54 protein-coding genes and 2 riboswitches (1 of these 56 only partly in view) are annotated in these 55,980 nt (G+C 68.8%); of the genes, 16 read left to right on the top strand and 38 right to left on the bottom strand.

What is annotated here, in order from left to right; translation table 11 throughout:
• The 16 genes from AHIS1636_RS18480 to AHIS1636_RS18405 form a co-directional block, all read right to left on the bottom strand.
• Positions 1–937, bottom strand: the start of a protein-coding gene (locus AHIS1636_RS18480) for an NHL domain-containing thioredoxin family protein (RefSeq protein ID WP_264797325.1). 1,094 nt of this gene lie to the left of the window's left edge; only the first 937 of its 2,031 coding nucleotides appear in the window; it begins with the start codon at positions 935–937; its stop codon lies beyond the left edge, outside the window.
• A gap of 3 nt (positions 938–940) precedes the next feature.
• Positions 941–3,109, bottom strand: coding sequence for a bifunctional copper resistance protein CopD/cytochrome c oxidase assembly protein (locus tag AHIS1636_RS18475; RefSeq protein WP_373875879.1), 2,169 nt, complete (start codon positions 3,107–3,109; stop codon positions 941–943).
• A gap of 119 nt (positions 3,110–3,228) precedes the next feature.
• Complete coding sequence (locus tag AHIS1636_RS18470; protein WP_264797324.1) at positions 3,229–3,513, bottom strand: HU family DNA-binding protein; 285 nt, start codon at positions 3,511–3,513, stop codon at positions 3,229–3,231.
• Between the two features lie 248 nt (positions 3,514–3,761).
• Complete coding sequence (gene rpsN / locus AHIS1636_RS18465) at positions 3,762–4,067, bottom strand: 30S ribosomal protein S14 (RefSeq protein ID WP_264797322.1); 306 nt, start codon at positions 4,065–4,067, stop codon at positions 3,762–3,764.
• A 3-nt stretch (positions 4,068–4,070) separates the two neighbouring features.
• Positions 4,071–4,238, bottom strand: coding sequence for a 50S ribosomal protein L33 (gene rpmG / locus AHIS1636_RS18460; protein ID WP_005266311.1), 168 nt, complete (start codon positions 4,236–4,238; stop codon positions 4,071–4,073).
• A complete protein-coding gene (rpmB, locus tag AHIS1636_RS18455; protein WP_262108008.1) occupies positions 4,238–4,474 on the bottom strand; it encodes a 50S ribosomal protein L28 in 237 nt (78 codons plus the stop codon). The genes rpmG and rpmB overlap by 1 nt, the downstream gene beginning before the upstream one ends.
• A 483-nt stretch (positions 4,475–4,957) precedes the next feature.
• A complete protein-coding gene (locus tag AHIS1636_RS18450; RefSeq protein ID WP_264797321.1) occupies positions 4,958–5,449 on the bottom strand; it encodes a MarR family winged helix-turn-helix transcriptional regulator in 492 nt (163 codons plus the stop codon).
• 151 nt (positions 5,450–5,600) lie between these two features.
• A complete protein-coding gene (locus AHIS1636_RS18445) occupies positions 5,601–7,250 on the bottom strand; it encodes an MFS transporter (protein ID WP_264797320.1) in 1,650 nt (549 codons plus the stop codon).
• A gap of 397 nt (positions 7,251–7,647) precedes the next feature.
• Complete coding sequence (locus AHIS1636_RS18440) at positions 7,648–8,391, bottom strand: VIT1/CCC1 transporter family protein (RefSeq protein ID WP_264797319.1); 744 nt, start codon at positions 8,389–8,391, stop codon at positions 7,648–7,650.
• Between the two features lie 87 nt (positions 8,392–8,478).
• Positions 8,479–9,252, bottom strand: a complete 774-nt coding sequence (locus tag AHIS1636_RS18435) for an SGNH/GDSL hydrolase family protein (protein ID WP_264797318.1) — start codon at positions 9,250–9,252, stop codon at positions 8,479–8,481.
• Between the two features lie 42 nt (positions 9,253–9,294).
• Positions 9,295–9,633 (bottom strand): YnfA family protein, encoded by a 339-nt coding sequence (locus tag AHIS1636_RS18430; RefSeq protein WP_264797317.1) that lies wholly within the window; start codon positions 9,631–9,633, stop codon positions 9,295–9,297.
• A 55-nt stretch (positions 9,634–9,688) separates the two neighbouring features.
• Positions 9,689–10,681 (bottom strand): siderophore-interacting protein, encoded by a 993-nt coding sequence (locus AHIS1636_RS18425; protein WP_264797316.1) that lies wholly within the window; start codon positions 10,679–10,681, stop codon positions 9,689–9,691.
• The gene (locus tag AHIS1636_RS18420; RefSeq protein ID WP_264797315.1) at positions 10,678–11,487 is read right to left on the bottom strand and encodes an ABC transporter ATP-binding protein; all 810 of its coding nucleotides are present in this window, start codon (positions 11,485–11,487) and stop codon (positions 10,678–10,680) included. The genes AHIS1636_RS18425 and AHIS1636_RS18420 overlap by 4 nt, the downstream gene beginning before the upstream one ends.
• Positions 11,488–12,525 carry a FecCD family ABC transporter permease gene (locus AHIS1636_RS18415; RefSeq protein ID WP_264797356.1) on the bottom strand — a complete coding sequence of 346 codons (1,038 nt, stop codon included), beginning with the start codon at positions 12,523–12,525 and terminating at the stop codon, positions 11,488–11,490.
• A 59-nt stretch (positions 12,526–12,584) separates the two neighbouring features.
• Entirely contained in the window at positions 12,585–13,568 is a 984-nt protein-coding gene (locus AHIS1636_RS18410; protein WP_264797355.1) for a FecCD family ABC transporter permease, read from the bottom strand.
• A gap of 236 nt (positions 13,569–13,804) precedes the next feature.
• The gene (locus AHIS1636_RS18405) at positions 13,805–16,480 is read right to left on the bottom strand and encodes a Pls/PosA family non-ribosomal peptide synthetase (RefSeq protein WP_264797314.1); all 2,676 of its coding nucleotides are present in this window, start codon (positions 16,478–16,480) and stop codon (positions 13,805–13,807) included.
• An 87-nt stretch (positions 16,481–16,567) separates the two neighbouring features.
• Here AHIS1636_RS18405 and AHIS1636_RS18400 point away from each other — a divergent pair, with 87 nt between their 5' ends.
• Positions 16,568–17,332, top strand: coding sequence for an alpha/beta fold hydrolase (locus AHIS1636_RS18400; RefSeq protein ID WP_264797313.1), 765 nt, complete (start codon positions 16,568–16,570; stop codon positions 17,330–17,332).
• A 74-nt stretch (positions 17,333–17,406) separates the two neighbouring features.
• Here AHIS1636_RS18400 and AHIS1636_RS18395 read toward each other — a convergent pair whose 3' ends face one another.
• The gene (locus AHIS1636_RS18395; RefSeq protein ID WP_264797312.1) at positions 17,407–18,447 is read right to left on the bottom strand and encodes an LLM class flavin-dependent oxidoreductase; all 1,041 of its coding nucleotides are present in this window, start codon (positions 18,445–18,447) and stop codon (positions 17,407–17,409) included.
• Between the two features lie 178 nt (positions 18,448–18,625).
• Here AHIS1636_RS18395 and AHIS1636_RS18390 point away from each other — a divergent pair, with 178 nt between their 5' ends.
• Positions 18,626–20,578 (top strand): acyl-CoA dehydrogenase family protein, encoded by a 1,953-nt coding sequence (locus AHIS1636_RS18390; RefSeq protein WP_264797311.1) that lies wholly within the window; start codon positions 18,626–18,628, stop codon positions 20,576–20,578.
• Between the two features lie 62 nt (positions 20,579–20,640).
• Entirely contained in the window at positions 20,641–21,744 is a 1,104-nt protein-coding gene (locus AHIS1636_RS18385) for a GTP pyrophosphokinase (protein WP_264797310.1), read from the top strand.
• A 35-nt stretch (positions 21,745–21,779) separates the two neighbouring features.
• On the opposite strand, the gene AHIS1636_RS18380 is transcribed toward AHIS1636_RS18385, so the two are convergent.
• A complete protein-coding gene (locus AHIS1636_RS18380; protein WP_264797309.1) occupies positions 21,780–22,802 on the bottom strand; it encodes a DMT family transporter in 1,023 nt (340 codons plus the stop codon).
• A 269-nt stretch (positions 22,803–23,071) separates the two neighbouring features.
• Here AHIS1636_RS18380 and AHIS1636_RS18375 point away from each other — a divergent pair, with 269 nt between their 5' ends.
• On the top strand, positions 23,072–23,479 hold the full coding sequence (locus AHIS1636_RS18375; protein WP_309298635.1) for a TipAS antibiotic-recognition domain-containing protein: 408 nt from the start codon (positions 23,072–23,074) through the stop codon (positions 23,477–23,479).
• Positions 23,480–23,549: 70 nt separating this feature from the next.
• On the opposite strand, the gene AHIS1636_RS18370 is transcribed toward AHIS1636_RS18375, so the two are convergent.
• Positions 23,550–24,299, bottom strand: a complete 750-nt coding sequence (locus AHIS1636_RS18370) for a gamma-glutamyl-gamma-aminobutyrate hydrolase family protein (RefSeq protein WP_264797308.1) — start codon at positions 24,297–24,299, stop codon at positions 23,550–23,552.
• Positions 24,296–25,360 (bottom strand): glutathione S-transferase family protein, encoded by a 1,065-nt coding sequence (locus AHIS1636_RS18365; protein ID WP_264797307.1) that lies wholly within the window; start codon positions 25,358–25,360, stop codon positions 24,296–24,298. The genes AHIS1636_RS18370 and AHIS1636_RS18365 overlap by 4 nt, the downstream gene beginning before the upstream one ends.
• Positions 25,361–25,547: 187 nt before the next feature.
• On the opposite strand from AHIS1636_RS18365, the gene AHIS1636_RS18360 reads away from it, so the two are divergent.
• Positions 25,548–26,918 carry a short-chain fatty acid transporter gene (locus tag AHIS1636_RS18360; protein ID WP_264797306.1) on the top strand — a complete coding sequence of 457 codons (1,371 nt, stop codon included), beginning with the start codon at positions 25,548–25,550 and terminating at the stop codon, positions 26,916–26,918.
• 143 nt (positions 26,919–27,061) lie between these two features.
• Here the strand turns inward: AHIS1636_RS18360 and AHIS1636_RS18355 are convergent, their stop codons facing one another.
• Positions 27,062–28,114 carry an iron-siderophore ABC transporter substrate-binding protein gene (locus AHIS1636_RS18355; protein WP_264797305.1) on the bottom strand — a complete coding sequence of 351 codons (1,053 nt, stop codon included), beginning with the start codon at positions 28,112–28,114 and terminating at the stop codon, positions 27,062–27,064.
• 118 nt (positions 28,115–28,232) lie between these two features.
• Positions 28,233–28,889 carry an MFS transporter gene (locus tag AHIS1636_RS18350; RefSeq protein ID WP_264797304.1) on the bottom strand — a complete coding sequence of 219 codons (657 nt, stop codon included), beginning with the start codon at positions 28,887–28,889 and terminating at the stop codon, positions 28,233–28,235.
• Between the two features lie 90 nt (positions 28,890–28,979).
• On the opposite strand from AHIS1636_RS18350, the gene AHIS1636_RS18345 reads away from it, so the two are divergent.
• The 7 genes from AHIS1636_RS18345 to AHIS1636_RS18315 all read left to right on the top strand — a co-directional run bounded on the left by AHIS1636_RS18345 (position 28,980) and on the right by AHIS1636_RS18315 (position 33,368).
• A complete protein-coding gene (locus AHIS1636_RS18345; protein WP_264797303.1) occupies positions 28,980–29,480 on the top strand; it encodes a methylated-DNA--[protein]-cysteine S-methyltransferase in 501 nt (166 codons plus the stop codon).
• Between the two features lie 48 nt (positions 29,481–29,528).
• Complete coding sequence (locus tag AHIS1636_RS18340; RefSeq protein ID WP_264797302.1) at positions 29,529–30,026, top strand: RNA polymerase sigma factor; 498 nt, start codon at positions 29,529–29,531, stop codon at positions 30,024–30,026.
• Complete coding sequence (locus AHIS1636_RS18335) at positions 30,023–30,679, top strand: methylated-DNA--[protein]-cysteine S-methyltransferase (protein ID WP_264797301.1); 657 nt, start codon at positions 30,023–30,025, stop codon at positions 30,677–30,679. Before AHIS1636_RS18340 ends, AHIS1636_RS18335 begins: the two co-directional genes overlap by 4 nt.
• Positions 30,676–31,338: an alpha-ketoglutarate-dependent dioxygenase AlkB family protein gene (locus AHIS1636_RS18330; protein ID WP_264797300.1), complete on the top strand. Its 663-nt coding sequence runs from the start codon at positions 30,676–30,678 to the stop codon at positions 31,336–31,338. The genes AHIS1636_RS18335 and AHIS1636_RS18330 overlap by 4 nt, the downstream gene beginning before the upstream one ends.
• Positions 31,339–31,369: 31 nt before the next feature.
• The gene (locus tag AHIS1636_RS18325; protein WP_264797299.1) at positions 31,370–31,972 is read left to right on the top strand and encodes a DNA-3-methyladenine glycosylase I; all 603 of its coding nucleotides are present in this window, start codon (positions 31,370–31,372) and stop codon (positions 31,970–31,972) included.
• 148 nt (positions 31,973–32,120) lie between these two features.
• The gene (locus AHIS1636_RS18320; protein ID WP_264797298.1) at positions 32,121–32,513 is read left to right on the top strand and encodes a universal stress protein; all 393 of its coding nucleotides are present in this window, start codon (positions 32,121–32,123) and stop codon (positions 32,511–32,513) included.
• Positions 32,514–33,368, top strand: a complete 855-nt coding sequence (locus AHIS1636_RS18315; protein ID WP_264797297.1) for a DNA-3-methyladenine glycosylase family protein — start codon at positions 32,514–32,516, stop codon at positions 33,366–33,368. It abuts the gene before it with no gap.
• A gap of 40 nt (positions 33,369–33,408) precedes the next feature.
• Here the strand turns inward: AHIS1636_RS18315 and AHIS1636_RS18310 are convergent, their stop codons facing one another.
• On the bottom strand, positions 33,409–33,717 hold the full coding sequence (locus tag AHIS1636_RS18310; RefSeq protein WP_264797296.1) for a PRC-barrel domain-containing protein: 309 nt from the start codon (positions 33,715–33,717) through the stop codon (positions 33,409–33,411).
• Between the two features lie 133 nt (positions 33,718–33,850).
• Positions 33,851–35,059 carry an MFS transporter gene (locus tag AHIS1636_RS18305; protein WP_264797295.1) on the bottom strand — a complete coding sequence of 403 codons (1,209 nt, stop codon included), beginning with the start codon at positions 35,057–35,059 and terminating at the stop codon, positions 33,851–33,853.
• Between the two features lie 173 nt (positions 35,060–35,232).
• On the opposite strand from AHIS1636_RS18305, the gene AHIS1636_RS18300 reads away from it, so the two are divergent.
• Both AHIS1636_RS18300 and AHIS1636_RS18295 read left to right on the top strand, forming a co-directional pair.
• Positions 35,233–36,048, top strand: a complete 816-nt coding sequence (locus tag AHIS1636_RS18300; RefSeq protein WP_264797294.1) for a hypothetical protein — start codon at positions 35,233–35,235, stop codon at positions 36,046–36,048.
• A gap of 180 nt (positions 36,049–36,228) precedes the next feature.
• Positions 36,229–36,570, top strand: coding sequence for a hypothetical protein (locus AHIS1636_RS18295; protein WP_264797293.1), 342 nt, complete (start codon positions 36,229–36,231; stop codon positions 36,568–36,570).
• 12 nt (positions 36,571–36,582) lie between these two features.
• Here the strand turns inward: AHIS1636_RS18295 and AHIS1636_RS18290 are convergent, their stop codons facing one another.
• The 4 genes from AHIS1636_RS18290 to AHIS1636_RS18275 form a co-directional block, all read right to left on the bottom strand.
• Positions 36,583–37,479: an SDR family oxidoreductase gene (locus AHIS1636_RS18290; RefSeq protein ID WP_264797292.1), complete on the bottom strand. Its 897-nt coding sequence runs from the start codon at positions 37,477–37,479 to the stop codon at positions 36,583–36,585.
• An 85-nt stretch (positions 37,480–37,564) separates the two neighbouring features.
• Entirely contained in the window at positions 37,565–38,791 is a 1,227-nt protein-coding gene (locus tag AHIS1636_RS18285) for an amidohydrolase (protein ID WP_264797291.1), read from the bottom strand.
• 35 nt (positions 38,792–38,826) lie between these two features.
• The gene (locus AHIS1636_RS18280) at positions 38,827–39,549 is read right to left on the bottom strand and encodes a hypothetical protein (RefSeq protein ID WP_264797290.1); all 723 of its coding nucleotides are present in this window, start codon (positions 39,547–39,549) and stop codon (positions 38,827–38,829) included.
• 26 nt (positions 39,550–39,575) lie between these two features.
• Complete coding sequence (locus tag AHIS1636_RS18275; RefSeq protein WP_264797289.1) at positions 39,576–40,334, bottom strand: DUF5058 family protein; 759 nt, start codon at positions 40,332–40,334, stop codon at positions 39,576–39,578.
• 143 nt (positions 40,335–40,477) lie between these two features.
• Between AHIS1636_RS18275 and AHIS1636_RS18270 the strand changes: the two genes are divergently transcribed.
• Complete coding sequence (locus AHIS1636_RS18270; RefSeq protein ID WP_264797288.1) at positions 40,478–41,479, top strand: Lrp/AsnC family transcriptional regulator; 1,002 nt, start codon at positions 40,478–40,480, stop codon at positions 41,477–41,479.
• A gap of 69 nt (positions 41,480–41,548) precedes the next feature.
• On the opposite strand, the gene AHIS1636_RS18265 is transcribed toward AHIS1636_RS18270, so the two are convergent.
• The 9 genes from AHIS1636_RS18265 to AHIS1636_RS18225 all read right to left on the bottom strand — a co-directional run bounded on the left by AHIS1636_RS18265 (position 41,549) and on the right by AHIS1636_RS18225 (position 53,352).
• Positions 41,549–42,964 (bottom strand): L-serine ammonia-lyase, encoded by a 1,416-nt coding sequence (locus AHIS1636_RS18265; protein WP_264797287.1) that lies wholly within the window; start codon positions 42,962–42,964, stop codon positions 41,549–41,551.
• 9 nt (positions 42,965–42,973) lie between these two features.
• On the bottom strand, positions 42,974–44,299 hold the full coding sequence (gene glyA / locus AHIS1636_RS18260; protein ID WP_264797286.1) for a serine hydroxymethyltransferase: 1,326 nt from the start codon (positions 44,297–44,299) through the stop codon (positions 42,974–42,976).
• The gene (gene gcvH / locus AHIS1636_RS18255; RefSeq protein WP_264797284.1) at positions 44,296–44,676 is read right to left on the bottom strand and encodes a glycine cleavage system protein GcvH; all 381 of its coding nucleotides are present in this window, start codon (positions 44,674–44,676) and stop codon (positions 44,296–44,298) included. Before gcvH ends, glyA begins: the two co-directional genes overlap by 4 nt.
• 120 nt (positions 44,677–44,796) lie before the next feature.
• Positions 44,797–45,933, bottom strand: a complete 1,137-nt coding sequence (gene gcvT / locus AHIS1636_RS18250; RefSeq protein WP_264797282.1) for a glycine cleavage system aminomethyltransferase GcvT — start codon at positions 45,931–45,933, stop codon at positions 44,797–44,799.
• 21 nt (positions 45,934–45,954) lie between these two features.
• Complete coding sequence (gene gcvP, locus AHIS1636_RS18245; RefSeq protein WP_264797281.1) at positions 45,955–48,828, bottom strand: aminomethyl-transferring glycine dehydrogenase; 2,874 nt, start codon at positions 48,826–48,828, stop codon at positions 45,955–45,957.
• A 153-nt stretch (positions 48,829–48,981) separates the two neighbouring features.
• A riboswitch (glycine riboswitch) is annotated at positions 48,982–49,080 on the bottom strand.
• A 145-nt stretch (positions 49,081–49,225) separates the two neighbouring features.
• Positions 49,226–50,683, bottom strand: a complete 1,458-nt coding sequence (cycA, locus tag AHIS1636_RS18240; protein ID WP_264797279.1) for a D-serine/D-alanine/glycine transporter — start codon at positions 50,681–50,683, stop codon at positions 49,226–49,228.
• A gap of 359 nt (positions 50,684–51,042) precedes the next feature.
• A riboswitch (glycine riboswitch) is annotated at positions 51,043–51,134 on the bottom strand.
• Positions 51,135–51,267: 133 nt separating this feature from the next.
• Positions 51,268–51,783 carry a mycothiol transferase gene (locus AHIS1636_RS18235; protein ID WP_264797278.1) on the bottom strand — a complete coding sequence of 172 codons (516 nt, stop codon included), beginning with the start codon at positions 51,781–51,783 and terminating at the stop codon, positions 51,268–51,270.
• Between the two features lie 37 nt (positions 51,784–51,820).
• Positions 51,821–52,300, bottom strand: coding sequence for a protealysin inhibitor emfourin (locus tag AHIS1636_RS18230; protein WP_264797277.1), 480 nt, complete (start codon positions 52,298–52,300; stop codon positions 51,821–51,823).
• Positions 52,297–53,352, bottom strand: a complete 1,056-nt coding sequence (locus AHIS1636_RS18225) for a M4 family metallopeptidase (protein WP_264797276.1) — start codon at positions 53,350–53,352, stop codon at positions 52,297–52,299. The genes AHIS1636_RS18230 and AHIS1636_RS18225 overlap by 4 nt, the downstream gene beginning before the upstream one ends.
• A 112-nt stretch (positions 53,353–53,464) precedes the next feature.
• On the opposite strand from AHIS1636_RS18225, the gene AHIS1636_RS18220 reads away from it, so the two are divergent.
• Entirely contained in the window at positions 53,465–55,450 is a 1,986-nt protein-coding gene (locus AHIS1636_RS18220) for an MFS transporter (RefSeq protein ID WP_264797275.1), read from the top strand.
• Positions 55,451–55,469: 19 nt separating this feature from the next.
• Here AHIS1636_RS18220 and AHIS1636_RS18215 read toward each other — a convergent pair.
• On the bottom strand, positions 55,470–55,980 hold a 511-nt coding region (locus AHIS1636_RS18215; RefSeq protein ID WP_264797273.1), incomplete at its 5' end, for an FCD domain-containing protein.

Below are 55,980 nucleotides of genomic sequence, written 5' to 3'. Positions count from 1 at the left end.
AACCCGGACCGGCTTCCGCCGTCGCGGCCGCGGCACGCTGGTTCTCCGCGTCGAGCAGCCGCTGCACGCCGTTGCCGGCCACGGTCACCACGGCGCCGGTCGCCAGGGTGAGTCCCCGCAACCGGTGGTTCACGGAATCGGCGATAACGACGTCGTACCCCGCCTTGGCGCGGATGTCTTCCGGCAGCAGGGCAAGACCCTGGGGCTCGTTGAAGCCGGACTCGTCCGCCGCGCCGTCCTGCCAGCCCTTCCGGCCGGAGCCGAACGTGTTCAGGACGGTGGACAGGTCAGGTGCCAGCTCAACGATGCGGTGGTGGCCGGTGTCGGCGACGAGGAAGGTTTCGCCGGCGCTGCCAACGCCGTCGGGCAGGGTGATGACCTTGCCCGGGAAGCGGAGGTCACCCGCCGTGGATTCGGCCGGCACGTAGGGGCCGTCACCGCGGTGCAGCGTGCCCTTGGCTTCGTGCTCCGCGATCAGCTCTTCGACCAGGGATCCGATGCCGCCGGCATGGCCCTCGCCGGACAGGTGCGCCACGATGTAGCCCTCGGGATCGATGACCACCAGCGTCGGCCAGGCCCGCGCGGTGTAGGCCTGCCAGGTGTCCAGCTCCGGATCGTCCAGCACGGGGTGGTGGATCTCGTAGCGCTCCACGGCGGCGGCCAGGGCCACCGGATCCGCCTCGTGTTCGAACTTCGGCGAGTGGACGCCGACGGTGACCAGGACGTCCTTGTACTTCTCCTCCAGCGGACGCAGCTCGTCCAGCACGTGGAGGCAGTTGATGCAGCAGAAGGTCCAGAAGTCGAGCAGCACGATCTTGCCGCGCAGGTCCTCGAGGCCGAGCTGCTTGCCTCCGGTGTTAAGCCAGTTGCGGCCGATCAGTTCGGAAGCCCGCACCCGGTAGTTGCTGCGGATAGCGGCCTCGGCTGCCTCGGTCATGGGTCAATCTCCTTGGTTCCGGCTGGAATCTGCTGGCGCCTGGTCCGCGGACCGGGCTGTGGCCTGCTGGCGCGGGGACCGCTCAAGGCGCGCGTCCCGTTCCGCCAATCTGGCAAACATATCGTTATAAGCCGCGAGGTCCGCATCGTTATTCCTGTCGGCCGCCCGATCTTTACGCTTTGTTTCCCGGGCGTCGGAGCGGGACCACATCAGGGCGACGCCGACGGCGACCGCAAGGGTGGGTATTTCGCCGATCCCCCACATGATGGCGCCGCCCAGCTGCTGGTCCTCCATCGCGGAGGCGCCCCAGTCACGGCCCATGCTGCCGAACCAGGAGGCCTGGATCAGCGAGGTGGAACTGGTCAGGGCGACGCCGAAGAACGCGTGGAAGGCCATGGTGGCGAACAGCAGCACCAGCCGCAGCGGATACGGTGCGCGGCGCGGCAGCGGATCCTCTCCGATCATGGTGAGGATGAACAGGTAGCCGGTGAGCAGGAAGTGCAGGTTCATCAGCTCGTGGCCCACATGCTCGTGCAGCGCGAAGCCGAACAGCGGCGTGTAGTAGAAGATGATGATCGATCCGGCGAAGTTGGCCGCGGCGAACAGCGGGTTCGTGATCACCGCCGAATACTTCGAGTGCACCGCCCAGAGGATCCACTCGCGCAGGCCGCGGCTGCCGTCGCCGCGCGGCGCCAGCGCCTTCAGGGCGAGGGTGACCGGGGAACCGAGCACCAGGAACAGGGGCACCACCATGGTGAGGGCCATGTGGTCCAGCATGTGTGCGCTGAAGAGCACCATGCCGTAGACGGCCGGAGCGCCGGACGTCACGTAGGTCAGGGCCAGCAGCCCCACCACCCAGCAGGCGCCGCGGGCCAGCGGCCACTTGTCGCCGCGGCGGCGCACCCGCACCATGCCGACCAGGTAGGCGATGCCGGCGATCAGCGCGAAAGCGACCCACAGCCAGTCCCAGCGCCACTGCGTGACCCAGGCGGAGCCGGCCAGTTCCGGGGGCAGCTCGTAGCCGGTGAGGATGCGCGCCGGCGAGGCGTCGGTGGGCAGTTCTTCCGGGGTCGGCGGTGCCGTACGTGCCAGCGCGACGGCGACGCCGGATACCGCGGCCATGATCAGCAGCTCGACGGCCACCAGCTGCCATAGCACGCGGGCGGCGGACCTGGAGGACAGCTGCGGGATGACCCACTGGCGGTGCATGAAGCCGATGGCGCCGAGCAGCAGCGTCGCCAGCGCCTTGGCTACCACCAGCGCGCCGTAGTCGGAGGCGACCTGGTCCAGGGAGGTGATCCGGATGCCGGCGTTGATCAGGCCGGAGAAGAACACCAGGCCGAAGCTCACCAGCGCCAGCGCGGAATAGCGTTGCAGCACCTTGGCGACGGTCTCCTTGGTGCCGAGGGTCCGGGAGACGAAGCCGAGCGCGATGAGTCCGCCCACCCAGAGGCAGACGCCCAGCAGGTGCAGGCCGATGGAGTTGACCGCCCCGTAGTGGTCGTCGCCGCCGGCGGAGTGGCCGATGAGTGCCATCGGCAGCAGCCCGCCCACGGTGGCCAGGGCGAGGGTGAAGCCCAAGGCGCTGAGCGAGCGGACCCCGAAGGTCAAGGTGGCGGTGATGGCGGCGACGATCGTGATCGAAAGCCAGGCCTGGCCGGTCCCGATCCCGGTCATGAAACCGACCAGCGCGGAGGTGAAGGCCTGGCTGCCGTTCAGGGGCATGCCGGCGACGTCGGAGAAGGTCAGGACCAGCACCGCCACCGCGGACAGCGTCCAGACGATCGCCGCGACGGAGGCCAGCGCCATGGTCCGCGCGAACGCCGGATGTTCCGGTCCGTCGTCCTCCCGGTCGGCCTTGCGCGAGGGCCGCAGCCGTTTGGGCAGGATACCGACGGCGAACACCAGCGCGCCGATCACGGCGGCGATGGAGAGGTTGTGGACGGCCTTCGCGACCGGCAGCCCCCAGCGCGTCAGCGCGCCCGGGTCGGAGAGCTGGCGGGTGGCGGCGGCACCGGAGAAGATCAGCGCGCCCACCAATCCGAGTACGACGGCGCCGGCGCCAGCCAGGAGCCACGCCTTGCCTATTCCTTCGGCAGAGATTGCGGCCCCCGGTCCCGCACTGGGCCGCGGTGAAGACTGCTGTACTGATGGTGCTGGCACGCTATCCATTCTCTACCCCCAGTAGAAATTCGGCGAATCAGAAGCACCACGCTAGGCGGCAAGGCTTGGGTTAAGCTGCAAAGCCGCCGCCGGTAATCCGGCGGCGGCTTTGCAGAAGTCAGCGGTGGTTACTTCTTGGAGACAGCGGCCTTCAGCTTCGAACCGGCGGTCAGCTTGACGCTGTGGCCGGCAGCGATCTGGATGGTCTCGCCGGTCTGCGGGTTGCGGCCGGTGCGGGCAGCGCGGTCGGTGCGCTCGACGGCGAGCCAGCCGGGGATGGTGATCTTCTCGCCCTTGGCAACGGAAGTCGCGAAGATGTCGAAAACGGCATCCAGGACGCCGTTGACAGCAGTCTGGCTCGTGCCGGCCTTTTCGGCGACAGCTGCGACCAGTTCACTTCGGTTGATAGCCAATTTATGTCCTCCTGGACTTCGTCGGTTTGTCCGAGCTTCGCACGGGCGTGCAAAGCTTCTTCGCGAAAACTTACCAGCTTGCCCGCGCGAAACCGGCAAATTCCGCGTGATCTGGGCGATTTTTCCGGTAATTCGGGCGTTTTTGCCGCTTTGGCAGGACGGTCCGCTCTCCGGACACGCAAAAGGCGGCAGCCCCGAGGGGCTGCCGCCTTGAGCCAGCTGTCAGGCCGGCAGAGCGCGGAAGGCTCTTACCAGCTGGACTTCTTGATGCCGGGCAGTTCGCCTGCGTGCGCCATGTTGCGGAAGCGAACGCGGGAGATGCCGAACTTCTGGAACGTACCGCGCGGGCGGCCGTCGATCTGGTCGCGGTTGCGGAGGCGGACCGGAGAAGCGTTGCGGGGCAGCTTCTGCAGGCCCACGCGGGCGGCCTCGCGGGCCTCGTCGGACGCGTTCTCGTCAACCAGGATCTTCTTCAGTTCGAGGCGCTTTTCGGCGTAGCGCTCGACGATGACCTTGCGCTGCTCGTTGCGAGCAATCTTTGACTTCTTAGCCATGTCTTAGCGCTCCTCTCGGAATTCGACGTGCTTGCGGATCTTCGGGTCGTACTTCTTCAGGACCAGGCGGTCCGGATCGTTACGACGGTTCTTACGGGTCACGTAAGTGAAGCCGGTGCCAGCAGTGGACTTGAGCTTGATGATCGGACGTACGTCCTTGTCCTTTGCCACTAGAGCTTCACACCCTTCGCAAGGAGCTCGGTGACGACAGCGTCGATGCCGCGGACGTCAATGGTCTTGATGCCACGCGCTGAAACCTGCAGCGTGACGTTGCGGCGCAGGGACGGAACCCAGTAGCGCTTCTTCTGAATGTTCGGATCGAACCGGCGCTTGTTGCGGCGGTGCGAGTGCGAAATGCTGTGGCCAAAGCCGGGCTTGGCTCCGGTCACCTGGCAGTGTGCTGCCATTGATCTCTCCTCCAGTTTTAGTAAATATTGACGGACCTGCACAGATGCAGCTGTATTGCCTAATCTGCGTGTAAGAGCGCCCGTCACCAGTTTTGACACCGTTATTACTGCGACTTTCCGGAGGTTGACCAGGCGGGGTGAGATCCAGCCGAAGTTCCTCGCCGCGGGGAAGACGGTGAAGTCCAGGCGCTGCTTGATGCTGATTCCCGAAGGAACCGACCCAGCAACAGCCTTAAATTCTAGGTAAACACGGCAATTCACGCAACTTGGTCCGCTCCCGCCGAAGATCGGCGGGACGGCTGCGGCTGCGTGACTCAACGCCTTCCCAGTTTAAGGTCCGACGGCGGTGCCGCCAAACCGGGCCAGGGCATTGTTTCGGAGTGGAAGGGCTGCGCAGCGGGCCGGCGGAGGCTCGCGCATCGGGTCGGCCGTTGCTCGCGCATCGGTCGGCCGTTGCTCGCGCAGCGGGTCGGGGATGGCCGCTCAGCTGTTCAGCCGGGGCTCGCGCAGCACCCAGCTGGCGGGCTCCAGCAACTGCACGATCTTCTTTCCGATCCGCTCCAGATCCGCGACGTCGCGGCGATCCAACCCGTCGAAGACAACCTTCCGCACGGACTCCACATGTGCCGGCGCCGACTCTTCGATGGTCTTGAAACCCTGCTCCGTCAGGGTTGCCATAGTCACGCGGGCATCCTGCTTGCACTGACTGCGGGTGACCCAGTCGCGCTGCTCCAGCTTCTTGACCACGTGGGACAACCGGGACAGGGACGAGTAGGTCCGCGACGCCAGCTCGCTCATCGGCAGGGTCCGATCCTCGGCCTCCGAGAGCATCGCCAGGACGGTGTAGTCGAAGAGCGTAACCTTGGCCTCCTGCTGCAGGACACCATCGAGGTTCCCCGGCAGGAGGGTGGTCACGGCCAGCAGCGCGAGCCAGGCCTGGCGTTCTTCGGGATCTAGCCAACGTGCGGAAGTCATGCACCTATTTTGCCACAGAACTTGAGGCTTCAACTTTCAAACGCCGCGGGTATTTCGTGTCGCTTTTCGCCACGACGAGAGACACAAGCGGCAACGGCCGGCACCTGCACTGAAGCAGGTACCGGCCGCCGTCGTACGTCACATCCGACAGCTAGCTGCGGGCTCCGGCCGCCTCGGGCTCGCGGACCTCGGGGATTTCCACGCCGGCGGGCAGCGCCACCGGGTCGGCGGACGGCGATGCGGTGGCGTGGCCGGCGGGCACAAGGTCCAGCGGCATGTCGCCGATGTTCAGGAGCGGGTTGCCGTCCTGCCCCGCGACCAGTTCGCGGGCCTCTGCCTGGGTATCGACCGACGGCAAGGCTCCGGGCAGCGGGCGCTTGGCGCTCTCCGGCATGCGCCGGATGGCGAGCAGGCCCAGCACGGACATCAGCGTCAGGTAGTAGGCCGGCATCAGGTCATCGCCGGTGGCCTCGATCAGCGCCTGGGTGATCAGCGGCGTCGTGCCGCCGAAGATCGCCACGGCGAAGTTGTACGCGATGCCCATGGATCCGTAGCGTCCGGCCGTCGGGAACAGGGCCGGGAGTGCCGAGGCCAGGTTGCCGACATAGAAGGAGGTGGCGGCGCCCAGGATGGCAAGGCCGACGAAGGTCGCGATGATGTTGCCCATGCCGATCAGGAGGAACGCGGGAATACCCAGCACAATGGTGATCAGCGAGCCGACCATGAGTACGGGCCGGCGCCCGATCCGGTCCGACAGCCGGCCGGTCAGCGGGATCGCCGCCGCGAGCAGGATCAGCACGGGGATGGTGAGCAGCGTGCCCTGGAAAGCGTCGTAGCCCATGGTTTCCTGGAGGTACGTGGGCATGTAGGAAGTCAGGGCGTAGCCAACCGTGTTGGCCGCGGCGACGAGCAGCATCGCCATGACGATGGTTCGCCAGAAGCGAGCGATGATCTGGCGGTAGGTCATCGGCCCCTCGACGGCTGCCGCCTTGGCCTTGTCCTCCTGCGCGTCCTGGGCCGCCTGGAAGGCCGGCGACTCTTCGATCCGCATCCGGAAGTACAGGCCGACCAGGCCCAGCGGTCCGGCCAGCAGGAACGGCACGCGCCAGCCCCACTCGAGCATGGTTTCGTCGCCGAGGGTTACCTGCAGCACGGACACCACGGCGGCGCCGAGGGCAAAGCCGAGGTAGCTGCCGGTATCCAGGATGCTGGCCAGGAAGCCGCGGCGCTTGTCCGGAGCGTATTCGCTGACAAAGGTGGTGGCGCCGGCATATTCACCGCCGGTGGAGAAGCCCTGGACCAGGCGGCAGAGGACCAGCAGCACGGTGGCCCAGCCGCCGATGGCCGCGTAGGTCGGGAGCAGGCCGATGGCGAAGGTGGAGGCGGCCATCATGATCATGGTCAGGGCCAAGGTGCGCTGGCGGCCGACGCGGTCGCCGAGGCGGCCGAACACCAGGCCGCCGATGGGGCGGGCCAGGAAGCTGACCGCGAAGACCGCGAGGCTGCCGATCAGGCCTTCGCCCTCCGCACCGCCGGCGAAGAAGAGCTGGCCCATCGTGACGGCCAGATAGCCGTAGATGCCGAAGTCGAACCACTCCATGCCGTTCCCGACGACGGTGCCGCCGACGGCCTTGCGCAGCATCGGCTTCTCGACGACGTTGACGTCGTCGACGCGCAGGCGCCGCTTCCGGAACCGCAGGGAGGACTTGCCGGCGGGCCTCGCGGCACGTCCGGTGCCGTGCGCCCCGGACGGCGAGCCCGGCTGCGCGGCGGCAGAATCGTGGTGGACGTCTTTCGGCATTTGGGCCTTCTCTCAGAGGTCATTTGCACGGGACTTTCCCTGTCCAGGACCGCTGACGGCGCCGGACAAGCCCAGTACTTTACCGACCTTGACGTGTCCGTCACAGTTGGAGGGCCAAAATCGGCCGCTTGGACAGGGCCGAAAGTCCTGTCTCCGGCGGCTCGCAAAGCAGCGGCTGCACTGCCGCAGCGATTGCCCGTTTATCCCTGTTATTCCGCGGCAGATCCACAAACCGCCGACGCATGGAAATGCCCCGGAACCGTCCGCCGTCCGGAATGAATTTTGTTGCATGCGTCACACCGCGCCGGCGAGCGGCATTTTCGAGACCGAAACCGGACCGCCGGAACGCCTCGGCCGGTCCCCGCTTGAAGGTTTGGAACGCGCCGGACGCCGGGGATCAGACGACTCCCGCGGCCCCCAGCCAACTGCCGATCAGGTAGGTGGCCACCAGCGCCAGCAGTCCGCCGAGCACCACCCGGACCACCGCGGGCATGATGCGCGCCCCGCCGAGGTAGGCGCCCAGTCCGCCCGTGCCGGCGAGCGCCATCAGCGTCGCCGCGAAGGCGATCGGTACACGCAGCCCCTCGGGCGGCAGGAGGATGGCCAGGGCCGGCAGCGCCGCGCCCGCGATGAACGCCACGAAGGAGGCGAAGGCGGCGTGCCAGGGGCTGACCACCTCGTGCCGGTCGATGCCCAGCTCCGCTTCCAGGTGCGCCCCGAGCGCGTCGTGTTCGGTCAGCTCCTTGGCCACCTGCTGCGCGGTGGCGGAGCTGACGCCCTTGGCCTCGTAGATCGCGGCCAGCTCGGCGAGCTCCTCCTCCGGCATGGTCTCCAGTTCCCATGTCTCCTTGGCGATCAGCGCCTTCTGGCTGTCGCTGGAGCTGGAAACCGAGACATACTCGCCCAGGGCCATGGAAATGGCGCCGCCGATGACCGCGGCGAGCGTGGCCGTGAGCAGGGTGCCGATGTCCGTGGTCGCACCGGCCACGCCCACCACGATGGCGGCCACGGACACAATGCCGTCATTGGCGCCGAGCACGCCGGCCCGGAGCCAATTGAGCCTGGTCGCGATGCCGCCGCCGTGCGGCTCGTCGTCGTGCTGGCCGCTGGCCGTCGCGGAAAAATCAGGTTGGCTGCCCATGGTTCCTAGCGAACCATCATTCCGCGGCCGGTTCCAGCGAGGAAAGCCAAGCCTCAGCGCGGGCCTGGCACCGGGGCGGGACGCACCTCAGCTGCGCGGCGCGAGCGACGTCAGCTCGGGGTACTTCGGCCGGAGGCTGTCGCCGGAGGAAACCCCGCGCAGCCGGCGGCCCAGCCAAGGGCCGAGGTGTTCGCGGGCCCAGCGCGCGTTGGCCGCCAGCGACTCCCGCCGTGACAGCGTGGCCAGGGCCGGCAGTTCCGGCAGCTCGATCAGGTCGTCATGCTGCAGCACCTCGAGCACGCGCTTGGCCATCAGCGTGTGGCCGGCCGCGGACATGTGCAGCCGGTCCTCGTCCCAGTACCGCCAGTCCTGGAATTCACGCAGCCGCCAGTAGTCCACGATCTTTGCGCCGCGCCGGTCGGCGATCTCGCGGACCCACTCGTTGTAGATTGCGGTGCGGCCGCGGGTCTTCCCGAAGACGGCGGACCCGGCGGAATCGAAGCCGGTGAAGAGCACCACGTCCGCGCCGGAATCCACCAGCCGGGCCACGCCGCCGTCGTACATTCCCATCAGCGCGTCAATGTCCACGCTGGGCCTCAGGATGTCGTTGCCGCCGGCGTAGAGCGTCACGAGGGTCGGCCGCAGCGCCAGCGCGGGCTCGAGCTGCTCCTCGATAACCTGGCGCAGCTTCCGGCCGCGGATCGCCAGGTTGGCGTAGCCCCAGTCCGCGTCGGCGAGCATCAGCTGCTCGGCCACCCGGTCCGCCCAGCCGCGGACGCCGTTGGGCAGCTTCGGATCCCGGTCGCCGACGCCTTCGGTGAAGGAATCCCCCAGGGCAACATAACGGTGCGTAAAAGTCACCATCACAGGCTAATGGACGACGGCGGTCCCCGCCTCCGCCGGTCAGCTGGCGTTGCGCGGGGCGTACATCAGCACGGCCACGCCGACGAGGGCGATACCGGCGCCAAGGTAGTCCCAGCGGTCCGGCCGGAAGCCGTCCACGACCATGCCCCAGGCCAGCGAGCCGGCGATGAAGACCCCGCCGTAGCCGGCCAGCACGCGGCCGAAGTTGGCATCCGGCTGCAGCGCGGCGATGAAGCCGTAGGCTCCCAGCGCCATGACGCCGAGGCCGGCGAACCACCAGCCGCGGTCTTCCCGCACCGCCTGCCAGATCAGCCAGGCGCCGCCGATCTCGGCCAGCGCGGCAAGGGCAAACAGGAGGGCGGATTTGGCCAGGGTCATGGCTCCATTCTCGCCCGCGGCACGCGCAGTGCGGGCCCGGCGGCGGACCGGCGGCTCAGAGCTCGGCCTTGCCCCGGCGCCAGTAGCCCATGAAGGCCACCTGCTTACGGTCGATTCCGACGTCGCGGACCAGGTAACGGCGCAGTTCGCGGATCACGGCCGCCTCACCGGCGATCCAGGCGTAGAACGGGCGGGTGGAGCCGGTGGTGGTTTCCCAGAGGATGACCTGGTCGATGTCGACGTCCTCCGGTTCCGTCCCGCGTTCGGGGGTCAGGCCCGCGGCGGGAACGGCGACGGCGGTGCGGACCGCGGCGTCCAGCAGCTCGCCGTGCGGCCGGGTGCCCCGGGCCAGCCAGCTGACCTGCACACCAGCCGGGTGGACCAGGGGCTGGAAATCGGTGGCGGCCGGGACCTCAAGGATGGCATGGCCGCTCATGTCCGCCGGCATCGCCTCCAGGATGGCCGCGATGGCAGGCACCGCCGTTTCGTCCCCCGCCAGCAATACGTGCGAGGCCAGGCCGGGCCGCCACTCGATCCCGCCGTAGGCCTTGGCGGTGGGGCAGGTCGCGGCCTCGAGGTTCGGGCCGATGATCGTCACCCGGTCCCCCGGAACCGCGGCGCTGGCCCAGACGGACGCCGGCCCGCCGTTGCCGTCCGCGTCGAAGTGCATCACGAAATCAACGTCCAGCTCGGGCCGGTCGCCGCCACGCAGCTCGCGGACCGTGTAGGTGCGCATGGAGCCGCGGGTGCGCTCGTCCAACGAGAGCCAGTGCTGGTACCACCCGCCTGTGAGTTCCCGCGCACCGCTGACGCCCCCGGGCACCCCGAACTCCGGCAGCGGAACCGTTGCCCCGCCGTCGTCCGTGGCCGGGATGACCACCTTGATCCGCAGGTCAAGGGTGGGACCGCCCACGCCGAATTGGCGCAGCCCCTCCCCCGCGAACGTCACGCGGCGGAAGCTCGGCGACAGCGCGCGCACCGCGGCGACCTCGACGTCGAAGGCCAGCACCGGGGTAACGGCGGCGGTCTCGGTGGCAACAGCGGTCATGATGTGCTCCGTTCGATTTGGCTGTGGTGGCGGCCGACGGGGATGACCATCGGCGTGCCGGACACGGGGTCCGGCATGACGTGCGATTCGAGGCCGAAGACCTCGGCGACCAGGGCCCCGGTCACGACTTCGGCGGGCGTGCCCTGGGCGACGACGGATCCGGCCTTCATGGCGATCAGGTGGTCGGCGTAGCGGGCGGCCAGGTTCAGGTCATGCAGCACGATCGCGACCGTGGTCCCGCGGCGCCGGTTGAGGTCGGTGACCAGGTCCAGCACCTCGATCTGGTGGGTCACGTCGAGGAAGGTGGTCGGCTCATCGAGGAGCAGGATGTCGGTCTCCTGCGCGAGCGCCATGGCGATCCACGCGCGCTGCCGCTGTCCGCCGGAAAGCTCGTCGACGTCCCGGCCCGCGAGCTCCAGGGTGTCGGTGGCCGCCATCGCGGTGTTGACGGCGTCCTCGTCGCGGGCGGTCCACTGGCGGAACCAGCCCTGGTGCGGGTAGCGGCCGCGGCCCACCAGTTCGGCCACGGTCAGGCCGTCCGGCGCCACCGGGGTCTGCGGCAGCAGCCCGAGCACCTTGGCCACGTCCCGGGTGGACTGGGCGTGTATGTCCTTCCCGTCCAGGAGCACCGAGCCGCCGGCCGGCTTGAGCAACCTGGCCAGCCCGCGCAGCAGCGTCGACTTGCCGCAGGCGTTGGCGCCGACGATGATCGTGACTTTGCCCGCCGGCAGGGCCACGCTCAGGTCCCGCACCACCGTACGGCGGTCGTAGGCGAGGGTGACGTCGCGGGCTTGAAGGGTGCGCATTTAGCCTCCTCGGCCGACGCGGTTGGCGGTGACCAGCAGCCAGAGCAGGAACGGCGCTCCCAGCGCGCCGGTCACGACTCCAACCGGCAGCGACGTGCCGTCGGTCAGGTACAGGGGGAACAGGTTGGCGCCGGTGAAGTCCGCGGCGAGCACGATGACCGCGCCGACCAGCGCCGAGACGGCCAGCGAGCCGGCCCCGCGCAGCAGCCGGCGCGCGATCGGACCGGACAGGAACGCCACGAACGCCACCGGGCCCGCGGCGGCAGTGGCGACGGCGGCCAGCAGCACCGCGGTCACCACCAGTCCCAGCCGTGAGGGGGCCACGCGGACGCCCAGCCCGGCCGCGGCGTCGTCACCCATTTCCAGCCCGCGCAGGCTGCGGGCGAGCAGGGCCGTGGCGGGCAGCAGCAGCGCCAGGCTCGCCGCGAGGATGAGCACCCGGTCCCAGTTGCTGGAGTTGAGCGAGCCGTTCAGCCAGACCAATGCGTCCTGCGCGGTCCGGATGTCGGTGCGCGTCATCAGGTAGCTGACCAGGGCCTGCATCATCGCGGCGAACCCGATGCCCACCAGCACCAGCCGCGCGCCGGCCGCCGAATGCCCGGAGCGCCCGGAGCGCCGATAGGACAGCAGGTAGATGAGCAGCGCGATTCCGAGGGCCCCGAGCATCGCGGACGCCGACACGGCCAGGCCCGTGGCCCCGAAGACCACGATCGCCGCGACGGCGGAGGCGCTGGCCCCGTAGCTGATGCCGATGATGTCCGGGCTGGCCAGCGGGTTGCGCAGCATCGTCTGGAAGATCGAGCCGGCGATGCCGAAGGCGATCCCGATCAGCGTGCCGACCACCGCCCGCGGCAGCTTGCTCTCCATCACGATGAAGCTCGCCCCGGGAATCCGCTCCCCCGCCAGCAGCCTGACGAAGTCCGGAATCGTCACCGTGTACGTGCCCAGGAGGACGTTGATGAGGAAGAGGACGACGACGGCGCCCGCGAGGGCAGCGCACACGAGGCGCCGGCGGTGCCGGGCCCGGTGGCGGGGCATGCTGGCCACGGCGGGCGTCGAGGCAACGGCCCGGCCGGCGAGGGCGCCCGCGGGGGCGCTCACAGCCCGGCCGTCTTCCGCCGCCGGACAATCCAGATGAACACCGGGGCCCCGATGACCGCGGTCATGATCCCGGCCTGGATTTCGCCGGGCAGCGCGACGAGCCGGCCGACGATGTCCGCGCCGAGCAGCAGCACCGGCGCGAGCAGCAGCGCGTACGGCAGGATCCACCGGTAGTCGGGGCCCGTGAACGAGCGCACCAGGTGCGGGATGACCAGCCCGACGAAGGCGATGGGGCCGGCCAGCGCAGTGGCGGCGCCGCAGAGCACCACGACGCCGAGCGCGGTAAAGGCACGGCTGAGCCCGACCCGCTGGCCCAGCCCCCGGGCCACATCGTCGCCGAGCGCGAAGTTGTTGAGGAGCCGGCCGGTGAACAAGGTCAGCAGCAATCCGGCGGCGATGAAGGGCAGCACGGCCCCGATCGCGTCCCAGCCGCGGCCGCCCACGCTGCCGATCTGCCAGAACCGGAAGGCGTCCAGCGTGTCCTGGCTGCTGACCAGCACGCCGTTCATCAGCGAACTCAATCCCGCGGTCAGCGCCGCCCCGGCCAGCGCCAGCTTGATCGGCGTCGCACCTTCCCGGCCGATGGCTGCGATCCCGTAGACGACGGCTGCCGCGAGCGCCGCGCCCGCAAACGCGAACCAGATGTACCCGGTCAGCTCCGCTACGCCAAAGAGGTAGATTCCGGTGACCACGGCCAGCGCGGCGCCGGCATTGACGCCCAGGATGCCCGGGTCCGCCAGCGGATTGCGTGCCACGCCCTGCATCGCCGTGCCCGCCACTCCGAGCGCGGCACCGACCAGCAGCCCGGTGACCGTCCGCGGGATGCGGGCATGCACTACGGCATGGTCACCGTTGGCGGGGTCGAAATTGGTCAGCGCCTGGACCAGAGTCTCGAACGGAATCTGCCGCGCCCCGAACGCCAGCGATGCCAGGCACACCAGCGCCAGCACCCCGAGGGCCAGCACCAGCCCGGAAACCATGCGCCCGATCCCGGCCCTTTCCCGGGAGGCCGCGAGGGTGGAAGGCGCCAACAGCCCCGCCTCGTCGCCGCGTGCGGCAATCGGGTAGTGAGTGTCCGGGGCGCCGTCTGCTGGCGGGCGCGGCACAGCGCGGACGGGCAGATGCGCCTCTGCTCCCACGTTCACCTCCGGACGGCCCAACAAAGCTTAAGTAAGGCTAGCCTAGGGTGACCATGATTACGAAACGATTTACTACCCTAATCTCCGGCGTCGGCCCCGGTGCGGCAAGGCAGCGGCTGCGCGGGGCCTTCGTCGTCACGCGGCCGAGGACCTCCTGTGATGGCCGCTCGGGCTTCTTCCGCCGGGTTGCCGCCCCACAGGGTTCCCTGGGTGAGCGTCGTCCCCTTCATCACGAAGGAGTCCGCGGCGACGACGGCGCCGTCTTCGATCGTCACGCCGTAGTGGACAAAGGCACCGACTCCGAGCGTGACGTCGTCCCCGATGACGTCGTAGTCGGACTTGAACATCCCGTCCTCCTGGGAATGGGACTGGATCGTGGTGCCGTTGTTCAGCGTGCAGCGGGAGCCTACCGTGACCAGGGTCCGCTCGATGATTCCGCAGCCGTCATCGAAGACCCGGGAACCGATCCGCACGCCCAGCAGGCGCCAGACCAGCGGCTTGAACGGTGTTCCGTTGAAAATTGTCGCGTACCGGTGCTGCAGCGACATCTTCCAGTACCGCTCGTGGAACCAGAAGTAGGGGTCGTAGATGGAGCAGAGCCGGGGCTTCAGCCGCCGGAACCCGGTGGTGAGGCGCTCGATGCCGATCGGGACCAGCGACCCGACCACAAGCGTCATGACGAAGCCCGTGCTGAGCGCAAGGAAACCGAACTGGTCGGACAGCTCGAGGGCGGCAAACATGATCAGCATGGCCAGCGATACGTTCAGCCATCGAACGAGCATCAAGAGGGCCATCGAACGCAGGTTGTGTCTGTTCTTGGCCGCCAGGTCCCGGCGGAGTCGGGCGCGGCCCCTATGCTCCTCGGGAAGGGCGTCCCGCAGGACCGAGCGCGGGATCTCGAACGGCGGCGAACCGAGCAGGCCCATGTCGTGCCGGACCGGGCCGTCGAGGGGCACCATCACTTTGGTGGCCAGCAGGCAGTTGTCCCCGGTCCTTGCACCCGCGGGGTATAGAACGGCGTTGCCCAGGAAATTGCGTGCGCCGATAGCCGCCCGGCTGACCTTGAACGACGTCGCCGAGTAGTCAGTGTTCATGAAGGACAACCCGTCAGCGATCATCGTGCCGGTGCCGATCTCCGACAGGTACGGGTTGTCGTGCTTGAAGCCGGTACCCAGATTCGAGCCGGTCTGTTCGACCTGCGGCTGCTTGTACCCAATGGCCGCTACGTAATCCACAACGTACGAGCTGTCGCCGAACAACCCCGTCAGCATGGGCCTGTTGGTCATCTTCGATACTGCCTGCTCGGCGGCGTGCCGCAGCCCGAACAGCGGATACACCATGTCGGGTTTGACGGCGAGCTGGAGCACCCGCGGCACGGTAGCGACGATGAGCAATGACACGATCGTCCCGCCGAAGACGGAAAGGCCGGCGTAGAAAAGGGCATCGGCATAGAAGATCCAGCTGGTGAACGACAGATCCTGAGGCTCCAGAAGCGCCGCCACGTTCGGATCCGCCAGGACGACCAGCATGACCACCTGGCCCAGCAGGATGCGGCCCAACCCGATCATGCTGACGACCTGGGACGTGGCGAACCAACCGCGGCGCCACGGCCGGTAGGGCCTGGCCTCGACTCCGCCGTAGTCCACGTCCGTGCGCCTGCCCGGGGATCCATGCCACCGCTCGCCCGTAGGAACGGACTGGCCGCTGTACAGGGTGGACCGGTGGCCCAGCTGCGAGCCGTCCCCCATGGCCGTGTTGATGTCCAGGACGCTTCCCTCGCCCACGATCACGTCCCGGCCCAGCGTCACCGTGCCGAGCTGGATGACGCCGCCGTGGGCGCGGTAGCCGTTGAAAACCGCGTCCTTGCGGATCACCGTCCCCTCCCCGATCGTGAGCAGGTCGGTGGTGATGGGCAGCCGGTTGGTCAGGATCGTGACGTTGCGGCCCACCTTGGCCCCCATGGCCCGCAGATAGAAGGTGGTCAGCGGGGAGCCTCTGAGCAACAACAGGGGGGAGGTGCGCATCAGGGTCTTGACCAGCCAGAAGCGGAAGTAGGCCAGGCTCCAGATGCGGATCTCCTGGGGACGGAAGCGCCCGATGATGATCCATTTCCCTGCCACCGGAAGGATGCAGAGGATCAGGAACACCGCCGCCGCGTAGGCGGTCGACCGCAGGTAGATCTCGAAGAAGCTCAGGCCGTGGTCCATCCATTGGTGGTTGCCCGGCCCCGACTCCGGGAACACCCACTGGTACCACACGACCGTCAGCAGTCCGAGGACTACGCAGTAGCCGAGGTAGACGAGCGTCTGCAAAGCGCCGCACAGAAAGTACTCCCATGTCCGTGCGTCCATCGGCGCGGGCGCCTCCGGGACGGAGGCTTGGGCCGGCGAGGGAGCCTGCGACGCGTCCTGCTGCAGGGGGGCCTGCAGAGCCGCCGCCAGGGCGGTGATGTTCGGGCTGCCGTAGATGTCCTTCATGGACACTTTGGGCAGGTCAGGCTGCTTGCGCACCCGGGCGCAGAACTGCGCCATCACCAGCGAATCCGCGCCCAGGTCCTGGAAGAAGTCGGCGTCCAAGGGGACATCAGCCATGTCCACCACCGAGGCGAGAAGATCCGCCAGTCGGCGCTCAAGGTCGGCGGGGGTACCCGAAGCGGGCGTACCTGGAGAACCGTTCCCGGCCGGAGCCGTGGTAGCCGCGCCAGCCGGGGGACGATGAGGGAAACGGGGGGCTTTTTCAAGGTTAGTTGTCATGTCTCCACGGTTGGGCCCGGCCGTAAGCCCCTACTGTGGCGTAACTGTGAACCTGCTGTGGAGTGGGCGGCTTGGCATAATCGGTCTATGCGCGCTCCCATTGTCCTGCTGCACGGCTGGGCGTGCCCGGCGAGCTACTGGAACCCGGTGGCCGGGCTGCTCCGGGATGCCGGGCGCCAGGTGCTGAACCTCGACCTGCCGGGCTACGGCGCGCCGCTCGAGCCCGACTTCGAGTGGACGGTGGAGAACGTCGCGGCCCTGTTCGCGCTCGAGCTCTCCGGCCGCTCGCCCGTCCACTGGGTGGGGCATTCGCTCGGCGGCAGCATCGCCGCCACCATCGCGGCGCGCTACCCGCGGACGACGGCGTCGCTCACCCTGGTGGGCATGGTGCCGGTGGCGCCGTCCGCGGCGGCGGAGGAAAAGCTGCGCCGGCTTTTCGGCGGTCCGGAGGCGCCGGATGGAGAAGCGGCCGATGAAATGCTCGCGGCCTGGTTCCGCGGTGGCGAAGAACCCCGGGGCGAGGACCGCGGGAGGTTCCTGGCCCCCTTCACGCTGCCGCCCGCCGTCGTACGCCAAAGCATGGAGGCCGGGATCACCGGCGCCGCCACTGACGTGCCCGCACTGGTTACCGCACCCACGCTCGTGGTGACGGGAACGCGGGACGGCATCCGGACACCCGACGCGGTAAAGGAATTCCTGCGCGCACACCCCGATTGGTCGCATGAACTCGTCACGGATGCCGGACACATGGTGCATTGGGAGCGGCCGGAGGCTTGCGCCGGGGCCATCCTGCGGCACATCGGGCTGGCCGAAGGGCAGGTGCCGCCCGGGCCCGAGGCGGGCCGGGGCTGACGACGACTGCAGCGCAGCGGGCTGCCGCGGCTACCGGGAAGTGGCTCCGCTACCGCCGCCGGGCAGGCGGTCGGCTACGGCCGCCGGGCAGGATGGGTTTCTTGCTGCACGACGGGCATGATCTCGGTGGCGAGCAGCTCGATCGACTTGGCGGTCTCGGCGAAGGGCAGGCCGCCGAGGCCGACCTGGGCCATGTAGCGGTCGTGGCCGAAGGTCTGGTACTGCACCATGAGCTTGTCGATGATCTCCTGCGGGCTGCCGGCGAGTAGGCCGCCGCCGGGTCCGGCCCAGGTCTCGAAGGTCTCGCGCGGGAAGTGTCCGGCGGGGCGGGGCATGTTCTGCTCGAAGTAGGCGCGGTAGTACGGGTAGAAGGTGTCGCGGGCCTGCTGGGACGTGGGGGCGGCAAAGAAGTGGCCGCCGGTGCCGATGGGCAGGGCCTGCGGGTCATGCCCGTGCGCGGCGGCGGTCTGGCGGTAGTACTCCACGTGCCGGGCGAAGTGCTGGGGACCGGAGAGCAGCGCGATATAGAGGGGCAGGCCGAGGCGGCCGGCACGCTCGAAGGACGCGGGCGTGCCGCCGACGCCAACCCAGACGGGCAGCCTCTCCTGCAGCGGGCGCGGGGCGACGTCCATCCCGTCGATACTGTGGTGGTGGGTGCCGCGCCAGGTCAGCTGCTCCTGCGCACGGGCGGCCAGCAGGAGCTGCAGCTTCTCCTCGAAGAGGCCGTCGTAGTCGGCCAGGTCGTAGCCGAACAGCGGGTAGGACTCCGTGAAGGCGCCGCGGCCGGCAATGATCTCCGCGCGGCCGTCCGAGATGAGGTCCAGGGTGGCGAACTGCTCGAACAGGCGCACCGGGTCCTGGGTGGAGAGGACCGTGACGGCGGTGGCCAGCCGGAGGTTCTTCGTCTCGCGCGCGATGGCGGCCAGCACGACCTCCGGCGCGGAGATGGCGAAGTCCTTGCGGTGGTGCTCCCCCAGCCCGATGAAGCCGATGCCGGCCTGGTCCGCGAGCTTGGCCAGTTCGATCAGCTCCTTCAGCCGCCGGTGCGGGGAAAGCGCCTCCCCGGTGGTGAGGTTCCGGGTCAGCTCGCCGAAGGTGAAGATGCCGAAGTCCACTGATCTGCTCCTTAAAGACTGTCGTCGAAGATTGTCGTCGAAGATTTGCTGCTGATACTTGAAGCTTCATCCAATGGCGATTATTCCTCCCCAAAGGCCCTACCCGGGAGTAACATTGGGTGACAGCTAGAAGGTTCTGCCGGACCTTGGCACGAACCTGGAGTCAAAGGGGACTGCCATGAGCACTGGAACCGATCGTCACGTGGCCGCCGGCGGAGGGGCGAACGTCAGCGAGCGCGAAGCCCGGGAGGTCGCCGAACAGGCGCGCGAATCCGAGTGGCGGCGGCCCAGCTTTGCCAAGAACCTGTACCTGGGCCGCTTTGACCTGGGCCTGATCCACCCGCATCCCGTACCCTCGGCGGACGCGGAGGCCGCGGGCGAGTCCTTCCTGGTCAGTCTCGAGGAATACGCCCGCACCATGGACGGGGCGCGGATCGAACGCGAGAGCCTCATTCCGGACGAGTACCTGGCGGGGCTGGCCCGGCTCGGCGCCTTCGGCATGAAGATTCCCGCGGAATACGGCGGACTGGGACTATCGCTGCTGCATTACGGACGGGCGCTGATGCTGCTGGGCTCCGTCCACCCCAGCCTGGGCGCACTGCTCTCGGCGCACCAGTCCATCGGCGTGCCGGAGCCGGTCAAGGTCTTCGGCACCGAGGAGCAGAAACGGAAGTTCCTCCCGCGCTGCGCGGCCGGGGCCGTTTCGGCGTTCCTCCTCACGGAGCCCGATGTCGGTTCCGATCCGGCACGCCTCGGCACCACCGCGGTGCCTACGGCCGACGGCGCGGCCTACCTGCTGAACGGGACGAAGCTCTGGACGACCAACGGCGTCATCGCCGAACTCGCCGTGATCATGGCCAAGGTCCCGCCGCATAATGATGGTCCCGGCGGCATTACGGCATTCGTCGTGGAGGCCGATTCGCCCGGCATCACGGTGGAGAACCGCAACGCGTTCATGGGGCTGCGCGGGATCGAGAACGGATTGACCCGGTTCGACAACGTGCGCGTTCCGGCGGAAAACCGGCTGGGCAAGGAAGGCGAGGGCCTCAAGATCGCGCTCACCACGCTCAACACGGGCCGGCTGTCCATCCCGGCCCTCTGCGCGGCATCCGGGAAGTGGTCGCTGAAGATCGCGCGCGAATGGTCCGGCGCGCGGGTGCAATGGGGCCGGCCGATCGGCAAGCATGAGGCGGTCAGCCAGAAGCTCGCGTTCATCGCGGCGACGGCCTTTGCGCTGGAGGCGGTGTTCGAGCTGTCCGCGTCGATGGCCGATGCCGGGGCGCGGGATATCCGGATCGAGGCCGCGCTGGCCAAGCTCTGGTCGAGCGAGATGTCCTGCCGCATCGCCGACGATCTCGTCCAGCTCCGCGGCGGCCGCGGCTACGAGACGGCGGCTTCGCTGGCGGCGCGCGGCGAACGCGCGGTTCCGGCCGAACAGCAGCTGCGGGACCTGCGGATCAACCGCATTTTCGAGGGCTCCAGCGAGATCATGCGCCTGCTGATTGCGAGGGAGGCCGTCGATGCCCACTTGGCCGCGGCCGGGGAGCTGGCCTCCGCCGAGGCCGACCTCGCGGCCAAGGCCAAGGCCGCGATGGGCGCGAGCGGCTTCTACGCGCGCTGGCTGCCCGGCCTGTTCGCCGGGGAGGGCATGAACCCGACCGCCTATCGGGACTTCGGCGAGCTGGCCGGCCATCTCCGCTTTGTGGAACGGAGCAGCCGCAAGCTGGCCCGGCACACCTTCGCGGGCATGGGCCGCTGGCAGGCCAGGCTGGAGCACCACCAGGTCTTCCTCGGGAGGATCGTGGACATCGGGGCCGAGCTCTTCGCCATGGCCGCCTGCTGCAGCCGCGCCCAGCTGCTGCTGTCCCAGCACCCGGAGCGCGGCAAGGCCGCTTGCCAGCTGGCGGACACGTTCTGCGTGCAGTCGCGCGAGCGCGTGCGGACGCTGTTCGCGGACTTGTGGCACAATTCCGACGCGGCGGACAAGCGCCTGGCGGACCGGGTGCTCGGCGGGAACTACACCTGGCTGGAAAGCGGCGTGCTCGATCCGTCCGAGGGCACCGGGCCGTGGATCGCGGAGCCGGCCGAGGGTGCTCCCGCGAGGGAGGACCTGCACCGCCGCTATCGCTAGCCGCGCCCGCCCCGGCCGATACAGTGGACCCAGGCCCCGCCGTCGTCGTTAAGGAGTTGCGCATGGGCAGGCACTGGGACCGGCTCGACGAGAGCCTGCGCCCGCAGGTGCAGGCCAGCACCGAGGAGTTCGCGCGCGTGCGCCCGGAACTCGAGAAGGTCACCCGGGAGATGCAGTCGACCATCCGGGAGGTGTTCAGGGACGCCGAACCCGCTCCGCTGTTCGTCGCCGCCCGGACCAAGAGCCTTGAGTCCTTCCGCGACAAGGCCGCACGGACCATGCCCGCGCAGGAACCGGGCCACCCGCCGGTGCTGGAGTTCCCGGACCCGCTGCGGCAGCTCAACGACCTGGTCGGCGTGCGCGTGATCGTCAGCCTGCCGCACGAGATCCGCGAGGCCGCGCACCTGCTCAAGCGCCAGCGCCGCGAGTTCGACTGCCGCAGCGACCGCGAGAAGGACATCGGCTACATCGAGTCCGGCACCTACGGCTACTCCAGCCGGCACCTGATCATGCGGACCATCCAGAACGACGTGGTCAAGGAGTACCAGCGCGTGCTCGGGGAGCCGGCCAAGCCGAACGGCAGCTACATCTTCGAGGTCCAGATCCGCACGATCCTGGCGCACGCGTGGTCCGAGATCGAGCACGGCATCCGGTTCAAGGCGGCGGACCCGCGTGCCTGGAGCCCGTACTTCGACCGCCAGTTCATTGCGACGGCGGCAATGCTGGAGTCCGTGGAGACGGTCTTCTCCGAGCTGCACGAGCGCTACGAGGCGGTGACCGGCTACTGGGACGAGGACGGCGAGGGGGACGCGCCCCTGACGCCCAACCGGATCCGCGAGGTGTGGCAGACGCTGCTGCCGCATGTGGACCGGAAGGCGGACGACGACTGGGGCTGGGCGGCCGAACTGCTCGCCGCCCACGGGCTGCGCCGGACGATCGAACTTGCGGGCCTGCTCGAGGCCGACGCGATCACCAAGGTCCGCCGGGCGCTGGAGCACCGCTACTCCCCCGGACCCGACCGGCTCCTGGACGACGTCCTGCTCTGGCGCTTCGGCAAGCGGCACATCGAGCTCACCGCCGGGGACGACAATCATCGGCGCGAGAGCCTGCTCCGGCGGCACCGCCAGATGGAGGCGTACCGGCAGGCCCACGAGGACGACGCCTAAGGCCGGGGCGCCGCGCAGGAATCGGCCGGCGCGCCTCAGCCCCTGCGGCGGCGAAGCCAGGCGCCGGGCCGTCCGGTTGCGACCAGCATGGCCACCGCCGTGAGTGCAATCCCGGCGAGGGTCAGCGGGCCCACCGTGCTCCCGGCCGAGGGCCAGGCGATGTCCAGCACGACCGAACCGACCAGCTGGCCGCAGATCACCGTGAGGCTGGTCAGCAGGACGCCGGTACTGGCCACGCTGATTGTCGCGGTGGCGAGGACCAGCGCCCCAAGCGGGCCGCCGACGTAGAGCCACCATGGCCCGGTCAGCAGCACCGCCCGCCCCGTCAGCACCGCCTGCACCGCCCAAAGGACCAGCAGTGCGGCCGTCCCGGCGGCGAAGTTCAGGAACGTGGAGACGACCGGGCTGCCATGCACGGTCCCGATCTGGCCGAGCATGCCCTGCTGCACGCTCTGCAGCAGCCCGGAGAACAGCGGGATCAGCATGAGCAGGATCACCGCACCGCCGGCCTGCCCGCTGCCGCCGGGCCGGCCGTCCGCCGCGAAGTGGGCGCTCGCCGCGACCACCGCGGCAGCCAAGGCCAGCCCGGCTCCCGCCACCCGGGCACCGCTGACGCCGATCTTGCGCCCCGGTCCCAGCCCGATCCGGTCGACGGCGAGGCTCGAGACCATCTGGCCCGTGACGATCGCGATGGTGAACAGGGACAGTCCGATCGGGCCGACCGTGGCGGCCTGGGCGAAAATGTAGAAGGCGCCGATCGTGCCGGCCACGAGCCACCAGCGCGGATACTCGCGGCGTTTAAGGACCGCCGGAACCGCACGGAGCCTGGCCCGGGTGCCCGGCCGCAGCAGCGCAAAGGCCAGCACCGCGACCAGCCCGGTGGCAAAACTCGCCAGCGCCGCGCCCAGCCGGTCCTGGAGCACGATGCCGAGCTCGCTGGTCACCCGGCTCTGCACGGCCAGCCCGGACCCGCCCAGCAGTGCCAGCCCCAACGCCAGCGGCGCCGGCAGCCGGATGCCCTCGCGCGCGGGCTTCGCTCGGGAACGCTCGGATTGCACGAGCCCAACGCTACCCGCCGCCGCGGCAAAGCGTCCCCGCCGGGCCGCAGTCCGCCGTCGTCCGCCCGCCCTTGACCTTGACGCTGCGTCAACCTCCATAGTGGAACCCATGGAAACACGACGGGACGCAGGCACCGCCGAGTGGCGCGGACACGGCCGAGGCGCTGCGCGGACATCTGGACCTGCTGCTGCAGGAACGGGACCGTCTTGAGCGGCGGATCGAATCCGTCCGGACGACGATCAGGAAGACAGAGAGGGGCGAGGAACTCATGGCCGAGGAAATGTTCCAGGGGTTCGACCACACGCAGTACAAGGAGGAGGTCGAGGAGCGCTGGGGCAAGGACGCCTATGCCAAGGGCGACCGCTGGTGGCGCGGCTTGCCCGAGGCGGAGCGGTCGGCCTGGCAGGAACGGAGCCGGCGCCTGATTCAGGACTGGGTCACCGCCGCCGGCGCGGGCGCGGCGGCCGACAGCGAGGAGGCGCAGGACCTGGCGCGGCGGCAGTTCGAGTGGCTGGCCGGGGCGAATGGCGGGCAGGAGGTGTCCTACGGCTATTTCACCGGGCTCGGCGGGATGTACGTGGCGGATCCGCGCTTCGCCGCCAACTACGGCGGTGAAGCCGGAGCCTCGTTCGTGCGCGATGCGATGAAGGTCTACGCGGACCGGCACCTGGCCTAGCGGTGTGCAGCTGACTCCCGCGGCGGCCTCGCCGCGGTGTGCAGCTGACTCCCGCGGCGGCCTCGCGGAGTCAGCTGCGGGCGGCGGCGATGTAGCGGCAGGCCTCGACGAACGGGGTCAGCAGGTCGGCGAGCTGGCCGTCGGGCGAGCCGGGCTCCTCGGGATGCCACTGCACCGCCAGCAGCCAGCCCTCATCCGGACGCGCCAGTTCCACGCCCTCGACCACGCCGTCCGAGGCCGTGGCAACCACGCGCAGCCGGTCGCCGAGCCGGCGGACGGCCTGGTGGTGCCCGGACTGCACGGTGATCTCGCCGGTCCCGAGCGCATCGGCCAGCAGCGAACCTGGCTGGACGGAGACGGAATGTCCGGCCATCGGGGGACGCTCCTTGTGGACCTTGTGCACGGACTCCGGTCCAAGGTCCTCGATCAGCGATCCGGCGAAGGCCACGTTGATCAGCTGCAGCCCGCGGCAGATGCCGAGCACCGGCCGGCCGTTCTCCACCGCGCCGATGACCAGGTCGATCTCGGTCTCGTCTGCGGTGGTGTCCACGGCATGCACCGTCGGTTCCGCGGTGTCGCCGCCGTAGCGCGCCGGGTCCACGTCCCCGCCGCCCAGGATGAGCACGCCGTCGTAATCCACCGCGCTGAAGACGTGGCCGGAGGCGGCATTGATGAGGACGGGATCCGCCCCGGCCGCCTCAAGTCCCGCCACCGCATTCCGGGCCAGTCCGGCCAGCTCTTCGGAGAACCAGGCCGCATGCGACGGCGCGTCCTGGGCGTAGCTGACGGCGATCCGCGGCCGCTCTGCGCCGGTGCTCATGCCGGATACAGCGGGTTGTGGCCGGCGGCGACCCGCTCGTCCCCGCGGACCGGTCCGGGGGCGACGCCGTCGCCGAACGGGCTGCCGCCGAGGCTCTCCCGACCGTGCTCGCTGAGCCAGTTGGACAGGTCCGGCCCCTGCGGGATGATCCGGGTCGGGTTGATGTCCTCGTGCACCACGTAGTAGTGGGCCTTGATCTGCTCGAAGTCGATCGTGTCGCCGAAACCGGGGGTCTGGAACAGGTCACGCGCGTAGCCCCACAGCGCCGGCATCTCGGTGAGCTTGTTCCGGTTGCACTTGAAGTGGCCGTGGTAGACCGGATCGAACCGGGCAAGCGTGGTGAACAGGCGGACGTCGGCCTCGGTGATGGTGTCGCCCATCAGGTAACGGCGCGTGCCCAGGCGCTCCTCCAGCCAGTCCATCGCCGTCCAGAGCCGGTCATAGGCTTTGTCGTACGCCTCCTGCGAGCCGGCGAAGCCGCACCGGTAGACGCCGTTGTTGACCTCGGTGAAGACCCGCTTGTTGACCGCGGCCATCTCCTCCCGCAGGTGCTCGGGATAGAGGTCCGGGGCGCCTTCGCGGTGGTACTCGGTCCATTCCGTGGCGAAGTCCAGGGTGATCTGGGGGTAGTTGTTGGTGACGACGGCGCCCGAGGCCACCTCCACGATGGCCGGCACGGTGATGCCGCGCGGGTAGTCGGGGAAGCGTTTGAAGTACGCCTCCTGCAGGCGCTCGATGCCCAGCACCGGGTCCTTGCCGCCGTCGTCAAGGTCGAAGGTCCAGCTCCGCACGTCATGCGTGGGGCCGGGCATGCCGATCGAGATGACGTCCTCGAGGCCAAGCAGCCGGCGCACGATGATGGTGCGGTTGGCCCAGGGGCAGGCACGCGCCGCAACCAGTCGGTAGCGGCCGGGTTCCACCGGCCAGCGGCCCTCGTTCGGGTTGTCCCCGCCGCGGAGGATCCGGTCCTCGATGTAGTGGGTGTCCCGGTTGAACTCCTCGCCCGTGTGCACGTAGGCGCCCTTGGTGCTGAATTCGGTGGAAGCTTGGCTTTGGCTCATGGCTTCAGCCTAGCGCCCGCCGGGGATGGTCCGCCGGGATGTCCGGCTTCCGGTCAGCGATCCCCGCCACGCGGGACCCTGCTGACGGCGCACAAGTGTGAGCTGGATCGCTAGAGTGGGGGCGTTGGGGTCCCCGTCCGCGCCGCCGGCCCAGCCGGCACTACTCGCACCTCGAAGGAGATTCTGCATGTCCACGGTGAACCAGCAGGGCCGCCGCAACCCGGTTTCGGCCATGATGCGGCCCGTCAACAGCCTGGTGGAACGTTTCATCCCGAGCGCCCTCGTCTTCGGCATCGTCCTGACCCTGATTGTCGCGGCCCTCGCGCTGGCCCTGACCGACGCGGGCCCGGTGGAAGTGGTGAAGGGCTGGGGCGATGGACTCTCCGGGCTGCTGGCCTTCATGACCCAGATGGCGCTGGTCCTGCTGCTCGGGCACACGCTTGCCAACACCCGCCCGGTCCGGCGGCTGCTGGCTTTCCTCGGCGGGCTGCCGCGCGGCCCGGTCCAGGCCTACGTTTTCGTGTTCGTGGTGGCGGCGGTCGCCTCGCTGATCACCTGGGGCCTCGGGCTGGTGGTCGGCGCCCTGCTCGCGAAGGAGGTGGCGGCGCAGCTGCGGGCCAAGGGCGTCCGGCTGCACTTCCCGATGCTGGTGGCCGCCGGCTTCTCGGGCTTCGTGGTCTGGCACATGGGCTACTCCGGCTCCGGCCCGCTGACCGCCGCCACCGAGGGGTCCTTCATCGCCGAACAGCTGGGCCGCACCGTGCCGATCAGCGAGACGACCTTCTCCCCGTGGAACATCGCGGCCGCGCTCGCCACCGTGGTTGCCGTCGGGCTGGCGCTGGCCGCCGTCGCACCCCGGGGCGAAGACAAGATCATCGAACTCGGGATCGACGCCCGGGACACCGGCGTCGACATCGACGAGGATGTGGTGACCCCCGCGGACCGGCTGGACGCGAGCCGCATCCTGACCTCCGTCGTCGGCCTGGCCCTGGTCGCCTACCTCGCAATCCACTTCGCCCAGGGCGGGTCGCTGACGCTGGACATCGTGAACTGGTCCTTCCTGGCGCTGATCTTCCTGCTGGTGCGCAACCCGTTCGAGCTGATGGCGCTGGTCAAGAACGCGGCATCCAACGTCGGCGACATCCTGCTGCAGTTCCCGCTCTACGCCGGCATCCTCGGGATCATGACCGCGTCCGGCCTCATCACGGTGTTTTCCGACTTCTTCGTCAGCATTTCCACCCCGCAGACCTTCGGCGTGCTGGCACTGCTCTCGGCCGGCCTGGTCAACTTCTTCGTGCCCTCCGGCGGCGGCCAGTTCGCCGTGCAGGCTCCGATCATGCTCGATGCGGCCGAGCGGCTCGGGGTGGACCCGTCCGTGCCGATCATGGCCGTTTCCTACGGCGACCAGTGGACCAACATGATCCAGCCGTTCTGGGCACTGCCGCTGCTGGCCATCGCCGGGCTCAAAATGCGCGACATCCTCGGCTACACCACGGTCACGCTGATCGCCTCGGGGCTGGTTTTCGCCGCCACGCTGCTGATCGTCGGGGCGGGGTAGCCCCGCCCCGTCCTTGGCCGGTACCGGCGCCCTGGCCGCAGCGCGCCGAACATTGCCGCAGCCGGCAGGCCAGCCGGCGCGCTCAACGCAGGAGGGCGTCCCGCGCACCCGGTGGTGCACGGAACGCCCTCCGTCGGAATGGCTTAGCTCGCGTCGGCGGCCTCCGCCCCTTCGGCCAGCATCGGCAGGAAGGTGTCCAGCGCCCACGGCAGGCTCAGCGGCGATGCGGCGGAGATGGACAGCGTCAGGGTGTTGTCCGAGTCAGCCACGAGCGCGCCCTTCTCGACGGCGGGAATCTGGCCGAGCAGCGGATCGTCCAGTACCTGCTGCTTGGTCTTGTCACTGGGAACCCAGGTCACGAAGATGTCGGAATCCAGCTCGTTGGCCTTCTCGGCCGACCACGGAAGGAAGAACTCCTCGGAGTCGCCCGTGGCCTCGGTGACCACGTCGGCCTGCTTCATCCCGATGCTGCTCAGGAACTTCGGCCGGTTGTCGTTGGCCGTATAAACGTTAACGGCATCGCTGGCGGCGGGGTCGAGGTTGCCGTAGATGAAGGTCTTGCCGGCCAGCTCCGGGTACTGCGCGGCCTTCTCCTCGACCGTGGCCTCGGTGCTGGCGATGAGCTCCTCGGCTTCGGCGCCCTTGCCCAGGGCCTTGCCGATCATCTCGGTCGAGGTCTGCCAGTCGGTGCCGTAGGCCGTCTTCGGGTAGGCGACGACGGGCGCGATCTTGGACAGCTTGTCGTAGTCCTCCTGGGTCAGGCCCGAATACGCGGCCAGGATGACGTCCGGCTCCGTGGCGGCGATCTCGTCGAAGGCGATGCCGTCCGCTTCGGAGTACTGCTTCGGCGCCTTTTCGGATCCGGCGCCCGCGCCGAGTTCCTCCAGCTTGGCGTCCTTCCAGGGGGTGGACCCGTTGTCGTTGCCGCCCCACTCCACCTTCGGCATACCCACGGGCACGACGCCGAGGGCCAGGGAAACGTCGTCGTTCACCCAGGAGACGGTCGCGACTCGTTCCGGCTGTTCGTCAATGACGGTTTCGCCGTAGGCATGCTTGATCGTCACGGGGAAGGCACCGTCGGACGCGGCTGCGGTGCCGCCCTCCGATGAGCCTCCCGCGGGTCCGGTGGAGCAGGCGGTGAGGGACAACAGGACGGCGGCAGCCGCCGCAGCTGCCCGCAATCTGGAAAGGGCCAACGGAGGCCTCCTTGGCTAGAGTGACAGGAACAAAGTAAGGGTAGCCTACACTCAGCCACATTAGGGAAACGTTTTGTTGCGTATTGGGTCGCCGACTCCTGTCCGGCCGGACGCGGATTCAGTCCGCGCCGATGGCCGCGGCCTCGGCCGGCACAGCGTGCGGGTCGGCTGCAGCCTCCGCCTGCCGGAAGAGGAGCAGGCCCGCGGCAACGATGCAGCAGCCAGCCGCCACGAAGAACGGGGCACTCATGCTTCCCAGCCAGGCGGCAATATGTCCGACCAGGATGGCGGAGGCGGCACCGCCCAGCCAGCGCAGGAAGTTGTAGCCGGCGCTGTTCACCGCCCGAAGGCCCGTTCCCGCACTCATCGCACTGCCCGTGAACAACGTGTTGAGCACTCCCGACACGAGTCCGGAGAGCACCACGCACACCACGACGACGGACTTGATGCCGGTCGCCACGGCCAGCAGGAGGACGGCGTAAAGAACGACGGCGGCGATCGCACCTCCGCGCTCGCCCAGCCAGGCGGCCATCTTCGGCGCCAGCACAACGCCGGAGAAGGCTACGCAGACGCCCCAGCCGAAGAAGATGAACCCGATGGCGATCGCCCCCTCGCCCAGCACGAAGGGCGCCCATGCAATGATCGTGAAGAAGGCGGCCGTATGGAAGGCGGAGCCGATCGAGGTCAGCAGCAGGTTGCGGTTGCGCAGGGCCCGCAGCGGATCGATGAGGCGGATGGGCTGGCGGGCGGAACGGTCCTCATCCTTCCTGAGCATGACGGCGCAGAGCAGGGCACCGACCCGCCGTCGTTGTACTGGGAGAGAATGGGACAAGCCCGGAAGCAGGAATCAGGGAGTATCAGGACCATGAGCCGCACGCACACCACCATGGAAACGCCGGTCGGCGAGTTGACCATCGTCGCCGAGGACGGCGCGTTGACGGCCATCTACTTCCCCTCGCATAAACGGCTGCCGGACCCCTCGGATTTCGGCGCACGGACCGAGCACGGCTTCGAAGAGGCAAAGGCCCAGCTCGCCGAGTACTTCGCCGGCGAACGCAGGGTTTTTTCCCTTCCGCTGGCGCCGAAGGGTGATGCCTTCCAGCAGAAGGTCCGGGCCCTGCTGCGCGCCATCCCGTACGGTCAGACTCGTTCCTATGGCCAGCTGGCGGCCGAACTCGGCGATCCGCGCCTGGCACAGGCCGTCGGCAACGCGAACGGGCGGAACCCGCTGTCCATCGTGGTGCCCTGCCACCGCGTGGTGGGAGCGGACGGCTCGCTCACCGGCTACGCCGGCGGACTGGAGCGCAAGCGCTTCCTGCTGGAGCTGGAGGAGTCGGAGGAGGCGAAGGCCGCCAGGCTTTTCTAGCCCGGCACCTCACGCAACCGCGCCGAAGAACGTCTACAGGATGTGCAGATGAAACCGTTCGAGCAGCTGGTCACGGACCACGGCGCCATGGTGCTGCGCGTCTGCCGGCTGCTGGTCGGTCCCGGCGCGGATGCCGAGGACGCCTGGTCGGAGACGTTCCTATCCGCCCTGAAGGCCTACCCGCTCCTGCCCCTCGACGCCAACCACGAAGCGTGGCTGGCGACGATCGCGCGGCGCAAGGCCATCGACCTGCTCCGGAAACGGTCCAGGATCCCGCTCCCCGCGGAACACCTGCCCGAGCGGCCGTCCACGCTGGGGATCCCGGGACATAACGACGACGAACTGCGCCAGGCCGTCGCCGCGTTGCCCCTGCGCCAACGCGAGGCCGTCGCCCTGCACTACCTTGCCGGCCTGCCCTATGCGGAGGCCGCGGAACTGACCGGCTCCTCCGCCGATGCGGTCCGGCGCGCGGCGTCGGACGGTATTGCCAAGCTGCGGGCCCGCTACCGCGTCCTCCAGAACTCCCCGGAAGGAGCCCTGCCATGACTTCCCCGTCCTCGCCCGACCTGCTGCCCGCCCGGACGGAAGGGGTAAGGCCGGCACTGCCCGAGCCGCTGGAACGGCTCAGCATCTTTGAGGGTGCACTCCTCGAACAGCTGCACGGAAGGCTGGAATCCGCCGCCCGCGAAGCCGACCTGCTGGACGTCGCCTACACGACGATCGACAGCCCCCTCGGTCCCCTGCTGCTGGCGGCGACGAGCCAGGGCCTGGTCCGCGTGGCCTTCGCCAACGAGGACCACGGCGTTGTCCTCGCCGCGCTGGCGGCCGCCGTGAGCCCGCGGATCCTGCGCGCGCCGGAGCGGCTGGCAGAGGCAACCGGCCAGCTGGAGGAGTATTTCGCGGGGCACCGGCGCACGTTCGACCTGCCGCTGGACCGGCGGCTGTCCAAAGGCTTCCGGCTCAGCGTCCACCGGCACCTGCCGCTGATCCCGTACGGCAGCACGGAGAGCTACGCGCAGGTCGCGGCGGCGGTCGGGAACCCCAGGGCCGTACGGGCGGTCGGCAGCGCCTGCGCCACCAATCCGCTGCCCGTCGTCATCCCCTGCCACCGGGTCCTGCGCTCGGACGGTTCCCCGGGCGGGTACCTCGGCGGGCCGCGGGCCAAGGCCTGGCTGCTCGGCCTGGAGGCCGCCGCATGACCGCGCTCTTCGAAACCGGCCCCGGCGGACCGCGCGAGGTATCCCCCGGCGCCGTGCACATCCCCGGCTGGCTCAGCCTCCAGCAGCAGCGCACGTTGGTGGAAGCGTGCCGGGAGTTCGGCCGGGGCCCGGTACCGTACCGCGCCGCCAGCCTGCCCGGCGGCCACGAGATGAGCGTGCGGACCCTCTGCCTGGGCTGGCACTGGGCGCCCTACAAATACACCCGGACCGCCGACGACGTGAACGGCGCCCGCGTGCTTGGCTTTCCCGGGTGGCTGGCGGACTGGGGCCGCCGGGCCCTGGCTGACGCCTACGGGGATCAACGGGAAGACAGCTACGAGCCCGATACGGCGCTAATCAACTTTTATGAAGACACCGCGAAAATGGGCATGCACCAGGACAAGGACGAGCGGGCCGACTTCCCCGTGGTCTCACTCAGCGTCGGGGACGACTGCCTGTTCCGCTTCGGCAACACGGAGACGAGGACGAAGCCGTACACCGACATCCGGCTGCGCTCGGGGGACCTCTTCGTCTTCGGCGGGCCCGCGCGGTTCGCCTACCACGGCGTACCCCGGATCTACCCCGGCACCGCGGACCCGGAATGCGGGCTCACCGGGGGCCGGCTCAACCTGACCATGCGCGTCACCGGGCTGTCCTGACAGTCCGAAGGAACCAAGGAGAATCAAGGACATGGAGAAGACCGTTTCCGGCGTTATGCTCGGCGAGGACGGGCTGGCGCGGCCGGCCTGGGCCGCGACGGACCCGCTCATGCGGGACTACTACGACACCGAGTGGGGCGTGCCGGTGCGCGGCGAACAGGGGGTCTTCGAACGGATCAGCCTTGAAGGATTCCAGGCAGGTCTGTCCTGGGCGACCATCCTGCGCAAGCGCCCCGCCTTCCGCGCCGCCTTCCACGATTTCCAGGTCGACAAGGTCGCGGCCTTCACCGAGGACGACGTCGAACGGCTGATGGAGGACGCTTCCATCGTCCGCAACCGGGCCAAGATCCGCGCTGTCATCACGAACGCCCGCGCCACCATCGACCTGCGCGCCGAGGGAGGCCTCAGCGACTTCGTCTGGTCGTTCCAGCCGCCCAGCACCCCGGCGCCTCGGCACATCGGCGAAATTCCAACGACGTCCGAGGAGTCCGTGGCGCTGTCCAAGGCGCTGCGCAAGCGCGGGTTCGCGTTCGTCGGCCCGACGACGATGTTCGCCCTGATGGAGGCGATCGGTATGATCGACACCCACCTTATCGACAGCCACCGCCGCGGCAGCTCGGGCCTCTGGGCCTGACCTGTCACAAAGGGGCAGCCATTCCATCGGGCGCTGGTGAGGCATGCCACAATGAGTGGCAGATGCGCCGGGAACGGACCCGGCCTTCTCCGGCGCGGCAAAGAGGCCGTCCCGGTGACGCTGAACGTTCCGCCGTTAAGGAGAAGACGTGACCATTCTCGTTGCCTACGCCCCGCGCCCGGAAGGCCGCGCCGCCCTCGCCAAGGGCATCCAGATGGCCACCACCCAGAACGAGAAGCTCCTGGTCGTCAATGCCAGCACCGGCGGGCCGCACAAGGACCCGGCCCTGGCCGACGGGCATGACACGGACTGGGTCAGGCGCGAGCTGAGGAGCTCCGGCCTGGACGCCGAGTTCAGGCAACTGGTCCGGGGCAAGGACGCCGTGGAGGAAATCCAGGAGCTGGCCGAAAGCCTGCCAGCGTCCCTGCTGATCATCGGCCTGCGCAAGCGCTCCCCGGTCGGCAAGCTGATCATGGGCAGCACCGCCCAGCAGATCCTGCTGACCGTGGACTGCCCCGTGCTGGCCGTCAAAGCCCGCTAGTTGCGCCTGCCGCTCCCGTTCAGCGCCCCGTTCGACCGGCCCGCCATGCTGGCCGCCCTGGACGCGCATGCCGTTCCCGGCCTCGAGTCGGTGGACGTGGCGGCGGGCACCTGCACCCGCCTGTTTGCCTCGCCCGCGGGACCCGTCCTCGGGACTGTGTCGTTCGGTCCTGCCGGCGCAGAGCTGGAACTGGAAACCCCGGATCCTGCCACCGCGGCCGCTGTGACGTCTGCGGTGCGCCGCTGGCTGGACCTGGACCTTGAGCCGGCTGCGGTGTCCGCGGTCCTGGGAGCGGACCCGCGGATCGGGCCTTTGGTGGCAGCCCGTCCCGGCCTGCGGATTCCTGGCTACGCGGATGGCTTCGAGGGGGCCGCCTGTACGGTCCTGGGCCAACAGGTATCGCTCGCCACGGCCCGGACCTTTGCCGGACGGCTGGTCGCCGCCTTCGGCACCGGCCACTCCTCCGGCCTCCAGGCGTTCCCCTCGCCGGAGCGACTCACCGCAGCCGGACCCGACGCAGTCCGGGCCGCGGTAGGCCTGACCGGATCCCGCGCCCGGACCGTCCACGCCCTGGCCGAGGCCTGCGCGGCGGGGCTGGATATCTCGCCGGAGGGCGACCACCGCCTGATCCGGCGCGAGCTGCTGAAACTCCCGGGCATTGGCCCGTGGACGGCCGACTATCTCGCCATGCGGGCGCTGCATGACCGCGATGCCTTCCCCGCGGGCGACCGGGTGCTCCGGCGGGCCCTCGGGCTGGAGTCCGACAAGGAAGTCAGGGCCCATGGCTCGGCCTGGTCACCGCTGCGCGCCTATGCCGTCTTCCACCTCTGGACGGCGCACGCTTATCTGCCCTGACCGATTCCGCGTCTTCGGGCAGTTCGGCAGCCAGGAAGAATCAGAGGCGGTAGTACGCGGCCAGCTCCGCTTCCTGCTCGGGAGAGAGACCTTGCTCGGCCTCGAGGTCGAGGTCCGGCGAATCCTTGATCGTTTCGCCGTCGTAGGCCACATGGACGTCGGTTCCCTCGACCCGGGCTCCGGCCATGGGCACGAAGCGGGGCTTGGTTTCCAGCAGCCCCAGTGCGACGGTAATCCAGGCGATCCGGCCCGAGCCGCGGTCACGGTGCACCTGGCCGACCTGCCCGAGCTTATGTCCTTCGCTGTCCCACGCGGTGGCGTCCTGCAGCTCGTGGATGTCTTCGTTCATTCGAGTGCTCCTTAGAATAACCGCATCATTGACCGCATCGGCGCTTCCCACTAGGAAGCCTGCTTAGTAACGAACCTAGCAGCAGGTCGGCACTTGTCAACGGTTTGGCCCCGGCACTTGTCAGCGTTCTGCCTTAGCGCGGCACCCCCGAGCGGTTGCCGTGGCGCCGCAGGAACAGGGCGAGCACGACGCAGAGCGCGTAACCCGTGCCGACGAAGATCCAGCCGGTATTGAAGTCGCCCGTCAATTCCAGCAGCAGGCCGGTCAGCAGCGGCCCGGTGGCGAAGCCGGCGTACATCCCCATCGAAATCACGCCGGTGGCCGCTCCGACGCGGGCGGCAGGAACAACTTTCATCACGCCGGCCATGATGACGACATTGGTGCCAAGTATGGTCGCCCCGTGCAGCGCCACACCCAGCCAGAGCAGCGCAGGCGCACCGAACTCTCCCGCGGACAGCAGTGCGGCGGCTCCGAGCACGGCGCCGACCCCCAGCAAGATCAGCAGTGTTGAGGCCCGCACCCCTTTGGCCATCTGCCGGCCCCAGAGGATGCGGGACGTGACGCCGACGATGCCGGAGACGCCGGCGGCGATGCCGCCCAACAGCAGCGAAAAACCCAGTTCGCGAACCGTAAAGAGCGGCAGGTAGACGTTGGTCGCCTGCATTCCCAGGCCGGACAGGAAGGCGTAGCCGGCGAAGAGCCAGACCGCGAGCGGGAATCCCTTGCCCGGCTCGGCGGGAGGAGCCGCCCGGCCGGCGGGAGGTGCCGCCGTCGTTACGGGCTTTTCATCCGGAAGGCGGCGCAGTCCGTAGAACAGGAGGGCGAGTGCGACGACGGCGGCCAGCCCCGTGGCGCCCTGCCACCCGAGCCAGAGCGACATCGCGGGGAAGAACAGGCCGGCGAAGAGCTGGCTGCCCTGCACCCCGGACTGCTTGACCCCGATCCAGCCCGGCCGCTTGTGCGGCGGCACGTTGTGGATGATGATCCGGTTGGTGGTGGGGTTCGAGATTGCCTGCGCGGGGCCCGCGAGCACGGCCGCGACCAGCAGCACCCAGTAGTCGTGGGCCAGCGCGCCGACCACCAGGGCCAGCGCGGTGCCCGCGAAGATCAGGATCAGCTGGGCGCGGTTGGAGATCCGGTCGCTGAGCCGGCCCAGCCACATGCTGGAGAGGGCGGCGCTGGCGAAGATCGCCGTGGCCAGCAGGCCGAACTGGCCCTCGCTGATGTCCAGGTCCTCGATGATCAGCGGGCTCGTCGCACTCAACCCGTAGTTCAGCAGCGGCCCGACCCCCATGGCGCAGGTGAGGACAAACAAGAGGGCGCCGGCGGGCTGCTTGGTCATAGTGCTGAGGTTCTCCTGGTTCGCGGAGCGGGGCTGCCCCGCTATGCAGGCTACCCGCACGGGCAGCCGCGGCTGGAACCGCGCCCGGCGGCGGCTACCGCGTTTCGCAGGGCGGCAGGTCTAGGATCGAACCGTGTCCCCACGGCGGGGACCTGTTGTTGGGGGAAGATCGCGTGGGGACTCGCTGGATGGAGCGCTCCGGCTCCAAGTCGATGGTTCGGTTCCGGCGTGCCCGGGCCGTGCTCATCCTGGTCGTCTTGTTCTGGGTCTGCCTGCTCACGGGCGGGGCCAGCGGGCTCACTGCCCTGGCCGCGTCGCCGGGGGCGCTGGTCCTGGTGCTCTACGCGGGCGCCGTCGTCGTACCCGTATCTGCCCTCGCCGGGCTTACAGCCGGCGCCGTAATGCTGGCCGAATGGCCCCCGCGGAGCGAGCGGTCGGCAGGCGGAGCCCGGGGATCGGTACTGGACGGGGTTTTGACGCTGGATCCGGTTACGGCTCTGGCCCGGGGATCGGCTCTTGCCCGTAGTTCGACGCTAGCCCGGATTTCGGCCCGGGCACTGACCTCGGCCCGCGTGACGTTGTTTAGCCTTGCGACGGCTGCCCGCCGTCTGGTGGTTGTCCGCCTGCCGGCCCTGCCCCGCCTACCCGCGCTGGCCCAGGTGCTTATGCCGCCACGCCGGCCCTCCACCCTGCCGCTGCCCCGGCCAGCCACGGAGCCCTCGCCGGCCGGCCCGCCGCCGGCTCCGGAGGCCGCTCCCGCACCGACCCCAGGCGCGGCCGCACCCCGGACCGGCGTCCCGGCTCGGCCGACCCGTGCGCCCGCGGGGATTCCTGCACCACCGGTCCGGCTGCCCCATGCGCCCGCCGCGATCCCTCCACCACCGGCCCGGCTGCCCGGGCAGCCCGCCCGCGTGCCCGCGCCGCCCGGCTACCCGCCGAGGATCGGACCGGCCGGGAATGCCCGGAACGGCGGCAGCATCGCATCCTAGGCCGGCGACCGGACCGGGGCCGGGCGCCACGCAGCGACCGGAATGCGGCACACTTCACTGGCCCGGGTGGTAGGATTCACCCCGTTTTCGCGCCCTTCGGACGGTTGCGGCTCGTAAAATTGGAGTGCCCCCACTATTTAGGCCGGCACCCCTTTCTTACACATTTTCCGGGAGACCCCTATGCTTCGAACCCGTCAGCGTGTGGGCCACGATATCCTGCTGGCCCGCCACGGAAACACCATCACCAGCATGCGCTTCGACCGCCGCACCAACTCTGTTGTTGCGCTGCTGGACGACGGCCGGGTGGACCGGGCCCCGAACCTGATCTCCCCCGACATGCCGCAGCCGGTGGGGATTACGGGTCTGACCGCAGACGACCGCAAGCTGCTGGGCATCATGACGGGCACCTTCGCTGGTCTGGGCGCACTGATGGTCGGCGGCGTGCTGGCCATGGTCCAGTTCGGCCAGCAGCTCGGCCTCACGGAAGCGGCCGCATATATCCCGCAGTCTGCCGGCTTCTGAACGGCCCTGCCGCTACGGCGCCGGCATCCCGCCGTTGACGTTGAGCGTCTCCCCCATCACGTAGCTCGACTCGGAAGACGCGAGGAACACGTAGGCCGGCGCCAGTTCGGTCGGCTGCCCGGCGCGTCCGATGGGCGTCGATTTCCCGAACTCCGGCAGTTCCTCCTTGGGCTGCCCGTCGCTGACCTGCAGCGGCGTCCAGAACGGTCCGGGCGCAACCGCATTGACGCGGATCCCGCGCGGTGCCAGCTGCTGGGCCAGTCCCTTGGTGAAGTTGTTGATCGCGCCCTTCGTCGCCGCGTAGTCGATCAGCGTGGGCGAAGGCATGTACGCCTGGATCGACGTCGTGTTGATGATCGAGGATCCCGGCTTGAGGTGCGCGAGCGCCGCCTTGGTGATCCAGAAGAACGCGTAGATGTTGGTTTTGAACGTTCGGTCGAACTGCTCGTCGCTCAGGTCTTCGAGCTTCTTCACGGCGATCTGCCGTCCGGCATTGTTCACGAGGATGTCCAGCCCGCCGAGCCCCTCGGCTGCACTCTGGACCACGTCGCGGCAGGTCTGCGAATCCGTCAGGTCGCCCGGCAGCTGCACGACCTTGCGCCCCTCCTTCTGGATCAGCTCCGCGACGACCTTGGCGTCCTCCTCCTCTTCCGGCAGGTAGGACATCGCCACGTCGGCGCCCTCGCGGGCGAAGGCAATGGCAACCGCGGCGCCGATGCCGGAGTCCGATCCGGTGATCAGGGCCTTGCGCCCCTCCAACCGGCCCGTCCCGCGGTAGGAGTCCTCGCCGCGGTCAGTGTGCGGGACCAGCTCTTTGTCCAGCCCCGGTTCCGGCTGGTCCTGCTCGGGCGGCTCGATGCTGGGGTACCGGTTGACGGGATCCTGGAACGTGTACTGGTCCTGGGCCATGGGACGGCTCCAATCTGCGTCGGAATTGCTAAGCTTACTTACCAGCCTAGAGGGAGCCGTCCCGCTGTCAACGCCCGGCCCGGAATCAGGCCCCGACCCGCGAGAGGAGCGCCGCGGCGGCGGCTTCTACTCCGGTGGACAGCGTCGGCTCCATGACGGGGCCGAAGAAGGGCGAGTGGTTGACCGGCGCCGTCCCCGCGGCCAGCGTCTCGTCGGAGTGGCCGCCAAAGAACCAGAACACCGACGGGACGCCGATGGCTTCGGCGAGGGTGCCGAAGTCCTCCGAGCCCATCAGCGGCTCGACCTCGCTCACGTTCGCCTCCCCCAGCGCCCCGCGAAGAGCCTCCGCGGCCGCCGCGGTGGCGGCAGGATCGTTGTAATTGCGCGGGAAGGTGTAGAGCTCCTCGATGGTCGGCTCCGGTGCGTTCGAGGCCTCGGCCTCCGCCTTGATGATGCGGCGGAGCGCTCCAAGGACCCGGCCGCGCACGTCGTCGTCGAACGTCCGGATGTTGAGCGTGAACTCCGCCGAGGCGGGAATGATGTTTTCCTTCAGTCCGCCGTGGAAGGTGCCCACGGTAACGACGGCGGCGCGCCGGGGATCGATTTCCCGGGAGACTATCGTCTGGATCCGGGTGATCATGTGGGCCCCAAGCACGATGGGATCGACGGCGTCCTGCGGCTGCGAGCCGTGGGACTGCTTCCCATGCAGCGTCACCTTCCAGGAGTCGGCTTGGCTCATGGTGTGTCCGGCGGCGTACTGGATGGTCCCGGCCCGGCCGGGCATCACGTGCTGTCCGAAGATCACCTCCGGTTTGGGCGCCTTGGACCACAGTCCGTCGTCCACCATGGCCTTGGCCCCGGCCGCGGTCTCCTCGCCCGGCTGGAAAATGAACACGATGGTGCCCGACCAGTGCGCCGTCGCCCCGGCGAAGAGCTCGGCAACGGTCAGCAGTGCCGCCGTATGGGTGTCGTGTCCGCAGCCATGCATCACCGGAACCTCGGTCCCGTCCGCCAGTACGCCCGTGGCGGCGCTGGCGTAGGGCAGTCCCGTGTCTTCCTGGATCGGCAAACCGTCCGTGTCCGCCCGGAAGGCAACCGTCGGGCCGTCCCCGTTGCGCAGGATACCCACCACGCCGGTGCCGCCGCAGGCGAAGGTCTCGATCCCGCAGGCCCGAAGCCGCTCGTCGACCAGCGCGGCGGTCTCGTGCTCCTGCATGGACAGTTCGGGGTGCGCGTGGAGGTGCCGGTACAGCTCATGCAGGCGGTCCTGCTGGTCGGCGGTCAGTCGGAAGGGCTGGGGCAGTGCGGGCATGGAGGACTCTCTCTGGCGGAACGGAAGGAATGCAGTCAGGCTACGACGTCGGAGGTGCGCCGGCGGGCAAACCACGCGATGAAGATCGTACCGATGACGGAGATTGCGGTGGACATCATGCTCAGCGCGGGCACCAGCGGCAGCAGGACGAACTGGACCACCAGGACGACGCCGAACGCGATCAGGGTCGGCCGCAGCTGCTTCATGGACACGATGGCCTGCACGATCACGGCGCCCATGACGGCGGGCAGGACATACAGGCGCGCCACCGCAATAAGGTCCTCGGGAATGACGCTGATCAGCCATGTGCCCAACAGGCCCACGAAGACCAGCAGGGACGTCAGGTGCACCGCGGCGGCACCGCAGATGGCCATCACGGCGGCAAGATCGCCGCGCTTGGTCCCCGGCTTGGCGCCGATGTTGGTCTGCGCGACCAGCGCCGAGGGCAGCAGCTTGTTGGAAATGTTGCCGATCATGAACGCCTGGTACATCGCGGCCGGCCCGAGGATCGGGAAGTAGGTCAGCGGCTCCACGAGCCAGATGACGAAGAAGGTGCCGGCCACGGCGGCGAACGCGGTCCACAACTGGGACGTTGCGACATCCAGGTTGCCGAAAATAACCAGGTACATGGGGCCGGCGAGGGAGATGATGAGGCCGGCGATCATGGTCAGCTGCCCCCAGCGCGAGGTGGTGCGGTCGAATTCATCGAGGCTGGCGGTGCTGGCGGTGTCGGTCCGGGCGGTCAGCGATGTGGACATGGAGGTATCCTTTTCGGTTCGGTGGATTAGGCGACGGGACTGAGGCCGGCACCGTGGGCAAAGTAGGCGACGGTCAAGCCGGCGAGGATCGCGAAGCCCAAACCCCATTCGCGCAGCCAGTTCTTGCCGAGCTTCCTGGACAGGAAGACGCACAGGCCCATGACGGCCGCCGCGGAGAGCAGCGTCACCACGTGGGCGGCGCTCTTGGGCAGTTCAGCGGTGCCCAGCGAGATGAAGGCAGCCAGCAGGGCGGCCGCGGGCACTACGGTCATGATGGCCGGGTTCACCTTAGCCAGCTTGTGTCCGCCGCGCTTGAGGATCGGGGTGAAGACGAGCGTGGCGAGCATCCACATCGCGCCGCCCAGGCTCATGGCGAAGAAGGCCACCGCGAAGACCTGCTGGGTGTAGGTGTCGCCACCCAAGGCGGCGCCCATCGTCGTGGCGGAAACGTTGGCCGCCCCGGTCTCGTAGGCGGCGGAACCGATCAGGCCGATCCGGACCAGTACTGCCGGGGTGCCGAACAGGGCCAGCAGCGCCACGGCTACCAGCACCACGGCCAGCGAAGGGCCGATGGCGGCGATCGCGCCGGAGCGGAAGGACGTCTTGAGCTCGTCCTGCGTCATGCCGGCGGCCGGCGCGGCCTTGCGCGCGGCGCGCATGTAGATCACGGACTGGATGATGATGACCGCAAAGACGCCGAGGCCGCAGATCCACAGGACCGGCGAGTTGGCGACCGCCAGGATATCCGTGGAGCTTCCGTCCAGGGGTAGGGCGAGAGGTGTCATGATGCTCTTCTCTATGCGAAGCCGCTCAGGGCCATGTACTTGAAACTGACTTACAGTCTGCAGTGACCTACAGCACATTCCCGAAAATCGCTGATATTATTCACTCGCATGCCATCACAATGAGAAAACGATCAGGGGGGCGCGTGGAACTGGACGAGGAAGACCTGCAGCTGATCAACGCGCTGCAGATCGGGCCGCGGCTGCCGTGGACCCAACTGGGCGAGGTACTGGACCGGCACCCGACGTCGCTGGCGGCCCGGTGGGACCGGCTGACATCGGCCGGGGCAGCCTGGATCAACGCGCACCCGCTGGGCGATCCGCAGCAGATGACCCTGTCCTTCCACGACGTGCAGTGCGATCCGGCCCGCCGCCAGGAAGTGTCCGCCGCGCTGGCCCGGCTGCCGGATGTCTTTAGCATCGAGGAATGCCACCGGAACCGGGACATGATGCTCACGGTCATCACGCCCACCACCACCTGGCTGGCGGACTCCGTCTATCCCCAGCTGGACCGCATCCCCGGCCTCATCCGCTACCAGTCTTCCTTCTGCACGAAACTCCACTTTGGGGCGGCCGACTGGCAGCTGGGCGCGCTGTCCTCCGGGCAGGTGCGGAAGCTGCGGGAGCTGAGCGCGCCGCCGGAGCAGTACCATGGGCCGCTTCCCGCCAGCTATCCGGATATCATCAGGCAGCTCGCACGCAACGGCCGGGCCACGGCGGCGGAGATCGCCGAGGCCACGGGGCTCCACCAGGCAACCGCGCGGCGGCAGCTTCAGCGGATCCTCAACAGCCGGACCATGGCCTTCCGCTGCGAGGTGGCCCAGGGACTGGCGGGTTATCCGATCGTCTGCGAATGGACCGGCCGGCTGCCGGCCGGTGAGCACGATGATGCGGCCCGCGTGCTGGCCGGCCTGGGCGGCCTGCGCCTGTGCGCCTCCACCACCGGAGACACGAACTTCATGTTCATGATGTGGCTGCGCGGTCCGGCGGACATCATGGCGGCGGAGCGTTCCATCGGAGAGCTGATCCCGCGGCTGGACCTGGTCGAGAGCGTCGTCATCGCCAGGATTCCCAAGCGCGTGGGCTGGATGCTCAATCCGGACGGAACGGCAAGCGGGGAAGTCGTGGTCCCGGGCGAGGCCTGGTAGGACCGGCCCCGCCCGGGACCGCTGCGGGACACGGGCCCGTGAGCGCCCTTAGCGCCGCTTAGCGCTGCGTCAGCACTCCACCACGTTGACGGCGAGGCCGCCCATCGCGGTTTCCTTGTACTTGTCGCTCATGTCCTTGCCGGTTTCCCGCATGGTCACGATGACCTCGTCCAGCGAGACCCGGTGCGTGCCGTCGCCCCAGAGCGCCATCTTGGCTGCGTTGACGGCCTTGGCCGCGCCGATGGCGTTGCGCTCGATGCACGGCACCTGCACTAGCCCGCCGATCGGATCGCAGGTCAGGCCCAGGTTGTGTTCCATCGCGATCTCGGCCGCGTTCTCGACCTGCGCCGGCGACCCGCCAAGCACCTCGGCCAGGCCGGCCGCCGCCATCGATGATGCGGAGCCGACCTCGCCCTGACAGCCGACCTCGGCGCCGGAGATCGAGGCCTGCTCCTTGTACAGCACGCCGACGGCGCCCGCGGCGAGCAGGAACTTCACGACGACCTGTTCGCGGTCCTCCCGGGTGGCCTTGTCCATGCCGGGCGCGTAGTGCGTGGCGTAGAACATGACGGCAGGGATGATCCCGGCCGCGCCGTTGGTCGGGGCGGTGACCACGCGCCCGCCGGAGGCGTTCTCCTCGTTCACGGCCAGCGCGACCAGGTTGACCCATTCCTGCCAGTACTTCGGGTCCCGGTCCTTGTCTTCCTTGCGCAGCCGGTCATGCCAGTCGGGAGCACGACGGCGGACGTTCAGTCCCCCGGGCAGGGTGCCTTCACGCTTGATCGCGGAATCCTTGCACTCCTCCATGACCTGCCAGATGTGCAGCAGGCCGGAGCGGATCTCCTCCTCGGAACGCGAGGCCTTCTCGTTGAGCATCATGATGTCGCTGATGCCCAGGCCCGTGTTGCGGCAGTGTTCCAGCAGTTCGGCCGCCGTGCGGAACGGATACGGCAGCTGCTCCTTCGACTCCTCGAGCTCCTCCGCGGCGGCGTCTTCCTCGCCCTCGCGGACAATGAAGCCGCCGCCCACGGAGAAGAACGTTGCCTCGTGAAGCACATCCCCGGCGTCGTTCTTTGCCTGCAGCTTCATGCCGTTGGTGTGCCGGGGCAGCACGGTCAACGGGTGCAGGACCATGTCCTCCACCTTGTAGTCGATCGTGGCCCCGGCAGCACCGCTGACCTGGGAGCAGAGCTGCAGCCTGCCGGTTTCCGCCATGTCTGCCAGGCGCGAATCGACCTCGTCGGGAAGGATCAGCTCCGGGTGGAAGCCTTCCAGTCCCAGCATGACCGCCGTGAAGGTGCCGTGTCCGCGGCCGGTCGCGGCGAGCGAACCGTAGAGGTCCACGCGCAGCCCGGCCACCTGGTCGAGGACTCCGGTCGAAACCAGCTCCTCGGCGAAGACGGCGGCAGCCCGCATCGGGCCCACAGTGTGCGAACTGGAGGGGCCGATGCCGACAGTGAAGAGATCGAATACGCCTACAGCCATGGTGGCCTCCTAGTGCCCTTCGGTTTCCTTGGAGACCGGAGCGACGTCCGGGTACAAGGGATGTGCTTCCGCCAGCGCCTCAACGCGGGCCTTCAGGCCCGAGAGGTCCGCATCCGGACCGGCGATGAGCGCCTCGGCGATGATGTCGGCGACCTCGCGGAACGCCTCCTCGCTGAACCCGCGGGTAGCCAGGGCAGGCGTGCCGATCCGCAGGCCCGAGGTCACCATCGGCGGCCGCGGGTCGAACGGGACGGCGTTGCGGTTGACGGTGATGTCGATCGCCGCGAGGAGGTCCTCCGCCTGCTGCCCGTCCAGCTCGGAGTTGCGCAGGTCCACGAGGACCAGGTGCACGTCCGTGCCGCCGGTCAGGACGGTCACGCCCTTCGCCGCCACGTCCGGCTGCGACAGGCGCTCGGCGAGGGCCTTCGAACCGGCCAGTGTCCGGCGCTGGCGCTCGGCGAATTCCTCCGAGGCGGCGATCTTGAACGCCACGGCCTTGCCCGCGATGACGTGCTCGAGCGGTCCGCCCTGCTGGCCCGGGAAGACCGCGGAGTTGATCTTCTTGGCGATGTCCGCCTCGTTGGTCAGGATGAGGCCGCCGCGCGGACCCGCGAGGGTCTTGTGCGTGGTGGACGTGACGACGTGGGCGTGCGGGACCGGCGACGGGTGCAGGCCGGTGGCGACCAGTCCGGCGAAGTGCGCCATGTCCACCATGAGGTAGGCGCCGACGGAATCGGCGATCCGGCGGAACTCGGCGAAGTCCAGCTGCCGCGGGTAGGCGGACCAGCCGGCGACGATCAGCTGCGGCTTGTGCTCCTGCGCGAGGCGCTCGACCTCGGCCATGTCGATCAGGTAGTCCTGCTCGGAGACGCCGTAAGCCACGACGTTGTAGAGCTTGCCGGAGAAGTTGATCTTCATGCCGTGCGTCAGGTGGCCGCCGTGCGCCAGGTTCAGCCCCAGGATGGTGTCCCCGGGCTTGATCAGCGCGTGCATGACGGAGGCGTTGGCCTGCGCGCCGGAGTGCGGCTGGACGTTCGCGAAGTCTGCTCCGAAGAGCGCCTTCACCCGGTCGATCGCCAGCTGCTCGATGACGTCCACGTATTCGCAGCCGCCGTAGTAGCGGCGGCCCGGGTAGCCCTCGGCGTACTTGTTCGTGACGACCGAGCCCTGCGCCTGCATCACGGCGACGGCGGTGTGGTTCTCCGAGGCGATCATTTCCAGGCCGCCCTGCTGGCGGCGCAGCTCGTTGTCGATCTGGGCGGCGATCTCGGGATCGAGGGCGCCCAGGTCAGCGTTCAGGCTGGCGCTGGTGACCGCGGTCAATGCCTGGGTCATGCGACCTCACCACCGTTGGCGGAAGCGTACTCTTCGGCGGAGAGCAGCGGGCCCTCTTCGGAGACCTCGACGGTGAAGAGCCAGCCCTCGCCGTACGGGTCGGAGTTCAGCAGGGCAGGGTCGTCGATCGCGGCCTGGTTGACCTCGACCACGGTTCCGGTCACCGGAGCGTAGAGGTCGGAGACGGACTTGGTCGACTCGACCTCGCCGCAGGTCTGGCCGGCGGTGACGGTGGAGCCGGCCTCGGGCAGGTCGACGTAGACAACGTCGCCCAGCGCGTCGGCCGCGATCTGGGAGATGCCGACCTTGACTGGGCTGGCGCCGTCGACCCACTCATGCTCGGCGGAGTAGCGCAGGCTGGACAGGACTTTGCTCATGGGGGAAACCCTTTCAGACAGAAGGTGGTGGAAAACGGGTGGCACCGGACGGGACCCGGCAACAAGGCTACGCGTCGGCGTTCAGCCGTGTTGCCGGATCCCGCGCCGGGCGGGGGTTTGTTACTTTTCGCGCTTGTAGAAGGGCAGGCCGACGACCTCGAAGGGCTCGGCCTTTCCACGCAGGTCGATGTCCAGCTTGGTGCCCGGCTCCGCGAACTCGGCGTCCACGTAGGCCAGGGCAACCGGGTAGCCGAGGGTCGGGCTCGGCTGGCCGGAGGTAACCTCGCCGACCGCCTTGCCGTCCTTCAGCACCGGATAGTGGGCGCGTCCGGCGCGGCGGCCCAGGCCCTTGAGCCCGACGAGCTTGCGGGCAGAGCCCTTCTCCTTCTGGGCCTCCAGCGCCGCGCGGCCGACGAATTCGCCTTCCTTCTTCAGTGCGACGACGGGGCCGAGGCCTGCGTCGTACGGGCTGACCTCGAGGGAGAGCTCATTGCCGTACAGCGGCATGCCGGCCTCGAGGCGAAGGGAGTCGCGGCAGGCCAGGCCGGCCGGAACCAGACCCTGCTCCTTGCCGGCTTCCAGCAGCGCGGTCCACAGCGCGGCGGCCTGCTCGTTCGGCACGTAGATCTCGAAGCCGTCCTCGCCGGTGTAGCCGGTGCGGGCGAGAAGCAGCTTGGCCGGGGCGCCGCCCACGGTGAAGGTCACGTCCTCCGCGGCGTAGTACTTCATGTCGGCGACGACGCCGGCCTCGGCGGCCGGGACCAGCTTGTGCAGGATCTCCACCGAGTTCGGACCCTGCACGGCCACGAGTGAGGTCGCGGCCGTGGCGTTCTCCACGGTGACGTCGAAGTCCTTGGCGCGCTCGGTCATCGCTTCGAAGACCGCGTCCGCGTTGCCGGCGTTCGGCACCACGAGGTAGCGGTCCTCGGCGCGCCGGTAGCTGATCAGGTCGTCGATGATGCCGCCGTCCTGGTTGCAGATCAGCGAGTACTTGGCCTTGCCGACGGCGATCGCCGACAGCTTGCCCACCAGGGCGTAGTCGAGGAACTTCGCGGCGTCCGGGCCAGTGACCCACAGCTCGCCCATGTGGGAGAGGTCGAACAGCCCGGCCGTCTTGCGGACGGCGTGGTGCTCGGCCAGCTCGCTGCTGTACTTCAGCGGCATCTGCCAGCCGCCGAAGTCGGTGAAGGACGCGCCGAGCTTCTGGTGCTCTTCGTACAGTGCGGTATACCGCTGGGTGGTGGTTTCAGCGTTCATGGTCTCTACGGAACCTTTTCGTTAGTTGGCCGACTCGGCGAATTCTTCGATGGGCGGGCAGGAGCAGATCAGGTTCCGGTCTCCGCCCGCGCCGTCGATGCGGCCGACCGGTGCGAAGTACTTGTCCACCTTCAGGTTCGGCAGCGGGAACACCGCCTGCTCTCGCGAGTACTTGCGGTCCCAGTCGCTGCTGACCACGGCGGCCGCGGTGTGCGGGGACAGCCGCAGCGGGCTTTCCTCGACGCCGAAGTCACCCTTGATGACCTGCTCGATCTCGCCGCGGATGGAGATCATGGCTTCGATGAAGCGCTCGATCTCGGCCAAGTCCTCGGACTCGGTCGGCTCCACCATCAGCGTGCCCGCCACCGGGAAGGCCAGGGTCGGGGCGTGGAAGCCGTAGTCGATCAGGCGCTTGGCCACATCCTCGGCGGTCACGCCGGACTTGGAGGTGAGCTCGCGCAGGTCCAGGATGCACTCGTGCGCGACCAGGCCCTTGTTGCCGGTGTAGAGCACCGGGAAGTGCTCGTTCAGGCGGGACGCGATGTAGTTCGCAGCCAGCAGCGCGGTCTTGGTGGCATTGGTCAGGCCCTCGGCGCCCATCATGGCCACGTAGGCCCAGGAAATCTGCAGCACGCCTGCGGAGCCGTACTTCGAGGCCGAAACCGGGACACCCTTGCCTTCGTGCTCGGCCAGCGCCGCGTTGCCGGGCAGGAACGGCACCAGGTGCTCCGCCACTGCGACCGGGCCGACGCCGGGACCGCCGCCGCCGTGCGGGATGCAGAAGGTCTTGTGCAGGTTCAGGTGGGAGACGTCCCCGCCGAACTTGCCGGGCTGCGCGAGGCCGACCAGCGCGTTGAGGTTGGCGCCGTCGATGTAGACCTGCCCGCCCGCCGCGTGCACGGCGTCGCAGACCTGGCGGACGTCGGCGTCGTACACGCCGTGCGTGGACGGGTAGGTGATCATGATGGCAGCGAGGTTGTCCTTGTGCTGCTCGATCTTGGCCTCGAGGTCCGTGTGGTCGATCGTGCCGTCGGAAGCGGTCGCTACAACGACGACCTTCATGCCGGCCAGCACCGCCGAGGCGGCGTTGGTGCCGTGGGCGGAGGCGGGAATCAGGCAGATGTTGCGCTGCTCGTTGCCCTGCGACAGGTGGTACCGGCGGATGGCCAGCAGGCCCGCGTACTCACCCTGCGAACCGGCGTTCGGCTGGATGGACACGCCGGCGTAGCCGGTGATCGCGGACAGCCGGGCTTCCAGGTCCTCGATCAGCTCGCGCCAGCCCTGCGTCTGGTGGTCCGGAGCGAAGGGGTGGATGGTGGCGAACTCCGGCCAGGTCATGGATTCCATCTCGGCCGTGGCGTTGAGCTTCATGGTGCAGGAGCCCAGCGGGATCATGGTGCGGTCCAGCGCCAGGTCGCGGTCCGAGAGGCGGCGCAGGTAGCGCAGCATCTGCGTTTCCGAACGGTGGCTGTGGAAGACCGGGTGGTTCAGGTAGGACGAGGTCCGCTGCACGGACGCGTCCAGCTCGAAGCCCAGGCCCGAGCCGGCCGCGGCGGCGATGCGCTCCGCGGCGCCATCCACGCCGAAGGATTCGGCCACAGCGGCCAGGTGCTCCGCCGTCGTCGATTCACCGGTGGAAATGCCCACCTGGTCCGCGTCGATGACCCGCAGGTTGATGCCCTTGGCCTCGGCCGCGGCGATGACCTCGGCGGCCTTGCCCGGAACCTTGACGGTGAGGGTGTCGAAGAACTGCTCGGAGGCCAGTTCCAGGCCGGCGTCGCGCAGCACGGTGGCCAGCGTGCGGGCCTGCGCGTTGGCGCGCTGGGCGATGGCCTTCAGTCCTTCGGGGCCGTGGTAGACGGCGTACATGCCGGAGACGATGGCCAGCAGCGCCTGCGCGGTGCAGATGTTGGACGTGGCCTTTTCGCGGCGGATGTGCTGCTCGCGGGTCTGCAGGGCCAGGCGGTAGGCCGGGCGTCCGGCGGAGTCCTTGGACACGCCGACCAGTCGGCCGGGCAGCTGGCGCTCCAGGCCCTTGTGCACGGCCATGTACGCGGCGTGCGGGCCGCCGTAGAACAGCGGAACGCCGAAGCGCTGCGAATTGCCGACGGCGATGTCCGCGCCCTGCTCCCCGGGGGGCGTGATCAGGGTCAGGGCCAGCAGGTCGGCGGCGACGGTGACCATGGCGCCGCGTTCCTTCGCTTCGGCGATGACCTGCGTGTGGTCGGCCACGCGGCCGGACACGCCCGGCTGCTGGAGCACGATGCCGGACAGGTCGCCCTCGGGCAGGCCGGCGGTCAGGTCGGCGACCTCGACCTCGAAGCCCAGCGCCTCGGCGCGGCCCTTGACGACGGCGATCGTCTGCGGCAGCAGGTCAGCGTCGAGGACGGTCTTGCCCTCGGCGTGCTTCTTGTTGCCGCGGCGCATGAGCAGCACGGCCTCCGCGACCGCGGTGGCTTCGTCCAGCAGGGAGGCGTTGGCGATGGCCAGGCCGGTCAGGTCTTCGACCATGGTCTGGAAGTTCAGCAGGGCTTCGAGCCGGCCCTGGGAGATTTCCGGCTGGTACGGCGTGTAGGCGGTGTACCAGGCCGGGGATTCGACGACGTTGCGGCGGATGACCGGCGGCGTGATCGTGTCGTAGTAGCCTTGGCCGATCATCTGGACCGCCGTCACGTTCTTGGCTGCCAGTGCGCGCAGGTCGGCCAGCACCTCGGCTTCGCTGCGGGCCGCCGGCAGGTCCAGCGGGGCCTGCTGGCGGATGTCGGCGGGAACTGCCGTGTCAACCAACTCGTCGAGGCTGGCGTAGCCAACCTGCTTGAGCATCGTCTCGGCGTCGCTGCTGCGCGGGCCGATATGGCGCTCGGCAAAGGGGGCGATGGTGGGTTGAACCGTCATGAAGGAACTCCGTTATTTGGGCTGGCATGCTCGGCACGCCATGTGGATCGGGTTCCTCCCCACTCTGTATTGGACCTGAGAGATTCCGCGGAACGAATCCGCTTGCACCGTCGGTGAGCCGGTTTCATGTGTCCGGCTGCTTTCCAGAGTTGCCTCTCCGCGGCGGTACAGGTGCCTGAGAGATTCCTGGGGAGGTATTGCTCCTACGGCGCCTGCTGACTAGTACCAGCAGGACTCTCCCGCCGCATGTCGAAGGCATGATTCAGTTATTGTCGATGTGAGCATCGTAACCGTTCCGGACCGGCCTCCACAAGAAGGCTTCCGCCCGGTGACGGCCCCGTTCCCGCCGGCCGCCGCGGGGTGTCCGCGGCGGCCCGGCGGGGCCTGCGTGCGCTGGTTAGTGCACGTCTGCGGGGCTTTCCTGCCGCGCCTCGTGCTCGCGCAGCTGGTTCCGGAACATCTCCGCGCGGGCCATGTGGACCGGGCTCCGGCGCAGGATCGCCCAGGCGACGCCGAGGACGACGAACCAGACCGGGGTCACCAGCAGCGCCATCAGGGTGTCCGGCTGCGTGGTCAACGCCCAGAGGACGAAGGCGAAGAACGCGAACACCACCCAGACCATCGCGATGCCGCCGGGCATCTTGAACTTGGACTCGTTGTGCAGGTGCGGACGTCGCTTCCGGAAGGCCAGGTAGCTGGCCAGGATGATCGACCAGACGAACATGAAGCAGACCGCGGACACCGTGGTCACCATGCCGAACGCCTCGCCAATGCTGTCGCCGGCGTAGAGGAGGACGACGCCGGAGAGCAGCAGGACGCAGGACAGGAACAGGGCGTTCTGCGGAACCTTGCGCGAGGAGAGCTTGCCGAGGACGGACGGAGCGTCGCCTTCCTGGGAGAGGCCGAAGACCATGCGGGAGGTCGAGTAGACGCCGGAGTTGGCCGAGGACATCGCCGAGGTCAGCACCACGAGGTTGACGATCGTGGCGGCCATCCCGAGTCCGGCCAGCGAGAACATGCCGATGAAGGGGCTGTGTCCGGCCTGGAACTCGGTCCACGGGGTGACGGCCATGAGGATGATCAGGGCGCCGACGTAGAAGAGCAGCACGCGGACGGGGATGGAGTTGATCGCCTTGGGGAGGTTCTTCTCCGGATCCTTGGCTTCCGCCGCCGTCGTTCCCACCAGTTCGATGCCCACGAAGGCGAAGACCGCGATCTGGAAGCCGGCCACGAAGCCCATGAATTCCTGCGGGAAGAAGCCGCCGTGGCTCCACAGGTTGCTGAAGGAGGCCGTACCGGCGGGGGTCTCGAAACCGGTGAAGATCATGACCAGGCCGGTGACGATCAGCGCCACGATGGCGACGATCTTGATCAGGGCGAACCAGAACTCGGTCTCGCCGAAGGCCTTGACGGTGGCAAGGTTCAGCATCAGCAGGACGGCCACGGTGAAGACGCCCGGGATCCAGAGCTGGATGCCCGGCACCAGCTCATTGGCGTAGCCGGCGATGGCGATAACGTCCGCGATGCCGGTGACCACCCAGCAGAACCAGTAGGTCCAGCCGGTGAAGAACCCGGCCCACGGGCCGAGGAGGTCGCCGGCGAAGTCGCTGAACGATTTGTAATTGAGGTTGCTCAGCAGCAGCTCGCCCATCGCCCGCATGACGAAGAACAGCATGAAGCCGATGATCATGTAAACGAAGATTACGGACGGTCCCGCAGCGGAGATCGTCTTGCCCGAACCCATGAACAGGCCGGTACCGATCGCACCTCCGATGGCGATCAGCTGGATGTGCCTGTTGCTGAGCTGGCGCTCCAGGTGGGGCGCCTTCCCAGTCGAGACGGCATCAGTTTTCACGTACAGCTCCTTGAATTGACAGGGTTTCGTTCCTCTTGGGCACGATGCAGGGCAGCCGGATGTCAGCCGAAAGCCCAGCCCTTGTCCGCGCGGAAATAGAGGTCGGCAGTGGTCCAGTCAGGGGGCCAGGGCCGGATGGAGGGGGTAGGCGCAGCTGCGCCCTGGTTGGGGGGATTTGGCGCTCTCGCTCGGGATCGCCATCTGGAACTCCATCACGTCAGGTGGCGCAGGCACGCCACGTTGATTCGGGTTCCTCCCCACTCTGTATGGAACCTGAGAGATTCGGGGTGCTGCATTGCTGCATGCGCCCTTGCCCCGACGGTGAGCCGCGCTGATGCGCGGCTGCTTTCCAGAGGTGCCTCGCCGCGGCGGTACATGGGCCTGAGAGATTCCCGGGGAGGGTTTGCTCCTTCGGCGCCTGCACGTGGCAGGACTCTCCCGCCGCAGATCACAAGCTGGTGCGCCACGAGTGACGCGACTCACACCTTAGCGGTTTTCGGCCGTGCAGCGCAACCCGTTTTCGGGCCGACCGTTCGGTCGGTCCGGCGGGGCGCGGCGACCGGCATCTGAAACCAGCCGCGGAATCAGGCTTCCCCGCGCCCGATCATGCCCTTCACATAGGCCGCCTGGCCGCAATGTTCCAGGCAGTCATCGAGGACGCTCACCAGCCGGACACCGAGCGTCACATGCGGGTTCCAGCGCGTATCCACAACTCGGTCCAGGTCATCCTCGGCCAGTCCGCGCAGGTAGTCCACGGTGGCGGCGTGGACCTCGTCGAAGTACTCCCTGAGCAGCGCGGGCGAGGCGACGCGCACCTTGTCGACCTGCCCCGAGCTGTGGCCAAAACCGGTGTCCCCGGTCTCCAGCGGCAGGCCGATCTTCGCAGCCCACCCGCCCTCGGTCCACTGCTGCCCCGTCCCGGCGACGTCGGCGATGTGGTCGTCCTGCACGCGGGAGAGGTGCCAGATGAGCCAGCCGATGGAGTTGCCTCCCCCGCCCGGCCGCACCGCGAGCTGCTCCGGCTCCAGCCCTTCGAGGATGTCGTGGACGCGTTCCCGGGCGCGGCCGTACGCGTCGATCAGCAGGTCGTTGAGTTTCATGGAGCTAGCGTACGACGACGCCGGGGAGCCGCGGCCCCTAGCGGCCGTCTTCGACGGGGCCGTCCGCCGGCGGCGGGAACAGCCTCTGGCCAGGCTCGGTGGCCCATCGGGACGGGTCCGTCACCGGCCGGTCCGGTTCCAGGACGTCATCGTCGACGTCATCGTCCCGGCCCACGGGAGGTTGCGGTCCCGACCCGGCGGCTTCGAACCCCCCGGCTGTTTCGCCGAGGGCCCCCGCTTCGCCCAGGCCCCCGGTGCGGGCCGCGTCCCTGGTCCTGTCCACCAAAGCGCGCCACGGGCCGGTCAGATGGTGTTCCGGCAGCGTCACCTCGCGCTCCCCCGCGCTGATGGAGTAGACATAGCGGTCGGGTTCGTTGGCGTCGTCCGGCACGTCATCCCACGGGCATGAATCGATCAGCGGCATCCAGACGTCGCCCAGCTCCGGCTGGGCGACGTCCACGGCCCACTGCGTGGTCAGTCCGGCGAACCCGCCGGTGCGCCTGACGTCGATCCTCATTCCAGTACGCCCACCTCTGTCCAGGCTGCCGTGACGGCCTTGAGTTCTTCTGAGTCCTTACCGTAGCGGCTTTCCGCGGCGGCCGCAGTAGCTTCAGCGAAGGCGGCGAAGCCGCTCTCGCGGCCGAGCCGGGTTCCGGTGATCGTGTCGTACCAGATCTGCCCCGCGCGCTCCCACGCATTGCCGCCCAACAGGACCGCCAGCCGGTAGAAGGCGTGGTTGGGGATGCCCGAGTTCAGGTGCACGCCGCCGTTGTCACCGCGGGTGTCCACGTAGCCCGCCATGGTGGCCGGCTGCGGATCCTTGCCAATGACGTCGTCGTCGTACGCGGTGCCCGGCGCCTTCATGGACCGCAGGGCGCTGCCGTTCACCTGGTCCGTGAAAAGGCCCGCGCCGATCAGCCAGCTCGCCTCCTCCGCGGTCTGTCCGAACCGGTGCTGTTCGACCAGCGCCGCGAAGACATCCGAAACCGATTCGTTCAACGCCCCGGGCTGGCCCTGGTACACGAGGTTGGCCGTATGCTGCATCACCCCGTGCGTCAGTTCGTGCCCGACCACGGACAGCGACTTGGTGAAGCGCTGGAAGACCTTGCCGTCGCCGTCGCCGAACACCATCCTGGTCCCGTTCCAGAAGGCGTTGTCGTAATCCTCGCCGTAGTGGACGGTGGCACGCAGGATCTCGCCGGCACCGTCCAGCGAATTGCGCCCGTACGCCTGAGCGTAGAGGTCGAACGTATAGCCCAGCCCGTCGTAAGCCTCGTTGACGGCGGGGTCCTGCACTTCGGCCTCGCCCTCGGTGCGGACACGGACGCCGGGCAGCCGTTCCTGGTGCTGCGCGTCGCTGATCCGCCGCGTCGGGTGCAGGCCCTCGCCGCCCGGTCCGGCCGGCGGCAGGATGCCCGGGTGCTCCCCTATCCGGGCACAGACCGCGTTCCGGCGCCGCCGGATGAGCGCATCCCTGCCAAGCGCACGCTGCGCCGCCTCCGCGACGGGCGCATCTTCCAGCAGGGACAGGCGGCGGAGCAGATAAGGCGGGACGAACGAGCAGTACATGCAGACCTCCTTGCGTCTACCCTCAGCGTAGGCTTCGGGTCCGGCATTTTGCTCCACCGCCAAGGGCTGTTCCGGCCCCCGTTCGGACACCACCGGCCGATACTCTTGTGGCATGCCTGAGTCTGCCGCCGCGCGCAAGCGCATGCCTATCTGGGCCGTCATCACCGTCCTGTGCCTCGCCGGCACGACGGTGTCGCTGCAGCAGACCATGGTGGTCCCGCTCCTGCCGGCGTTCCAGCAACTGCTCGGTGTCACCGCGGACGACGCTTCCTGGCTGGTCACGGCCACGCTGCTGACATCCGCCGTCGCCACCCCGATCGTGGCGCGGCTGGCGGACATGTTCGGCAAGCGGCGCATGATGCTCGTCTGCATCGTGCTGATGACGGCAGGTTCCATCGTCGCCGCCCTCGGCGGGAACTTCGCCACTATCGTGGCCGGCCGCTCCCTGCAGGGATTTTCGTCCGCGCTGATCCCGGTCGGCATCAGCATCATGCGGGACGAGCTCCCGCGCGAAAAAGTCAGCTCGGCCATCGCCCTGATGAGCGCGACCCTGGGCATCGGCGGCGCACTCGGACTGCCGCTCGGCGGGATCCTGTACCAGCAGGCCGGGTGGGAATCCGTCTTCTGGCTCTCCGCCGCCGTCGGCGTGGCGATCCTGGTGGCGGTGTTCGCCGTCGTCTCCGAATCGGATGTCATGACGCGCGGCCGCTTCGACTTCCTCGGTGCCGTGATGCTCTCGGTGATCCTGACCGCCCTGCTGCTGGCCATCTCGAAAGGCGGCAGCTGGGGCTGGGGCAGCGAGCCGACGATCCTGCTCTTCGTCGTCACCGCCGTGGGGCTGGCGCTCTGGATTCCATACTCGTTGAAGGTCAGCCAGCCGCTGGTCGACCTGCGCACCTCCGCGCGGCGCCCGGTGCTGCTGACCAACATCGGCTCCATCATGGTCGGCTTCGCGCTCTTCGCCAACATGCTGCTGAGCACCCAGCAGCTCCAGCTGCCGGCCGCCTCCGGATACGGCTTCGGGCTGGATCCGGTGGTCGCGGGGCTGGCCATGATTCCGTCCGGGCTCGCGATGGTGGTCTTCTCCCCTGTCTCCGGTGCCCTGATCAACCGCTACGGTGGAAGGGCCACGCTGATCGCCGGTTCGGCCATCATGGCCGCCGCTTACATCGGCCGCGTGTTCTTCAGCGATTCCATCAGCGCGGTCATCATTGGTTCGACGATCGTGAGCATCGGTTCGGCCGTGGCCTACGCCGCGATGCCCAGCCTGATCATGGCCAACGTCCCGATCACGGAGACCGCCTCCGCAAACGGCCTCAACGCGTTGCTGCGGGCCATCGGCACCTCGTCCTCGAGCGCCGCCGTCGCCGCCATCCTGGCGGGTGTGACGGTGACCGTCGGCGGCACGGTCTACCCCTCCATGGCCGCGTTCCAGGACGTGTTCTGGCTGGCGGCGCTGGCCTCCCTCGCGTCCTGTGCAGTGGTCTGGTTCGTCCCGCGCGCCGTTGCGGAACCGGTGCGGGCCGGCGCGCCCGCGGAAACGGCTGCGGCGGTGACGCAGGCGGGCGAGAGCGCCGAGACGGTGGTCGGCGGGACGACGCAGCGCCCCGACGGCCAACCCATCGCCCACGCGGTGGTCACCGTGATGAAGACGTCCGGGGAGCCCGTGGACTGGAGCCGGGCCAACAACGACGGCGAATTCTCCCTCGCGCTCCCCGGCCCCGGGGAATACCTGGTGGTGGCCAATGCCGACGGCTGGGCCCCGACGTCGAAAGTCGTCCGTTTCACGGGGACGGAACGCGGCGAACGGATCAGGCTGACCCAGCGGCTCACCATCACCGGCTGGGTACTGCGCGGCGGTGCCGCCCTGCCAGGAGCCCTGGTCGCGCTGAGCGCGCATTCCGGAGAATACATCGCCTCGACCCGCACCGACGATGCGGGCAGGTACGAGCTGCGGCTGCCGCCCGCGGGCCGCTACGTGATGACGGTGGTGGAGCCCGATACGCAGCGCACGCAGTCCCGCACGCTCGTGCTCAGGGCTGAATCGGAGGTGGCCAGCTTCGACCTGGTCGGCGCCGCCCGGGAAACCCTCCTTTGAACCTGCTGTCCGGGTCCGCCTAGGCTTCCGCGGGTGAGCCGCTGCCGCGCAGCTCCTCGGTCAGGACCCAGAACATGCGCCGCAGCCGCTGCACCGCCGCGTCCGGCTCATCCGCTTTCAGCAGCGCCACCGACTCCTTCCAGCCGTCGCTCCAGAGGAAATAGAACTCCGAGCGCGGGTACAGATAGAGCCGCCCCAGTGATCGCTCCAGGACGTGCTCGTTCACCGCGCGCAGCTCATCATGGTCGGCGGCTTCGACGATGATGCGGATGAGGTCCAGCAGGCTCTCGCGGGAGCCCGGCAGGTCCCCGCTATCGAGCGCGGCCTCCAGTTCCACGGCGCGGGCCTCCATCGCGGCGATGCCGCTACTGCCGATCCTCGGTGCGGCCCGTTCGAAGACGGCCACGAGCACCACCTCGAGGACATCGAGCAGCTGGATGGCATGCAGTTCATCGACGACGGCGATATGCCGGGACCCATCCGGCAGTGTTTCCACGAGTCCTTCGTCGGCCAGCTCCGCGAGGGCCTGG

Origin of the sequence: Arthrobacter mangrovi (genome assembly GCF_026011795.1) — a bacterium.
Taxonomy (GTDB): Bacteria; Actinomycetota; Actinomycetes; order Actinomycetales; family Micrococcaceae; genus Crystallibacter; species Crystallibacter mangrovi.
This window is presented reverse-complemented; position numbering and strand designations above follow the sequence as displayed.

Coding starts and splice junctions, on each gene's coding strand:
- AHIS1636_RS18375 (WP_309298635.1), top strand. CDS start 23,072: ATGGCCGAGGAAATGTTCCAGGGGTTCGACCACACGCAGTACAAGGAG.
- AHIS1636_RS18285 (WP_264797291.1), bottom strand. CDS start 38,791: ATGCCCGCACTGCCCCAGCCCTTCCGACTGACCGCCGACCAGCAGGAC.
- AHIS1636_RS18310 (WP_264797296.1), bottom strand. CDS start 33,717: ATGAACGAAGACATCCACGAGCTGCAGGACGCCACCGCGTGGGACAGC.
- rpsN (WP_264797322.1), bottom strand. CDS start 4,067: ATGGCTAAGAAGTCAAAGATTGCTCGCAACGAGCAGCGCAAGGTCATC.
- AHIS1636_RS18385 (WP_264797310.1), top strand. CDS start 20,641: ATGGGCAGGCACTGGGACCGGCTCGACGAGAGCCTGCGCCCGCAGGTG.
- AHIS1636_RS18265 (WP_264797287.1), bottom strand. CDS start 42,964: ATGGCTGTAGGCGTATTCGATCTCTTCACTGTCGGCATCGGCCCCTCC.
- AHIS1636_RS18345 (WP_264797303.1), top strand. CDS start 28,980: ATGAGCCGCACGCACACCACCATGGAAACGCCGGTCGGCGAGTTGACC.
- AHIS1636_RS18290 (WP_264797292.1), bottom strand. CDS start 37,479: ATGGCCCAGGACCAGTACACGTTCCAGGATCCCGTCAACCGGTACCCC.
- AHIS1636_RS18360 (WP_264797306.1), top strand. CDS start 25,548: ATGTCCACGGTGAACCAGCAGGGCCGCCGCAACCCGGTTTCGGCCATG.
- AHIS1636_RS18340 (WP_264797302.1), top strand. CDS start 29,529: ATGAAACCGTTCGAGCAGCTGGTCACGGACCACGGCGCCATGGTGCTG.
- AHIS1636_RS18220 (WP_264797275.1), top strand. CDS start 53,465: ATGCCTGAGTCTGCCGCCGCGCGCAAGCGCATGCCTATCTGGGCCGTC.
- gcvH (WP_264797284.1), bottom strand. CDS start 44,676: ATGAGCAAAGTCCTGTCCAGCCTGCGCTACTCCGCCGAGCATGAGTGG.
- AHIS1636_RS18325 (WP_264797299.1), top strand. CDS start 31,370: ATGGAGAAGACCGTTTCCGGCGTTATGCTCGGCGAGGACGGGCTGGCG.
- glyA (WP_264797286.1), bottom strand. CDS start 44,299: ATGACCCAGGCATTGACCGCGGTCACCAGCGCCAGCCTGAACGCTGAC.
- gcvP (WP_264797281.1), bottom strand. CDS start 48,828: ATGACGGTTCAACCCACCATCGCCCCCTTTGCCGAGCGCCATATCGGC.
- AHIS1636_RS18475 (WP_373875879.1), bottom strand. CDS start 3,109: ATGGATAGCGTGCCAGCACCATCAGTACAGCAGTCTTCACCGCGGCCC.
- AHIS1636_RS18390 (WP_264797311.1), top strand. CDS start 18,626: ATGAGCACTGGAACCGATCGTCACGTGGCCGCCGGCGGAGGGGCGAAC.
- AHIS1636_RS18405 (WP_264797314.1), bottom strand. CDS start 16,480: ATGACAACTAACCTTGAAAAAGCCCCCCGTTTCCCTCATCGTCCCCCG.
- AHIS1636_RS18365 (WP_264797307.1), bottom strand. CDS start 25,360: ATGAGCCAAAGCCAAGCTTCCACCGAATTCAGCACCAAGGGCGCCTAC.
- AHIS1636_RS18425 (WP_264797316.1), bottom strand. CDS start 10,681: ATGACCGCTGTTGCCACCGAGACCGCCGCCGTTACCCCGGTGCTGGCC.
- AHIS1636_RS18370 (WP_264797308.1), bottom strand. CDS start 24,299: ATGAGCACCGGCGCAGAGCGGCCGCGGATCGCCGTCAGCTACGCCCAG.
- AHIS1636_RS18350 (WP_264797304.1), bottom strand. CDS start 28,889: ATGCTCAGGAAGGATGAGGACCGTTCCGCCCGCCAGCCCATCCGCCTC.
- AHIS1636_RS18420 (WP_264797315.1), bottom strand. CDS start 11,487: ATGCGCACCCTTCAAGCCCGCGACGTCACCCTCGCCTACGACCGCCGT.
- AHIS1636_RS18225 (WP_264797276.1), bottom strand. CDS start 53,352: ATGTACTGCTCGTTCGTCCCGCCTTATCTGCTCCGCCGCCTGTCCCTG.
- AHIS1636_RS18305 (WP_264797295.1), bottom strand. CDS start 35,059: ATGACCAAGCAGCCCGCCGGCGCCCTCTTGTTTGTCCTCACCTGCGCC.
- AHIS1636_RS18440 (WP_264797319.1), bottom strand. CDS start 8,391: ATGGGCAGCCAACCTGATTTTTCCGCGACGGCCAGCGGCCAGCACGAC.
- AHIS1636_RS18230 (WP_264797277.1), bottom strand. CDS start 52,300: ATGAGGATCGACGTCAGGCGCACCGGCGGGTTCGCCGGACTGACCACG.
- AHIS1636_RS18235 (WP_264797278.1), bottom strand. CDS start 51,783: ATGAAACTCAACGACCTGCTGATCGACGCGTACGGCCGCGCCCGGGAA.
- AHIS1636_RS18330 (WP_264797300.1), top strand. CDS start 30,676: ATGACCGCGCTCTTCGAAACCGGCCCCGGCGGACCGCGCGAGGTATCC.
- gcvT (WP_264797282.1), bottom strand. CDS start 45,933: ATGAACGCTGAAACCACCACCCAGCGGTATACCGCACTGTACGAAGAG.
- AHIS1636_RS18415 (WP_264797356.1), bottom strand. CDS start 12,525: ATGCCCCGCCACCGGGCCCGGCACCGCCGGCGCCTCGTGTGCGCTGCC.
- AHIS1636_RS18450 (WP_264797321.1), bottom strand. CDS start 5,449: ATGACTTCCGCACGTTGGCTAGATCCCGAAGAACGCCAGGCCTGGCTC.
- AHIS1636_RS18335 (WP_264797301.1), top strand. CDS start 30,023: ATGACTTCCCCGTCCTCGCCCGACCTGCTGCCCGCCCGGACGGAAGGG.
- AHIS1636_RS18445 (WP_264797320.1), bottom strand. CDS start 7,250: ATGCCGAAAGACGTCCACCACGATTCTGCCGCCGCGCAGCCGGGCTCG.
- AHIS1636_RS18430 (WP_264797317.1), bottom strand. CDS start 9,633: ATGACCCTGGCCAAATCCGCCCTCCTGTTTGCCCTTGCCGCGCTGGCC.
- AHIS1636_RS18280 (WP_264797290.1), bottom strand. CDS start 39,549: ATGTCCACATCGCTGACCGCCCGGACCGACACCGCCAGCACCGCCAGC.
- AHIS1636_RS18275 (WP_264797289.1), bottom strand. CDS start 40,334: ATGACACCTCTCGCCCTACCCCTGGACGGAAGCTCCACGGATATCCTG.
- rpmB (WP_262108008.1), bottom strand. CDS start 4,474: ATGGCAGCACACTGCCAGGTGACCGGAGCCAAGCCCGGCTTTGGCCAC.
- AHIS1636_RS18295 (WP_264797293.1), top strand. CDS start 36,229: ATGCTTCGAACCCGTCAGCGTGTGGGCCACGATATCCTGCTGGCCCGC.
- AHIS1636_RS18410 (WP_264797355.1), bottom strand. CDS start 13,568: ATGGTTTCCGGGCTGGTGCTGGCCCTCGGGGTGCTGGCGCTGGTGTGC.
- AHIS1636_RS18400 (WP_264797313.1), top strand. CDS start 16,568: ATGCGCGCTCCCATTGTCCTGCTGCACGGCTGGGCGTGCCCGGCGAGC.